Genomic DNA, 50,972 nt, shown 5'->3' with positions numbered 1-50,972 from the left:
GGAGTACCTGGACCACTTCTACATCCACCCGGTCACCCTGGACTTCTCCACCCTGGTGCCCTTCCTGCAGTTCGAGCCCGCGCAGCGGGAGCGGGGGGGGGGGGCCCTCCCCCCCCCCCCCCCCCCCGCCCCCCCCCCCCCCCCACCCCCCCCCCCCCCCCCCCCACTTCAACGAGTCGTCTGACCTTCTAGCGTGAAGGCCTCATGGAGGGCTGGTCTATAGGTCTCCTGTCTGCGGGCATGGTGCGGGCTCTCGTGTCAGCACCGTGGTCCGCCCGTAGTGTGGTCTAGGTGTGCCAGGAAGTCTTCAATCTCGCGCACCAGGGTTTGCGTTCCCTGGGACGGCTCGACTCCAGCTTCCCCCAGAGCGGAGACGACTCTGTCTTTGACAACGTGCATGTCCATGGATCGGCACGCGAAACCACTCACGAACAATGCGAACGCTTCAGCAATGCCTTGTTCCCTTTCTTTTCCTTCCCAACACACCGATAGCCCCTCTTCCCTCTCGGCATCGAGAACAGCGAGATAGTCTTGCGCGTCCTCGTCACCCTTGAGAGCCGCTTTTTCCCACCAGCTTCGCGCCTCAGAATCCCTGTCCAGGAACTCAAGGATTTCTGCTACACGGCGCGTTTCCCGCGGAGTGGCGGAATCATCGACTTCCTTCTTCAGAAGGGTCCGCAACTCGCGGATCACTCCGATTCGATGATTTCCGTTTCCGAGGTATTCCAGGCAGGGGGCGGGGGCCGGGGGCCAGCCCGTGAGCTGGCCCCCCTCCGCCTGGACAGAGTCCTCGCTGATCCGAGGACTCGCGGATACAGCCTGCTCAGATCCTTCGAGCAGCAGCCAAAGAGCGAGGAGCCGGATGGCGCCCCGCTCCTCGGGCTGGTGCGTCCACGTGGACAGGTGCGTCATGCGGTTACCTCCTCGCTGTACTCGTTGATGGACTTTTTCAGGTTGGTGGCGGCGGCTTTGATGTAGCGCTTCACCGACTCCTCCTTGATCTGGAGGCGCTCTGCAACCACTGCAGGGGCGAGGTCCTGCAGAACACACAGGGTGACGACCTCGCGCTGCCGTTCAGGAAGGCCAGCGACCAGTTCGTCGATACCTTCCTTAATCATTTCGTACGCGGCGTCGGGAATTCCGATGCCTGATTCCATTTCGGGCAGTTCATGAACCGGCACCGTGACCATGCGCTTGTTCCGGCGGAACTGGTCGATGACCGCCCGCTTCACCGCAGTACGGCCGTAGGCGGTGAGGGACCCCCGCTGCGCAGAGATCTCTTCCCACCGCCGGTACATGTTCAAGTAGACGTCCTGCACAGCGTCCTGGGCGCTGTGCAGGTCGCCTGCCTCGACCCGGGCCAATCGGGAGAACGCCTCGATGGTCTCGAGGACGAAGAACTCGAAGTCCGCTCCCGGCACGGCCTCGCTCACGCAGCCTCCCGCGTGGCGATGGCCCGGTGGCCCGCCGACTCGGCCGTGTCCTTGCGGAACAGCCACGCCGGCTGCCCCTGCTCGAAGCGGGCCGCGGCGCCGCCGTCGGGCAGGGACTGCGCCATCGCGACCATGGTGGCGCGCTGCTCGCGCTCCGCCTGGGTCTCGATGTACGCCTTCACAAGCATCTCCACGACGCCCCTGACGCGGCGCATCGCGAAGAACAGCAGGACCAGCACGGGAAGTGACACCCCGCCCGCTCCCACCCAGTACGACCAAGTCATCGACCAGGCCTCCCAGTAGTGACGAACTCGTTGATGAAGGCATAAGGCCCTCACCCCTTACACGCCGCTGAGGGCCGGATCCGGATGGCGGACGGCGAGATTTTTTACCAACATCCCCTGCCTCCACGGCCGTCACAGCGTTTCCCCAGGTCACAAGGGACTGTCAGGGCTGGAAAGTCGATGAGGACCGGGAAAGTCCGCGTCGAGTCAAGGTTGTCTCTGTGGCGACGGATGCACGGGCGGTGGGTGGTCCCGAGGGAGGAGCACCGGTGTCCTGACGGGACGGACGCGGGCATGACGGAGCGCCGTTCACCCGTTCGGGTGGCGGATCCGGATCACAGCGTCCAACAGGCCTGTATGTACTTGGCTGTTGAACGTGGAGGGGCACGAGCACAGCAGGCTGGCGCAGCAGGCTGCCGCAGGGGGCGGCGGCGCGGCAATCGAGGCCGTGTTCGCCACGGCCGCCGGGCAGATGACGCAGTTGCCGTGGGATCAGGCGGCGGCGTCGGTGCAGTTCGAGGACTTGGCGCCGGTATCCGCGTTTCCGGTCGTGCCGGGCCGCCGATGGGGGCCGGGCTGGTGGTGGTCGGCGACGACTGCGCGGCATGTCGTGCACGGTTCGGCGGCCATGCGCACTCAGGTGATGGTCCTGGACCGGGACCCGGACGTGACCGGGATGGCGGCACGCCCCGTACGGCTGCTGTGGCGGGACACCGACGGGCGTGTGCGCTCGTGGGTGCCTCAGCTGTTCGCCCGGTACGCCGACGGCACCGGCCTGCTCGCCGACTGCCCCTCCAGCACGACCGCCGGTGGAGACAGGGCGCAGCAGGCGCGGATGGTCCTGGAGGCGGCGTGTGCCCGCGTGGGCTGGTCTTACCGGCGCCTCGAGCCGCCTCCAGCGGTGGTGGCGGCGAATCTGCGGTGGCTGGCCGGCTACCGCCACCCTCGCAATCAGGGCCCGCCCGGGCTGCGGGCCGCGTTGACTGAGGCGTTCGCCGTGCCCCGGCCGCTGGCCGCCGGCGCAGCCGCGGTCGGCGATCCTCTGCGAGTACTGCCGGCTGTCTATCACGCGCTGTGGTGCGGGCATCTGATGGCGCCTCTTGAGGAGCCGCTGCACGAGGAGGCGCTGGTCTGCGCTGACGCAGAACGTAGTGGTGAGGGCGTCGAAAAGCGGCTGGCCGCCGGCGGCAGCCACGAGGAGGGGTGAGCGCAGTGGGCGGCACACACGGTAAGAGCCAGCGGCCGGTGGTGGAGGTCGGCGCGCACGTCGCCTACCGAGGACAGACCTGGCAGGTCGCCGCCCTGCAGGGCCAGCACGTCTACCTGCTGCAGGAGGACGGCACCGAAACGAGCCTGCTGATGGGACGGTTGTTCGCCGATCCGGGTTTCGAAGTGGTGGGAGCACGGACGCCGGACGCGGTGCCGCAATGGGGGCTGTTCGAGACCGTTCCACTGGCGGCCCAGCAGCGGGCGCTGGCCTGGCTGCCCCATATCCGGGAGGTGGAGACCGGCTGGCCGCATCCCGAGGGCAACCGGGACGGTCAGACGATGCGCCCGGAGTACGACCCCGAGCGGTGGACGATGGCGCAGCGGGATGCGGCCAAGACGAAGGAGCTGACGGCGCTCGGCTTCCCTCGGGTGACGCGTACGACGGTGGAGCGGATGCGGCTCGCCTACCGCAAGCAAGGCTTGTGGGGACTGGTCGACAAGCGCACGGTGCCGACACGCGGCCGTCATCCGACGGGATATGCCGACGAGCGGGTCGTGGCCGCGGTCCTGGAGGCGCTGCGGCGCCAGCGGGGCCGGTCGAAGGGGACGGTGAAGGGACTGCAGGTACTGGTCGGGCAGATCCTGGAGGACACGCACGGGCGCGGGGTGGTGGAGATGCCGTCACGGTCGACGTTCTACCGGCTGGTGAGTGTGCTGGCCGACCCGGCCGATCGTCCGGGACGCCCGGCACGCACCGCCACCGCGCCCGCCCGCGTCTCATCGGCGCCGGTAGTGCTGCGGCCCGGGGAGCAGGTGCAGATCGACACCACCCGCCTGGACATCATGGCCGTCCTGGAGGACGGCAGCCTGGGCCGGCCGGAGCTGACCATCGCTGTCGACGTCGCCACCCGTTCCATCCTGGCCGCCGTCCTGCGCCCGCACAGCACCAAAGCCGTCGACGCCGCCCTTCTCCTGGCGGAGATGGCTGTTCCCCACCTGGCCCGGCCGACGTGGCCCGCGGCGCTTCATCTGTCGCACGCGGAGGTGCCGTATCAGCGGATGCTGTCGCTGGACGAACGCCTGGAGGGTGCGGCCGCCCGCCCGGTGATCGTGCCCCAGACGATCGTCGTCGACCGCGGCAAGATCTACCTCTCGCAGGGCTTCGTCGCAGCCTGCGAGACGCTCGGGGTGAGCGTGCAGCCCGCCCCGCCCCGACGTCCGCAGGCCAAGGCCGTGGTGGAGCGCACCTTCCGCGCGATCAACGACCTGTTCTGCCAGCACGTCGCCGGCCACACCGGATCCAACCCCCAGCGCCGCGGCTCCAAGACGGCGGCCGAGGCGCGGTGGACGATCCCGCAGCTGCAGGACTTCCTCGACGAATGGATCACCTGCGGGTGGCAGAACCGGCCTCACGACGGACTGCGCCACCCCGTCCTGCCCAAAACCGCGCTCACGCCGAGCCAGATGTGGGCCGCGCTGGTCACCATCAGCGGATACGTGCCCGTTCCGCTGACCGGGGCGGACTACATCGAACTGCTGCCGGTGCGCTGGCAGCCCATCACCGAACGCGGCATCCGCCTCGACTACCGCACCTACAACCACCCCGTCCTCGACCCCCACCGCGGCCAGCGCTCCGGTATCGCGAGCAAGGACGGCAAATGGGAGGTCCACTACAACCCTCACGACGCCCGCCAGGTCTTCGTCCGCCTCACCGACGGACAGCTCCACGAAATCCCGTGGATCCACCGCGACCACGTCCACCAGCCCTTCAACGACGCCATCTGGCGCCACGTCCAGATCGAGGTCGAACAACGCGGGGACCGCGAGCAGCATGAGGCCGACCTCGCCGACGCCCTCGACCAGCTCCTGCGCCGCACCCACCACCCTGCCGAGACCGAGCAGAAAACCCGCCGTCGGAGAGCCCCCCGCTCCGGAAGTACGACAGCACAGTTGCCCGATCTGCCGGGCCAGCGGCGCCCACTCGACGCAGAGACCGCACCGGCCCCGGCACCGGACTGGAGCGAGAGCCTGGACGACCTCATCAGCGCCGACGCGGCGGCCGAGACCGACATGAGCGAGCCGGAGGGCGCGAGCGTGCTGCCGGCCGAGCCAGGCGGATACGGGCTGTGGGACGCCGAAGCGGAAGCCGAGCAGTGGTGAACACCTCGCCGGGCACGAACGATGCACCGGCCGACGGGTCCCCGTCGACAGCGGACCGCTCTCCCGGTGCCGCGGCAAGCTCCGACGGTGACGCCCCTGATCCGCAGCCGCAGGCAGTGACCACCTGGGACGGCTTCCAGGCCTTCGCCACCACACCCGTGGCGGCTCCTCCCCCACCCGGGGCGCCGCGCCGCAGCCTCGAGGAACGCCTGGCCTACCACTCGCGGTTCGTCACCGTGCGCACCCCCGCCATCGACGCGCTCGCCAAGAACGTGCGCACCCTGATGATCCTCGGCCGCCACCAGACGGTCACCGCACGGCCGTCCCTGATCGTCACCGGCCCCGCCGGCGCCGGCAAAACCACCGCCCTGCTCCAGGTCGGACGCGCCTGCCACCTCGCCCACACCCGCCGCCACGGCGCGGCAGCGGTAGCCGGGCGGGTCCCGGTCGCCTACGTCTTGGTCCCGCCCGCCGCCAGCGCCAAGACCCTGGCCACCGAATTCGCCCGCTACCTCGGCATCCCCGTCGCCGTCGGCATGTCCCAGGCCCAGATCACCAACGCCGTCTGCCACACCTACACGTCTGCCGGAGTCCAGCTGGTGATGATCGACGAGATCCACCGGCTCAACCCCCGCACCACCACCGGCGCCCAGAGTGCCGACCTGATCAAAGACCTCACCGAACGCATCGGCGCCACCTTCGTCTACGCCGGCATCGACGTCACCACCACACCCCTGTTCACCGGGGTGCGCGGCGCCCAGCTCGCCGGACGCGCCTCCCTCGTCGACTGCGCCGCTTTCCCCGCCCGCCTCGGCGACAGCGAACCCTTCCGCGACCTCGTCAAAGCCATGGAAGCCGCGCTCGACCTGCGCCACCACCGGCCCGGGACCCTCCCCCAGCTGGCCCCCTACCTGCACGAGCGCACCGCCGGCCGCATCGGCAGCCTTGCCCGCCTCATCCGCCAGGCCGCCATCACCGCCCTGGTCGACGGCACCGAACGCATCACCAAAACCACACTCGACGCCATCCGCCTCGACCACCTCGCCGAACAGCACTACCAACCCCGCACCCGGCCCCGGAGCCGGAGCACCAGCACCCCGTGAGCCGGACAGACGTCACAGCCCGCGCCGCGGTCGCCGCCGCCCTCGCGCCGCGCGGCGTCCTCACCACAGAGGCATGGCTGCGGACCCCGTCAACAGCACCGGGCGTGTTCCGCGTACGGCCGCTGCCCGGCGAAGCAACCGCCTCATATGTGCAACGCCTCGCCTACAACTACCAGTTGGCGCTGCCCCAGCTTGTCGACGGTGCTGGTATCACCCTCCGCGGCCACGGCACACCGCCAGCGGCCGAACTCCGCCTCAACCACACCGCGGCCCGCCGCCTCGCCGCCCTCGCCCGCATCCCGCTCCCCCACCTGACGCGCGCACTGCCCGCCTCACCCCCAACAACACCGCCTACGACACCGAGGCAGCCGCACACTGGAAACGGCTCGAAGCAGGGCAGCAGCCCGTCCACGCCTGCACCCTGTGCACCCGCCACCGCAGTCACGACGCCACCGACACCGCCTGGGTCCATCGACCGCCGCACCGGCTGGTGTGCCCGCAGCACCACCAAGCAGCCCCCGACCCACGGCTCGCCTCCACCGTCCCCATCCAAGGCGCGCCCGAACTCGCCGCCGCGCACCACGCCCACCAGCGCCTGCTACGACACCCCCGCGCCGCCACCGCCTGGATCACAGCGCACGCCATCACCACACGCTGGTACGACCACCAGCAACACCTCACCCACCGCTGGCACACCCGCCTGACCCAGCTCCACGCGACCAACCCCCACCTCACCACGGCGGGCAGCGCCTCCTCCGCCCTGCTGGCACGCGACCTGGTGATCTATCCGGAAACCGTCACCCTCGCCCGCGCACTCGCCACCCTGCCGAACCGGCCACAGCGCACCACCAACGACGCCCTCTCTCTCATCGCCCGCCGACTCGGCCTCGCCCGCCTGACCCCCAGCGCGAACGACCCACTCCGCGTCTTCCTCATTCACACACGCCACTGACCAGCCAAAACGAACTCCCAGGCCCACAGAGAACGCAGCCGCTCATAGACGCACCACTACATCCACTGGAAACACAAGATCGTTCCCACACAACTACCGGACCGCAGGCCAAGCGCCCGAACAAGCAAACCGAACACACCACCAGGTCACGCCCAGCACGCCTGAACCTGACCGCTCCCCCAGCTCAAAATCCCAACCAAAAGACGGGACACCAGACCAGAACACCCCAGCCCCCTGAAGATCACTGGCCCGTCACACCGGCCCTGGCCCCACCACGACCAACTCGCCGCCCTCGACCCGTGGTGGAACCCACCCTGGCGCGCCACCTGGAACCACAGCTGGCACCAAGCCCACACCCACCACAGCGCCGGCCTAGCCTTCCCCAACCAGACCACCAAATGGATCCGCACCCAACAACGCACCTGGGACCAGCTCCACCCCCACCAACAACACCTGATGACCACCATCGGCATCCACGGCCACGCACCGCTATGGCGCTACAACAGTCGCCCAGTGCACCTGACCGACCAGCCAACAGAACTGATCAACACCCACGAGACAAACCCAGAGCACGAACTCCGCAGTTCACAGGCCCGCCCCGTCGGGGCCCGCAAGCAACGCCAAGCACCTCGCCAGCACCCACCACACCGCCGGACCCAACCAGCCAACTGATCAGCCCAGCTCAACTCTCCGGCCACCGATCAGAAAGAACGAACCACGACACTGCCGGTTCAGTCGGCGGCCGGGGCGCTGTCGGAGGAGCGGCGCGAGCAGTTGGAGGACATCGACCCGTCGTGGTGCCCGGCCTGGCCGGTGGAGTGGCAGCGCGCCTTCCATCTGGTCCGGCAGCACCTGGAGGCTGGCGGCGAGCTGCCGACGGAGCCGGGCATCGTCATGCATCAGGGCGAGGATCTGGGGCGGTGGGTCAGGTCGGTGCGGCTGGGCTGGGACAAGCTCACCACCGTGCAGCAGTGGATGTGTGAGCAGGTCCTCGGGATCGAGCCCGCGGCCGAGGACGAGAAGCCCCAGCCGCGCCGTACGCAGGCCGACAAATGGGCCATGAACTACCAGGCCGCCAAGCAGTACTACGAGCGCGAGAGACACCTTCGAGTACCGAGGCAGCACGTCGAACGGATCGCCGTCCCCAGCGGGGAGGGCAGTCGCGACGGCGAGAGCGGCGGGGACCAGGAGGAACGAGAGATCAAGCTCGGGGCATGGATCGGGAATCAGAGATCCAGAGCTGCGACGCTGTCGCCGGAACGGATCGAACAGCTCTCCGCGATCGGCATGCGCTGGACGTAGGTCCCGACGGTTTGACTCTGGAAGCGCCTCCGAGTCGATCCGTTGGCGAGCAGGCCGCCGCTGGCGCGGCGGCAGGTCGGGCGTGGAAGCACCTCCTCGCACCACAAGGGCTGTGCCCATTACCCGATGAGCCGACAAGCCGTTGAGCTTGGTGTGCACAGTGCGGGGCGGGACACGGAGAAGGCCGGGCCGACCGATGTTGAGTCCGTGGACGTGCTGCCGGCGGGTCCGTGCGAAGCACCCCCGCGTCGGCGGGGAGGACTGCGACACGGCCGCCGACGGCACGGTAACCAGCGAAGCACCCCCGCGTCGGCGGGGAGGACCATGATGCCGATCGCGCCGGTGTCGGCGTTGGCGAAGCACCCCCGCGTCGGCGGGGAGGACTCCGGCATCGAGCCCGGCGCGATGTTGTCGATCGAAGCACCCCCGCGTCGGCGGGGAGGACCGGACGAGATCCTGACCGTCACCGACGAGCTGCGAAGCACCCCCGCGTCGGCGGGGAGGACCCCGACTCCAACCCGGCGCTCCGCTCGCTCGACGAAGCACCCCCGCGTCGGCGGGGAGGACGTTAAAACCACCCACCATCTGAACCTGACTCTCGAAGCACCCCCGCGTCGGCAGGGAGGACGGATTGGGCGGCGATGATCGATGCAGCCGGATCCGAAGCACCCCCGCGTCGGCGGGGAGGACAGGGTCTGGTAGACGGTGGTGACGGTGACGCTCGAAGCACCCCCGCGTCGGCGGGGAGGACAACAGGCCGGCCGCCAGGCGCTCTTCGGCGAGCGAAGCACCCCCGCGTCGGCGGGGAGGACCGCAGGACGCCTCCCGAGGCAAATCCGGACACCGAAGCACCCCCGCGTCGGCGGGGAGGACACGTTGCGCATGCGGGCCTGCGCGGCACGCGACGAAGCACCCCCGCGTCGGCGGGGAGGACGGTGGGTGGGGTGATGCGGCCGGAGGCGATGGCGAAGCACCCCCGCGTCGGCGGGGAGGACACAGTGGCCGAAATACTCGACACCGGTGTGATCGAAGCACCCCCGCGTCGGCGGGGAGGACGGCGGTGTTCTCGTCGTCGACCGTGCGGTTGCCGAAGCACCCCCGCGTCGGCGGGGAGGACGGCGCGGACGGTGCGGTAGGCGATGCGGCGGCCGAAGCACCCCCGCGTCGGCGGGGAGGACAGGTACGCCTGCCACGCCGCCTCGTTTGTCTCCGAAGCACCCCCGCGTCGGCGGGGAGGACGGCCGGTGCCCCGCACGCAGCTCGGGCACGTACGAAGCACCCCCGCGTCGGCGGGGAGGACGCACGCTTTGGGACTGCTCGTCGACACGCTCGCGAAGCACCCCCGCGTCGGCGGGGAGGACGACCTGGTGCAGTCCGCCGGGCAATCCCGCGCCGAAGCACCCCCGCGTCGGCGGGGAGGACCAACGCTCGAACCTCGCCTTCCCGTCCTGGGCCGAAGCACCCCCGCGTCGGCGGGGAGGACTACGGCCATCCTGCGTGACGCGCTCTTACATTCGAAGCACCCCCGCGTCGGCGGGGAGGACAAGGAGCCAGCCGTGACCGCCTTCCTCAGGGCCGAAGCACCCCCGCGTCGGCGGGGAGGACTTCGCCGCCTCGGCGGCCGCGCTGTATCCGGTCGAAGCACCCCCGCGTCGGCGGGGAGGACTCCCGGGCGGCCGAGCCCGATCCCCACTCCTGCGAAGCACCCCCGCGTCGGCGGGGAGGACAGCAGGAGCTGCCGTTCGAGGCCGTGCACCAGCGAAGCACCCCCGCGTCGGCGGGGAGGACTCGCGGTCGATCTCGCCCGCCTCAACCAGGAACGAAGCACCCCCGCGTCGGCGGGGAGGACACGTCGGACGCGAACGCCTTGGCCTCTGCGATCGAAGCACCCCCGCGTCGGCGGGGAGGACGCGATGTCGTGCGCCGACTCGTAGCCGGACAGCGAAGCACCCCCGCGTCGGCGGGGAGGACCTGTTCCAGCAGTCGGCCACCTGCCGCAGCAGCGAAGCACCCCCGCGTCGGCGGGGAGGACTGAACCGCATGACGCAGAAGACACCGGCCGAACGAAGCACCCCCGCGTCGGCGGGGAGGACGCTCTCTTCGGCCCTCCAAATCCCATCAGCCCCGAAGCACCCCCGCGTCGGCGGGGAGGACTTAGACGGGCACGAGTGGCTATCTCCAGTTAACGAAGCACCCCCGCGTCGGCGGGGAGGACGGGAAGGCGCTGGTACCGCCGGACCCCGGGGACGAAGCACCCCCGCGTCGGCGGGGAGGACGTCCAGGCTGTGGTTCACGGCCGCCACTCATCCGAAGCACCCCCGCGTCGGCGGGGAGGACGCCACTGTGTACGCCGCCGTCATCCCCCCGGTCGAAGCACCCCCGCGTCGGCGGGGAGGACTGCCGCCCCTCGCGCTCGCCGCGGTTCTCGTCCGAAGCACCCCCGCGTCGGCGGGGAGGACCCTTTGCGACCTGCGACTTATGAAGGGCTTTGCTGGTTCTTTGCCGGAGTCATGGCTCTCATGCGGATGAGGGTGAGGCCGTCGAAGTCTTCGGGGACGCGGCGGCGGGTTCCTGCGGTGCGGATGGCGTAGCCCTGTTCTGTGGGTGCTGGGTGGATGAGGACGGCTGCTCCGTTGCCGACGGTTTCGGTGACAGCTTGCCAGAGGTGGTCGCGTACGCGGGCGGAGACGGATCCGACGAAGATGCCTGGTACTACTTCGCTGGTCCACCGGCTCAGGGCGCCGCGCAGGTGGTCGGGGACCGCGGTGGTGGCGATCACCAGCATGGACGGCATCAGGCACCGCCCGATGCGTAGTTGACGCCGGCTGGCAGGGTGCCTGCCTTGGGGTCCCACAGGTGGACCATCTCGACGTCGCGCCGCTCGCAGCGGCTCTCACCATGTGGGTCGGCGTCGGCCTGTGCTGGTGTCATCAGGGCCTGGACGTCGTGGACGATGCGGGGCAACAGTCGCAGGAGGCGGAGGTCTTCGCGGAAGCGGCGGCGGGCTTCCTGTTCGGGGTTGGCGGACTGGTGCAGGGCGAAGGCGAGGGGCAGGGTGGTTTCTGCTTTGTAGAGGTCGGCGATGTCGTAGACGAAGGCGTGCTGGGTGCCGGCGTGGACGAAGCCGAGGGCGGGTGACAGGCCCAGGGCGAGCACGGCTGCGTGGACGATGCCGTACAGGCAGGTGTTGGCGGCGGACAGGGCGAGGTTGACGGGGTCTTGGGCGTGCCACTGGTCGGGGTGGTAGGTGCGGCGGAAGCGGCCGATGCCGTGCTGTTGGGCGAGGATCTTGTAGAGGGCTTTCATGCGCTGGCCCTCCATGCCGCGCAACTGCTCCAGGGTGACGGCGTCGGGGAGTTCGGTATCGTCGAAGCGCATGCCGTACATGCGTTTGGCGATGTCGAGGCGCCGGGCGGGATCGGCCCAGGCCGTGACCTGCTGTTCGAGCCAGTGGGTGGTCAGGGAGTCGGGCAGGATGCCGGCGTAGGCGCGGACGCCTCCCGCTCCGGTGCAGACCACGCTGGTGCCGTGGCGCGCGAGCGTGGTCAGGGCGGGGGTGGTGATGGACACGCCCGGGCCGAGCAGGAGGCAGGACAGCGCGGCGGTGGGGAGGTAAACCAGGTCGGTCCGGTCGTCTCCGGCCTGGATCTGTGCGCACACGCCGGTGTCGTCCTGAACGACGCGGACCATGTCCAGGTAGAGGAACGACAGGGAGTCGGCGACGCGGGGCAGCATGGCCAGCGTGGGCGCGGCCAGGCGTCGGCGTGCCTGGCTGCCCTTGTCCAGAGCGCTCACGGCGCGCTGGCCGGGGCGAGGCTGAGCAGGCCGGCGCCGTAGGACTTGCCGCGGCCGATGCCGTTCAGGACGGCCTGTGCCAGGGCGTCGGGGTCGGTGACGGTGGCGGTGCCGTCGTAGCGGATCAGGGTGTGCCGCATCGGCGGGGCCTGTTGGCCCTGGGGGCGTGCGGGGGGCTGGTTGGTGGGGGTCAGGACGTGGAGGTGCAGGCCGGCGTCGGCGGCGCGGCGAAGCCACCATTGGTCGGCTTCCGCCCCGGAGAGCGGGAGCACTCTGCCGCGTTTGTTCTTCTGGTCGAGCGGGAGGCGTTCGCGTTTGGCTGGGTTGAGGACGATGCGGTAGCGGACAGCGAGCCCTTTGCGCAGCGCGGTGAACATGGGCACCAGGTTTTTGATCTCGGCGTGGCCGTAGTCGGCGGGCAGCAGCGCCGGGTCGAGGTGGGCGGCCTGGACGAGGAGGGTGCTGGAGGTGTCGGTCTCCTCCAGCCGGTAGAGCAGTCCGGCTTTCAGGCGCGGCGAGTCGCCCAGGTTGTCGGGGACCATGCGCATCACGGTGCGGTGCATCTGGGTGGCGTCGCGCAGGTCGCGGTGCACTGCGCGGTGGTGGGGGTTGAGGCGGATGCGGGCGAGGACCGGGTAGTCGTTCATGCGCTTTCCTCGGTGTGGGCGTAGTCGATCAGTCGCCGCATCAGGGTGTGCTGGGGGCCGGTCAGGGTCTGGGGCAGTTGCTCCACGCTGCGGTACAGGCGGCGCATGCGGTGGCTGCGGCCGTGCGGGGAGAAGCTGACCGGGATGTCGTTGACGTCGAGGGTGTCGGCCCCGGGACCGCTCTGTGCGGGCGGCGGGTCTTCGCGCAGGAACTCCACGTCGACGGTGTCGTCTCTTCGGCCGGCGGGGACGGTGCGGCTGAGGGGGACTTCGCGGCGCAGTTCGGCTTCGGGGTCGTCGACGTGGGTGCGCAGCACGAACGGCTCGTCCGGCACGCAGGAGCGGCGGCCCAGGTAGGGGGCCCAGTGTGGGCGGCGCAGCGCTCGGGCCAGCTGGGTGAGGGTCTGGTCGGGGCCGGACACGGCGACGACGAAGACGGCGTCGGCCAGGTAGTGGCGCCGGGTGATGACGGCGGCGCCCTTGTTGCTGCCGCCGCTGGTGGCGGCGGTGCGTGGTTTGGGCAGGCCGCCTCCGACGGTGTGGTAGTCGATGAGCCGTACGCCGGGGCGGTCGACGCGGACGGTGAGGCGCAGGTGGTCGTAGCGGTCGGGGAGGGCGTCGTCGCGGGCGATGCCCTCCGCGGCGGCGAACAGTCCGATGAGGGCGGAGCGGGTGGGGAAGGGGGCGGTGTCTCGCACGGGGGTGAACGCGGAGCGTTCTCCCCACGACTGCAGGGGGCCGGCCAGGCGCAGCAGAATTCCGCTCACTGCTGTTCTCCGGACTGGGGCAGGGCTGCTTCGAGGGAGGCTTCGATCAGCTCGTCGTAGGAGTCGTGCTCTTGGCCGAGGCCGGTGAGGCGTTCGTCGGGGGCGATGGTGGCGTGGCCGTGGAAGCGGCGGCTGCGGTCGCCGGTGAGCCGGTTGATCTCGTGGGCGTAGGCGGCGAGCGCTTGGCGGGAGGTGGTGGAGAAGCCGCCTCGGGGGTCGGCGGTCACGGGGGTCTCGAACGCTGCGGCCAGGGAGAGCGGGCGGTGTTCGCGCACCGCCAGGTAGGCCAGGTCGGGCAGGGTGTGTGGGGCGGTGCTGTTTTTCTTGGCCTGGGGCAGGGAGAGCAGGAAGTGCTCAGCGAAGGAGGCGAGGACGGTGTGGGCGGCTTTGGTGTCGCCTTCCAGGTTCTTGACCAGGTCGGTGATGTTGACGGTGGCGTAGCGGTAGAAGACGCCGGCGCTGAACTCGGCGGTATCCAGGTGGCCGCTTCCGCTCTCGGCCTCGCCCAGCCAGTCGTCGACGGCGGTGAAGTAGTCACGCTGCGGTTCGGCGGTGTGGGTGGTGAAGGCGTGGGCGACTTGGGCGGCGCCGTCGACGTTGGCGTCGGGCAGTTCTGCCAGCATCCGTCCCAGCAGGCTGATGGAGGCGGTGCGCCGCTTGAGGATCTCCTCGATGCGGGCGGGGGGCAGCAGCTGTCCGGGCTTCTTGCTGCCCTGTCCCTTCTCCAGCGCCTCGCGGTGCTCGGCGCACACCGCGGCCAGCTCGTCGATGGCGGCTTCGGGCAGGAACAGCAGGACGGAGGTGTGCCCTTCTTTCTCGGTGCCGATGCCTTTCTTCCCGGCGCTGGCGGCGACCTGCGCACCGGCGAACTCCGCCAGGTCGGCGGGCCAGCCGGCCTTCTCCAGGGCCTGCTTGACCTTGACGGGCACCATGCGGGTGCGTGCGGCCTTCTCGCCCAGGTCCTGCTCGACGCCGTGGCGGATGACCCGCTTCCAGGACTGGCTGGAGACCCGGATGCGGGGGACGTTGCCGTAGCGGACCTGCTTGGGGGAGCCGAGATCGTCCCGGTTGAGGTTCGCGGCCGGCACCGACTGCAGGGTGCTCAGGTCCAGGTAGAGGGTCATCGCTGGGTCTCCTCGGTCAGGTCGGGGGGTTCGGTGCCCTCGGTGTCGGGCGTGGTTTCGGCGGTGGTGATACGGAAGTAGCTTTCGAGCCAGGCGGTGGCGATGCGGTCGCGGTCGCGGTTCCACCAGGTGAGGTCTTGCAGGAGGACCGCCCAGTCCAGGGGGGTGCCGCCGTTGAGTAGCTGTCGGGTCAGGGCGGGCAGGCCCGGGTGGATGGCGTCGGCGGACTGCCGTGCCATCAGATGCAGGGCACTTTCGGCGGTTGCCGGTTTCAGGACGCCTTTGGTGACGGCCTGTCCAAGACAGGCTCCGAGGTTGGCGCGGGCGCGCCGGGCGGCAGCGCCTTCACCGTCCGCCGCGCCAGGGGCGGGCAGGTCGCGGGCGGTGCGCGGGCGGGCGGCGATCAGCGCGGCCACCGCGTAGTGGGCGCGTTTGGCGTCTGGGTGTGCCTCAGCGGTCCACGGCACGAGGTAGCGGTGCAGGTAGTTGCAGCGCTCGACGGGCAGGCCGAGTCCGCGGCGCAGTTCGGCTCGTGTCCGCTTGGATTCGCACAGGTCGAACACGTAGGCCACGAAGCGGTCGGAAGAGTAGGGGGGTTTCTTCGGCGTCGCGGGCGCCGGAGGGGAGAAGGTCATGGCACATCCCTGGTGAAGCGCGGGCGGAAACAAAACGGGGGGGGGCGGCCGGTGTCGCGGCGCTGGGGCGGCCGGATCAGGCCGCGTGCGGGGCGGGCAGCAGGGCAAGCACAAGAGCGCGGGCGCGGGCGCGGGCCCGCGCCACCCGGATGTCGGCGCGGTTGGCCTGGCCGATCGCCTCGTTCAGTGCGGCCAGTGCCGCCCGGACGAACGGCCGCTCGATGGCGGCTGTGGTCTGCTCCGGTGCGGCCAGCCGCCAGAACTCGTCTTCCGCGCACGGCCAGTAGCGGGCCAGCGCTGCCGATGCCCAGGGTCCGGGCTTGCGCTGGTCGATTCTGACCTTGGCTTTGGGGGAAGGGTCGGCTTGTGCGTCGGTGGCGAGCCGCCAGGCGACCTTCGCGGCGAACTCGAGGCGGGACGCGGTGTCCTCGGCCGCGCGGTGACAGCGGCTGATGTGATGGGCTATGGCCGGATCCGACTCCTCCTGCCACTGCAGCACGGGCGGAGTCGTCGCCTGGAACCAGACGCTGTCTTTTTGCTGGCCGTCCTGCTCGAACCCGTAAGCCCGCACCCGCAGGGAAGGCAGCAGCTGCTTGGGCAGGTCCTCCAGGCACGGCGGCCGCTGCGCGTCGTGCGCGCTGTCTTTGAGGAGCAGGGAGTCCACATCCCGCCACAGCGCCCGCGCGCCGTCGGCTTCCCGCGGCTGGAACGCGTCGTCCTTGCGGCGGTCGAGGATTTGGTAGGGATCACGCACCTGCGGGGCGGGCTCGTGCGTCGACCAGGTCAGGTAGGCGTCGGTCACCGACCGGCCGTCGAGCGAGGGAACAAGCAGCGCTGCGTGGCGGGACCGGCCCGTCAGCAACCGGCCCGGCCACGTGATGGCGGCAACAGGCTCCAGCGGAGCGTTCAGCTCCTCCTCCCACGGGCAGGCATCTGCCGCTTCCCAGTCCGCCTCGACCTGCGGGCCGGGTACGGCCAGCACCAGCGTGGTGAACAGCTGTGGCGCCCACGCGAAGTAGGACACGGACTTCCGCAACGGCGCCGCATCCCCGCTGCCCGTGCGCACAGTAGTGATTCGCCGCGGTGTGCACTGGCCGGCGGGGCCGAAGTACAACTGGGCGATCAGGTGCCACACCGCCTCATGGGCGGGCACCTCGACCGGTGAGGTGTCCGTGAAGTGCCCGAACAGCACCGCGCCGTTGACGCCCGTCGGCCGCCCCAGCACCAGCTTGTTCACTCCGGACGGATTGGGTGCCCCGTTCGCGTCCACGCACTCGGCGGCCAGCCGCGGATCCTGCAGAAACGGCCGCTGCTGATCGAACAGATCGAACCGGCCCGCCGGCACCCGACGGTCGAAGTAGGCATTCACCGCTTCGGGATCGAACCGGCCGCGCTTGAGGATCCGCCGGCGCAACGCGTGCCAGTCCTCGATGTCCTCCGCGACACCCGTATCGTCCAGGCGCACCCCTGCGTCCTGGGCGATCCTCGCGGTCATCGCGGCCAGGATCCGCAGCAGACCCGCCGCTGCCGGCGGCACCGGCAGCTCCACATCCGCGATCTCATGCGCCCGCTGGAACAGCTCCCGCAGGCCCAGCCGCACCGACTCACCCGTCAGCAACCGCACCGGAATCCACGGCTCGTCCCGCAGATCGAACCCCCCACTCACATCCTCACCCCTTCGCAATGAACGCGGCTCAGCGCAACGCCGCGGCATGGCAACCGGCCCCCCAGGCCAATCTCCGGCGTCGTGGCCGACATTGAAGCACCCACCACTGACAACGGCCCTCAAAACGGCCGGAACGCGGACCTGCAGAGCACCATCGGGGCCACCTCGCGGGGAAATGGTGAAGGTGGAGGGGCAGGGGTGGTATGGAGGGGAAGTGGGGAGGTTGCGGAAGAGTGCACTGGAGCGGTACCTGACAGCACGGTACGTCGCGTCACGTCAGATTCACGGGGCGAGCGTTGAGGGGAGACGTGCAGCAGTCCGTCTTTGCCGACCCCCGTGGAGCCAGGCTGGGCCGTGGCCGTGGTTATCGCCATCATCGTGATCGGGCTGCGTCCGGATGCGCCCGCCGTCGGAGCGTGCGGCACCGTGCTCGTTGCCGCAGCTGAGGCGCACTGTCGTCTGACCGGTTAGCCTTCATGCCAGTCGGCCGGCCACCGCGCTGACAAAGCCCGCTCCCCGCCGTGGTGGGGGTGTTTCAGTGGACGGGCACGGGCGGCTCTGCCCTGGAAATCATTCCTCGCCGATGCGGGGGCGCCGGGCAGAGGTCGGCCGCGCGGCTCAGCGCCGTACGAGCCCGAGATCCTCGTCCAGGTGCAGAGTCTTGCCGCCGACGGCCACCGCGTGGACGGTTCCGTGATCGACCAGCTGGTACAGCACCCGGACCTCTGCCAGCATCGGATGCTCCGCCCACGACGGCGGAGGATCGAGGGTCTGGGCGTCCTCAGCGTGGAACCAGTCGGCGCTCACCGGGACCGTGCGCCGCATCACCGCCCGCACCGCGGTGGCGGGCATCTTGTGTCCCGCGCCCGGGTCGGGGACCGGTTCAGCGCCCGCACGGTCGAGCGTCCTTCGCCCGTCGGCGTGCACGTATGCGCACAGCAGCCGCACCGATTTGGCTCCCAGGCGGGTGGCGGTCTCCCACTCGTCCTCCTCGCCCGGCAGACCGTGCAGGGTATGCAGGCCCCGCACGCTGCGCGCCCGGCAGATGGCCACTAGGCCAGCCTGCCCGCGCTGCGCCAGCTGTGTGCCCTGATGAGCGGTCCAGGCCGTCGCGCGCCGGCTGTCGAACGCATCCCAGTCGAAGGACTCCGCCTTGGTTCCGTGCACCGCCTCGACCAGCTCCTGCACGTCGTCGGGAATCGAGACCGCTCCAGCGGTGAGCTCGCTCAGCTTCACGGAGGTCCGATCGAGCAGGAACTCGGAGTAGACCTCGCCCCACTGCCGGGGCACGGCCCCGTCCTCAGCCAGCGGGTCGAGCACGACCAGGCGCGGCGCCCGCGCCCCGCCGGCGCGGCCGCGGCCGCCGGGATAGCCGTGGCGGGCCCACCAGTGCTCATGCCGCCAGCACCGGCCGGCCCGCTGCAGCAGCAGGGACAGTGGGGCAAGGTCACTGATGACAAGGTCGGCGTCCAGGTCGAGGGACTGCTCGACGACCTGCGTGGCCACCACGATCCGGCGCGCCGGCCGCGGTCCGGTGCGGCCCATCCCCTGGGTGACCTCGCCGGTCCGTGCTTCGCGCACGTCGCCGGGGAAGCGGGCGTGCAGCAACTGCACCATCCCCGCCTCGGCATGGGAGCGGTCGTCGAAGCGTGTGCGCAGGCTGAGGTAGGTCTCCTGCGCGTCACCGACGGTGTTGCACACCACCAAGGCGGTGCCGCCCTCGCCTGCGGCCACCGGTTCCACCAGTCGCTCGATCACCGCCAGACGGTCACGGGCCGCGCCCGCACCGCGCACCACCGGCTCCACGACGACGCGCAGCTCCATGCTGCGCTCACTGGCCTGCTCCAGGCGCCGCGTCGGCGAGATCTGCGTCGCGCGGGCGCTGGCGCCGTCCACATACAGCCAGCCCGGATATGGGGCCGGGAACGTCCGCTCGCCCAGGCTGTCCCGCCGGTGCCCGGCGCCCTGCAGATACTCCTTGATCAGCCGGTCACTGACCGAAGCGGGCAGCGTGGCCGACAGCAGGACGACCGGGACACCGTAGGCGCCCAGCCAGTTCAGCAGCCGGCCCAGCAACACCTGCATGTAGGCGTCGTAGGCGTGCGCCTCGTCCACGATGAACGTCTTGCCCGACAGCGCCAGCAACCGCAAAGCGTTGTGCCGCACCGGCAGCACCGACATCAGCGCCTGGTCCACCGTGCCCACCGCGAACTGCGCCAGCAGCGGACGCTTGGAGCCGCGCAGCCACTGCCGCGGCCGCATATCGGCCTGCGCCCGCCGCCTCCGCGGGCCGGCCTCGTCCGCGTCACAGGTCACCACCTGCTGACCCGCCTCCAACGTCTCATCCGTATACGCGCTGTTCAGCCAGGCCATGCTGTGCACCAGCGTCAGGCCCGCCCCCTCGCCGGACTGCCGCGCCAGCGCCTGCGCGACCCGCCCGTACATTTGGTCGCTAGTCGCCATCGTCGGCAGCAGGAACGCGAACCCGTGCGTGCCGAACACACCCGAGAGCACCCGCTCCGCCTCCAGAGCGGCCTCGCTCTTGCCGTCCCCCGGAGCAGCCGTCACCAGCAAAATCCCGCCCCGGCCCCCCGCCCCCGCCGCCGCGGGCAGCTCCTGCATGACCGAGCGCTGCAGCGCGTTGGGCTGCCCGTCGATCCCGTACGCCTCGGCGAAGCCCCGGCGTCGCAGCCCCACCGGCGCCAGCCCGGCATCGGCCAGCAGCCCTGCCGCATCCGCACACGAACGCGCGAAATGCGCCGCCAGCGACACCTCCAGACTTCTCTGCCGGCCCCGCAGATAGTCGGCCTGGCTGACCAGCCAGTCCGCGAGGATGACCACCCCCGTCACCAGCACCCCGGCAGCCGCCTTGAACGACTCCGGCGCCTCGGGAGAACCCAGCAGGCCGTGCACCGCCGACGCATGCGCCGCACGCTGCCGCGCCCAGACTGGCCCGCCCAGAAACGGCGAGCCGCCCCCGCCCTCGTCGCGATGGAAACGGCCGTGATGCCCCCCGACGATCTCCGCGACCCGCTCCGCCGCCGCCGTCTCCCCATCGGCGTCGAAGCCCAAGACCGCCAACACGTCCGCGGTCGCCCGCATCCCGGCCACGTCATGACCCAACCGCTCCGAGCCCACCCTCCCGGCGTCCTCGCGCAACGACGCGGTAAGACGCTCACCGCCGTGCCGGGAACAGAACTGAAAATGCGAGACCTTGCCGATGTCGTGCAGCCCCGCGCACAACCCCACCACCGCCCGTGCCCTGCCCGGCTCGGCAGCCAGGCCCAGCCCCTCCGCGATGCTCAGCCGCTGATTTCCCGACAAATACACGTCCCACAAGTGCAGCGCCATAGCAGCCGCATCGAGAAGATGCCTCACCAGCGGATACGGCGGAAGCCCCGGATCCAACCCACGCGACTTCCCCCACACCGACTCATCCAGCCCCTCTCCCCCCACCCGCGACACGACCCACCCCTCCCCACCCGCCCACCGTCCTGACGAACCACGGATCCAACCACACGCCACCGACACCGCCCCCACACACCACAACGACTAAGACCGTGTCCTACATGGTCAGTTTGAGGAGCCGTTTGTAGCAGCAGAGTGCAGCTGCCAGTCCGAGAAAGGCCAGGTAATTGCGGGGGCGCCGTTCGTAGCGCTGGTTGAGGCGCCGGTATCCGGTCAGCCAGGACATGGTGCGTTCGATGACCCACCTGCGTCGGCCGAGCCGCTCGCTGGAGTCGATGCCTTTGCGGGCGATGCGGACACCGATGCGCTTGCCCCAAAGCCATCGCCGCAGGTGAGGGACGTCGTACGCCTTGTCCGCGTGAAGCCGCACAGGCTTGGAATCGGTCGCGTGGGATTCGTGTCCCATGTGGAAATGGGACAGCATCGGCTTCAGGGCGAGGCTGTCGTGAGTGTTGGCCGCGGAGAGGCCGACGCGTAGAGGCAGTCCGTTCGCGTCGGACAGGACGTGCATCTTGGAACCGGGCTTACCCCGGTCCACGGGCGACGGACCTGCAAGTTCGCCCCTTTTTTAGCGCGGACGTGAGCGGAGTCGAGGACAGCGCGCGACAGGTCGACGAGGTTCTGGCCGTCCAGGAACTCGAGCACCTTCTGGTGCAGTCGTCCCCACACACCGGCCCGGGACCAGATAAGAAACCGGCGGTGCACGGTCGACTTGGACGCCCCGAAGCACGGCGGCAACGCCCGCCAGGAACAGCCACTGACCAGCACATAGATGATCGCGGCGAACACAGCCTCGTCATCGATGTTCGCGACTCCGCCGCCCTGCGGACGCACCCGCGCCGGCGGCAACAATGGCTCGGCGATCTCTCATAAGCCATCCGGCACGATCCATCCCCACCGCCCACTCCCCATAACCGAACCAACGACCAACTGACCATGGAGGACACGGTCTAAAGTCATCACGTGACCCGCCCACCCCGCCGCCCCACACCCAACAAATCGGCAAAGCGACTGCAAAGCCACCACTGAACCGCAGGTCAGAAAGTCCTCCCCGCCGACGCGGGGGTGCTCCGCACTAACTCGCTGCGGCTGTCTGATCGGACCGGTCCTCCCCGCCGACGCGGGGGTGCTCCGACCATCACGGCCCACCCGCCCCGGCGCCCGTCGTCCTCCCCGCCGACGCGGGGGTGCTCCGATAGCCACTCGTGCCCGTCTAACGGCCTCAACGTCCTCCCCGCCGACGCGGGGGTGCTCCGGTGAAGGTGGGGATCGAGTCCGACGCTGCCCAGTCCTCCCCGCCGACGCGGGGGTGCTCCGACGTTCGAGCCGTCGGTGGGGGCCGCGGTACCGTCCTCCCCGCCGACGCGGGGGTGCTCCGCGGTTTCCGGCCCCGGAGGGTCTTCCGGCAGCGTCCTCCCCGCCGACGCGGGGGTGCTCCGGTGACCAGGTAGGCGGTCCCGCCCCGGCGGATGTCCTCCCCGCCGACGCGGGGGTGCTCCGCCGGGGAAGCCGACCTGAAGGCCGGAGAACAAGTCCTCCCCGCCGACGCGGGGGTGCTCCGTCGGTCATCACCCCGAAGCCGGAGTCGCCGGCGTCCTCCCCGCCGACGCGGGGGTGCTCCGGCCCACGACTACAACCTGATCATCAAGGGGATGTCCTCCCCGCCGACGCGGGGGTGCTCCGCCTGAAAGGCAGCAGCTACATGGCATTGACCCGTCCTCCCCGCCGACGCGGGGGTGCTCCGTACGAGGCGGCCGTGTCCGGCCGCCGTGCGATGTCCTCCCCGCCGACGCGGGGGTGCTCCGCCGGCCCGCCGGATCCTGGAGTCGTTTCCCGCGTCCTCCCCGCCGACGCGGGGGTGCTCCGGCGCGGACGACCCGCAACAAGGCCCGCACCGCGTCCTCCCCGCCGACGCGGGGGTGCTCCCCGTCGAACGCGCCGAGCTGCTCGGGCTTGACCGTCCTCCCCGCCGACGCGGGGGTGCTCCGCCCTCGCCGCCGAATGCGCCCAGCACGCCGGAGTCCTCCCCGCCGACGCGGGGGTGCTCCGACTCAGCGCATGACGACCTTCCCGGAACTGCTGTCCTCCCCGCCGACGCGGGGGTGCTCCGTCGGTTTGAGAGCACTGGTTCGTGGTTGCGGCGTCCTCCCCGCCGACGCGGGGGTGCTCCGCTCGACGGGTCGACGGCGGACTGGTATCCGGTGTCCTCCCCGCCGACGCGGGGGTGCTCCGCTGGATCCGACCGGTATCAAACTCGGGCACTTGTCCTCCCCGCCGACGCGGGGGTGCTCCGCAGCGACCCGGCGAGTTCGGCCCGGACACGTCCTCCCCGCCGACGCGGGGGTGCTTCATCGCCCACCTTCGCCATGAGGACGCTGGGCGAGTCCTCCCCGCCGACGCGGGGGTGCTCCGTTGTTGCTGCTGGCTGACCGGCCCCGACGAGCTGTGATGCGGATCACATGAAGACTCGGGGGGTGCGTTGTCGGATCGGGTCCGTGCCGAGACCGAGAAGAGAAGGATTTTCACCGACGAGGAGGCACCCATTGCCACTGAGGACGCGACGCTCAGTTACACCATGGTCGAGGATGACTGCTCCGTCCAGACCGATCTGGCGGAGCGGATCAGCCAGTTCAACTACGAGTCGGATACCGGCGCGGCGGTCATCGCCTTGTTCCCGGCCCAATGGAGCGGGAGCGCCGGCGATACCGTGACTCTCCGGGAGGACGGGAGCATCGCCCTCGACGTGGACGGCACGTTCGACCTGCCGGAGCCGTTCGACCGTGTCGCCCCTCCCATGCTGATCACCACCACGACCGGTATGGCGGTACTCAGGGCCGACCACCCGGCCAATCAGACCATCGAGGCCAGGTTCCGGTCGCTGAACATCCCGGTCCCCGAGGTGACCCAGGCGCTGAGCGCCCGCGAGGCCGCGCTCGCCGGCGACGGACCCACGATTCACTCCTTCACATCGGAGGTGCTGATCGTGAAGCACGCAGGCCCCGCCGATCCCGCCGCTCTCCAGCGTCGCCAGGACCTGCTCCCGGTTGTCCCACAGCTCCTGGGTGTTGTGCACGGTGGTGTCCAGGTCCTAGGTGGCCAGGTAGCCGATCTCATAGACGCCGGTCCCCAGCGCCAGGCGGAAGGACAGGCGCCGCCACCCGGGCTTGTAGGAGCGGCGCCGGACCTTGCCCTCCACCTTCGGCAGGACGCGGGTGCCCGAGCGCCAGAACGTGGCGTCGGTCCGCTTGACGCCGTCCGGGTCCCGGCCGGCCAGGATGCGGCCGATGCCGCGCACGAGGGAGTCGGCGGACTCCTCCACCTGCTTGTCGAACTTCGTCTGTGCCATGGGCCGTGCCCTTTCGGTCTGCGCTCCCGGCACCTCACACCCGGAAGCGGACACCGACCGTAAAAGCGTTGGCCTGTGGATAGACTCCGCCGATTCCAGCCCCTCCCTCGGTTCATAGAATCGAACGCATGAACGATGAACCGTCGCGGCTCCAGCTGCTCCACTTCGCCCGCCGCGTGGTGGTTCAGCAGGCGACGGCAGCCCTCGCCCAGATCGACGGCTGGATCGCCCTCGAGGAACGACGCGAGGCGGAGCGGCGCCGCGGCATGGAGACGCGGCCGGCCCCGCCGGACTGGCTGATCCAGCACGGCCTCAACCGCACCAACGTGGACGCTGTGCACACCGGCGACTGCTGGGCGGCGGCCAAGAGCGGCCGGTGCCGCCCGGCCACCCGGCAGCAAGCGATCGAGGCGCTGCGCCATCAGGTACCGGCGTGCATTCACTGCCGTCCCGATACGGCGCTCGGCATCTTCGACTAGCTCCAGGCGGTGACCGGCTGCCGGGTGACGGTGATCCGCTCGCCGGGCCGGCGGTGGCCGAGGCGGAAAGGCATGACGGCATGACGTGGTCCTTGCCCGAGCCGATGCTGACGGTGCCCGTGGACAGCCCCGCGCTACCCCTGGGGTGGGCAGCAGAGCCGAAGTGGGACGGCTACCGCGCCCAGCTCGCCGTGCACGGGGACGGGCGGGTGCTGCTGCGCTCCCGGCAGGAGACGGACATGACCGGCTCGTTCCCCGAGATCCGGGCGGCGGCACTCGCGCAGCTGCCCGCGGACACCGGGCTGGACGGCGTTATGTGACCTGTCGGCCTGTCTCAGCCCGTTGATGTCTCATGTCGGACGCGGGGCCTGCTTCGGGCGAAGGGCTCCGCAAAGGGTGCGCTGCACTGGGCCGCCAAGGGTGCACGCCTCTCCCGATGCGGCTCATCGGTCGCGCTCCGGCTCAGTCGCTTGTGTACCTCCAGTGCGTCGTCGGACTGTATGAACCCTTGATCCGGTTGAGCCACGTGGTGTTGGAGTGTCGTTGCTGGCGGGGCGCATGCTGATCAAGCTTGCGGCGAGTAGCAGAGCGCCCCCGATGTAGAAGGGGGCGCGAAGCCCGAAGGAGTCGGCTTCAAGACCCGCGAGGGCAGCGCCGAGCGTGATTCCGCCGCCGATGACCATCTGGTAGGCCATGCCGACGCGTCCCAGTAAGGACTGGAATCAGAATGAGGTCTCTGTGGCTCGGGAATGACGGCGTGTCAGTTCGCGTTGGTGCGGCCCGGAGGCCTGTGGAAGCTGGACTCCGGACCAGGCATCGACTTCGCACTGTCTGTCGGCATTGTTTCCTGTGGTCACGACTGTGCCGTTGGCACGCAGGCCAAGGGTGTGCGTTGAACCGGCCGCCACGGCGACAATGTCGCGCCAATCGCCGACTTCGCACTGTCCGTAGCTGTTGTCTCCCGCTGCGAGGACCCGTCCGGACGCAGTGACCCCGACGGTGTGGTAGCTGCCCGCGCCGAGCGCCACCACGTCTTCCCACTCATCGACCTCGCACGCCCCGGTTGCCCGGTCTCCGGTCGCTACTGCCCGCCCGTCGGCTCTGAGGCCGACGGTATGGAGATACCCGGCCGAAATGGCGGCTAGGTCACGCCACCCTTCAACGGCACACTGCCCTCGTCGGTTGTTCCCCGCGGCCAGTGCAGAACCATCTGACCGGACGCCGACCGAGTGCCAGTCACCACACGAGAGGACGACCATCTCGCGCCAGGACTGCACGTCGCACTGTCCTTCTGAACTCCGGCCAACTGCTAGCACGCGGCCATTCGCGAGTAGCCCGAGCGTGCGGCGCCAGCCTGCGGCCACGGCCGTGATGCCTCGCCATCCGGCGACATCACATTGCCCATCGCCATTCCACCCCGTTGCCAGCACCGTACCGTCCGACCGGAGTCCCACCGTATGAGACCTGCCCGTGTTCGTCGCGGTATGGACGTTGCCAGCTGCCACCGCGACGACGTCTTCCCATCGCTCGACACGACATTCAGCGGCTGCGGTATTGCCCACGGCGAGAACGGTTCCATCCCAGCGCCGTCCGACCGAATGACGCCTTCCGGCCGCCAGCGCCGATGGGTCAGCGAGCATTCCGCCTCCTTGTGCTGGCGCGAGTTCGCGACATGGGATTCCACCTTACTTTGGCCTGGAATCAGAGCGGGCTCATCAGTCGTCGCCAGCAGATGACGGCACAACCGAGTGTGATGAAGGCCTGGTGGATGTCGTCGCGGATCTCCCAGCGGATGCGTAGGCGGCGGAACCAGTGCAGTAGTGCGATGGCGCCTTCCACGACCCAGCGGTGTACGCCGAGTCCGGAGCCGTGTTCGGTGCCGCGCCGGGCGATGTGCGGGGTGATCTCGAACCGTCGGACCTGGTCGCGGTAGCTCTCGTGGTCGTAGCCGCGGTCGGCGTAGAGGTGCTTCGGGCGGCGCAGCGGTTGGCCGCGTTTGCCTCGGATCGGCGGGACCGCTCGGATCAGTGGGATCAGCTGGGTCACGTCGTTGCGGTTGCCGCCGGTCAGCGTGGTGGCCAGCGGGATGCCGTGGGCCTCGACGATCACGTGGTGCTTGCTGCCGGTCTTGCCCCGGTCCACCGGGGACGGGCCGGTGGCCGCACCACCTTTCATCGCCCGCAGATGGCTTGAGTCGACTGACGCCCGGGAGAGATCCAGTATGCCGGCCGCCCGCAGTTCGGCCAGCAGCAGCTCGTGCAGGCGCTGCCAGACCCCGGCCTCGTTCCACTCCCGCAGTCGCCTCCAGCAGGTCATCCCGGAGCCGAAGCCGAGTTCCTGCGGGAGGTCGCGCCAGGGGATGCCGGTGTAGAGCACGAACAGGATGCCGCACAGAACCCGCCGGTCATCGAGCCGACGACGCCCCGGGTACCGGAAGCGCCGCTCAATCACCGGCAACAGCGGCTCGATACGCTCCCACAGCCCATCGTCAACCTCCCACGGCTTGCGCCCACCACGAGTCTCGGTCGCGACCACCCCCTCCGGGCCGCATCAACGCTAACTGACACCTCGTCATTCCCAAGCCTGAGAGACCTCATTCTGATTCCAGTCCTAATTGAGATGGGGGTGAGCCGAGACGGCGCAGTCCCCGCGCTCTCGCGCCCATTCCGTGGCAGCCACGCACCGGTGGCCGCACCGCTACGAGGACGGTGTGGGGGCACCGGTTCCGGCGCATCCGCCCGGCGGAGGCCGGGCGGATAACGGACATCAGCGCGCCGCGATCACATCTCGAACGCTCTCCTGCTGCAGGAATTCTCACTCCTACCGAATGTGACGTGCTTGTACAGCCGCGACCTGTAAAGCTTTCACAGCGCGATGGGCTTGTACGAAAGGGCAGCATCGACGATCTGCTCAGCAGTCGGCTCGTCCGGTAGGCCTTCCGATTGCGGATGGAAGATGAGGTCGAGCACGCGAGGGTGCAGCACATTACTTTCGAGGGTCTCGATCATAATGGCTTCCTCCTCCTCGGTGCCCTCCACGGCCATGATCTTGTCAACCAACTCGACGAGCTGCTCGCGCGTCATGCTCATTCGTTCTCCATTCCGTGCACGAGACCGTTCACTTGTGATAACTCGGGTCCAGCACCTCTTCATGGTATCTCGGGGTCACAACTACCAGGTTGTCCAGGTCGTATACACCCCCACCGCGCTGGATTGGCGTCACGTGATGCAATACATAATTGGCATTCTTCCCCATGTTTTGCCCCTTGAACACGAACGGTGCCCTTCCGTTCGCCATACGGGTCCTGTCTGACTTGGGGAACTGTTTGGCCAATTCCGGAACCTTTGACACCTCCTCCCAGAAGGCTTCGCGAAAATCTCCGAATTTCGCAAACTCGCGCCCTTGAAGCTGACGAGCAACCTGCCCTGGAATCTTGCCAGCGTTCGCCTTATTACCCCTGAGCCATTGACCAGAAATATCTTTAAGAAGCGCGCCACCCGTAACAGCACCAGGCGAGTTTCTCAGTTGTGCCGCGGTTCGAGCCCCTGTTATGGCGAGCCGATTTTCAGCTCGATTCAGAAACATAAAGGCGATGCTGCCGGCCCAAGTCGCCCCGCCAGAAGAGAACGACGAGCCAGCCACATCGCAGGCCGTTTCGTCATGATGAACTGTGCAATTCCAGTAATCGTCAAAGACGGTCAATTCCTTGTAGTCTTTGGCGACGCGCTGCCGAAATTCTTGGTCGCATCCGCTGGACACGTCCACGCCGCACATGCCTTGGAGGCCGGAGATGCTTGGCGTATTGCTTGCTGCAAAATCCAGGCCTGCATTGCAGGCCGCGTCGCAGCCGCTTCCCTCGACGACACCGTCGTACTGTTCGGGGTGCCGATCTTGGTGCTTCTTCACTGCCTCCTGGACAGAGCTCACACCACCGCAGCCGACTTCCGGCATGCAGACCCCGAGACCGGACGGGTCGTCAAGGGTGACAGGGCTGTTGTTGGCGTAGTTGTAGCCGTTGAGCGACTGGTGCTGGTCCAGGGTCAGCAAGGGGTCGACGCTGATGAACTGGCCGATGACGGGGTCGTATTCGCGGGCGCCGATGTGGGTCAGGCCCGTGCCAGCATCAGCCGGCATGCCGAGGAAACCCTTGTCGTCCGGCCAGACGCCTGTCGTTGCGCCCCTGCTCGTGCCGAATGGCTTGCTGTAGCGCTTGCTGAGGGCCTGGGTGGAGTCGCTGGTGACGGAGATGGAGCTGGTGCCGTGGTGGTCGGCGGCGAGGAAACTGAGCTTCTCGGTGCCGGACTCGTTGGTGCGCAGGGCGATGGTGGCGTCAGCTGCGGTGTAGTAGCGATTGGCCCACTTTTTGCCGCTTTTGAGGTGGAGTTCAGTCGCGCCGAGGTAGAGGACTGTCTCACCGTTGGTGGCGCTGTCACGGCGGATGAGGAGTTGGCCGTCGGCGTCGTAGAGGTAGTTGGTGGAGGTGGCCGCGGTGCCCTCGATGAGGCGGGTGAGTTTGCCTTCCGCGTTCCAGTTGAGCGTCTGGGTGGTGGTGGAGTCGGGCTTTTCGACGCGGGTTTCGGTGTTGCCCGTGTCGTCGTAGGTGTACTGCTGCGGCAGGCCCGTGCACGTGCCGGTGGTCGTGGTTGCGGTCAGGGCGTGCGGACGTGCCGCGTCGTAGCAGTAGGTCGTCGTGACGGGGGTGGTGGTGTTCTGCGTTTCGGTCTTGCGCTGGCCCGATGCCGTGTAGGTGTACGACGTCCAGTACGGGGCGGGGCCAGCCAGGTTGGCCGTGGTACGGCCCGTGGTGGCGCAGTCCGCTGTCTTAGGGGTCCAGGCTTCGGCCAGGCGGCGCTGTGTGTCGTAGGTGAAGCACTGGTTGTCGGCGCCTGTGCCGATGTTCGCGCTGTCGAAGATGGAGGTGACGTTGCCAGCCTGGTCGTAGCGGTACGTGAGGTCCTGGACGGGGCCACGGGTCTGGTCGTCTGTGGCAGCGCTCAGCAGGCGGCCGGTGCCTCGTTCGTAGGTGTTGGTCAGGAAGACCCGCTTAGTACCTTCGGCCGTTGAGGTACCAAGCTGCATCTGGCCGACCTGTCCGAGAGCTGTGTAGTCGGTGTCCAGCACGTAGCCGGTAGTACCGGAGAGCTCAGTCGGCAGGCCCGCGTTGTTGTAGCGGTACTCGAGGAGTTCGGAAGCGAGTCCCCCAGCGGCGGGTTCCCGGATAGTGCCGACTGTGCCGTCGAGGCGATACGTGGTCTCGAAAGTGCTGACCGCTGCAATCCCGCCGGAGGTGACCAGTGGGTCGTCAGACGGCAGGGTGAGGGTGGTGGCGGTGGGGCGGTAGAGAGAGTCGTAGGACTTGACCTGCTTGGTATAGGCCTTGCCCGTCTTGCCGTTCTCGTAGCGGATGGACGCTGTGGGCAGTCCCTTGAGGAGGCTGTCGTACGTCCAGGCGGCGATCTGGTTGGCGTCAGTGCGGGAGGTCTGCCACAGGTCGGTCTTGCGGCCGAGTTCGTCGTAGCCGTAGAGGAGGGTGCGGTTCTCGGCGTCTGTCGTCGTGTCGATCTGGTCGAGGGCCGTGTAGCTGGTGCGAGTGGTGCCCTTGTCTGGGTCCACTGCCTTCACCTGGCGGCCGAACAGGTCGTACTCGTAGCTCCACTGCGTGTTGTCAGGACCGGTGATCGTTTCGTTCTGGCTGTCGTTGGTGTAGGTGTAGCGGACCCGGGTGTACGACGTGCCGGTAGTCGCGCCGTAGGCGGTGTCGTTGGGCTGGGTGCCCCCGTAGGTGCGCGTTTCCGTGGTGCGGCCGAGGGCGTCGGTGATAGTGCGCGTGGCGTTGCCGCCCTGGACCGCCGTCGTTGCAACGGAGTCACCGGTGTAGGTCGTAGTGGTGGACCACTTCTTCACCCCGTCGACGAGCAGCGTCGACGTCGTGGCGCGGCCGGCGCCGTCGAATTGTGTCTGGGTCTGGGTCGCTCCGCCGTAGGGCACCTGGGCGTACTCGCCGTTAGGGGCGGTGGTGTTGTCGTAGACGTCAGCGTACGTCTCGTAGATCAGGCCGCGGCTGTCATAGCGCGTGTCTGTCAGGATCCTCCCGCCCAGGGGTGATTCCGTTTGGGTCTGAATCGGACGCAGCTGTGAGTCGTAGAGCGCGTAAACGGTGCGGTACGCGCTGCTGCTCTTGAGAGTGGCGACGGAGGTCCAGGGAGCTTTGTCGCGTGCGAGGCCGTAGGCGAACTTCGCGTTGGGCGTGTCGTTCGCGGAACGAGAGCGGTTGGGCAGCCAGGTGGCAGTGATACGGCCGAGGGCGTCGTAGGTGTGCTCGGTGCGGTTGACGTTGGCGTCGAGGGTGTAAGTGACCGTGCCGCGGGCTGGGTCGTAGTTGGTGGTCGTCTGGTGGGTCTGGTCGTTGGATGACAGGCGTGGTGCCTTGACGGCGAGCGTGAACAGGGGACCGGCCGCTGCTGGGTAGTAGGTGGTGGTTGTGGTCCGGCCCTTGGCGTCGGTCACGGTCAGGGGGCGGCCCAGCTTGGCCGTGGTGGTGTCGTAGGTGGTGGTGGCGGTGGTTTGCCAGCCGCTGGTGGGCAGGGGGTTTCGGTCTGCCGTGCCGGAGGCAGCCGGGTATGCCTTGGCCCGGCCGGTCCAGGTGGGCAGTCCCAGGGTCGGGGTCTGGTCCGGGCTCCAGCCGGTGGCGGCAGGGGTGTCGTAGACGGTGGCGGTGTCGGCTAGAACATCGCCGCGTGTGGTGGCGGACGTCGGGAGGGTGAGAGTGTCGTCGGTGCTGGAGCAGGGCTTGGCGACGACCCGGTTACGGGAGATGAGTGACGTCAGGCCCTTGGCGTCGTTTCGGGCGTACCAAGTGCGGGTGCAGGTTTCGTCACCGGTGAGGGACCAGTCGCCGTGGTTGTCGACCTTGGTGACCATGCCGTACGTGGTGTCGTAGCTCCGCGAGACCGCGGCGACACGCCACTTCTGAGCTGCGGTCAGGTACGTGTCAGTGTAGGTGCGGGCGCCCCTGACGAAGTATGCCTTGATGTTCGCGTACGACTTCTGCTGGCTGGCGGTCTGTTGGGCCCAGAGGTTGTTGATGGTGGTGGAGATCGCCGTGGCGCCGTTGTAGGTGATCTCCTGGCGCAGCTGGCCGGCGAAGTAGTCGTGGTCGTTGTAGTCGCCGACGTCGAGATCGTCGGTGCTGATGCCGGTGACGTTGTCGAGGTCGATGCCTTTGACGACGGCGGTGCGGGTGGTGCCGTCCTTGCGTTTGTCGCCGTTCAGGCCCTGCATGAACAGCTTCACGGTCTTGGAGCGGGTGGTGCCGACGTCGCCGGTGTAGGTGGTGACCTGCTGGTAGCCGCGCCAGATCGACCAGGTGCGTTCCTTCTCCTTGGTGAAGGGGTCGTCGTTGTAGTGCCAGCCCGGCGAAGAGTACTCGTAGGCCAGCTGAGTTCCGGGGTTGCCTGCGCCGGGGTCGTTGGTGGTGATGGCGGTGACGCGGTACTTGTGGAACCAGTCCAGCGCTGGGTCGCCGCCGTTGATCGGCCAGTAGACCGGGTAGCAGGGCTTGTCGTTGTTGTCCTCGGCTGCGGGCATGTTGCTGCCGCGCGCGCACTCGGGCTGAGAGAAGGTGACGGACGTGATTGCGCCGGTCTCCGAGACGACGGAGGCGATGCGCGGTCTGGTCAGAGGGAGGATGTTGTCGCTGGTGGAGTCGACCCGGTTGGGGCGCTGCTGGTAGGTGAACTCGACGGGCGGCACTTTGATGTCGGTGCCGTTCTTGCCGGTGCGGGTGAGCGAGTCGAGCGTGAGTACCTGGTCGGAGCTGTTGTCGATGTCCTGCCCGTCGTAGAAGCTCTGGTCGAGGGCGTAGGAATCAACCGGCTGGAAGGCGTCCGGCTCAGCGGCACGCGACCAGTAGTGGGTGTCGATGCTCGTCAGTCGTTTGCGGGTGAAGAAGGCAGGGCCCGTGGCTTGGCAGTCGTCCTCGCTGGCGGAGCAGATGCTGTCGAAGGGGACGTCCGGCCAGTTGTCGGCGGTGTCCTTGGTGAGGGAGGAGCAGTCGGCAGCGGTGCAGCGCTCCTTGTAGGTGAAGGTGATCTTGTCGGAGGCGGGGGCCGTGAACAGTGTGTCGTTGCGCTGGCCGTAGCGGATCTCTTCGAGGTATCCGCCGCGGGTGTAGGGGGCCAGGTCGGTCTTGTCGCCGTTCTTGGCGTAGTGGTTGGTCTCCGCCTTGTACCAGTAGGTGGAGGCGTTGCCGTGGACGTCCTCGATCAGGTCGAGGTTCCAGCGCCATGCCTGGGTCTCGGAACGGTCCTTGAACTGGGTTCCCTTGTCGTAGCCGGGTTCCTTGTCGTCGTCGCCGAAGACTGGAACCGTCCAGACCGAGTTGGTGCGCTCGCTGCCTGCGCCTGGCAGCTTGTTGAGGCCGAAGGTGTACGTGGTGCCATCGCCGGCGACGATCTTCCAGTGCTCACCGTTGTTGTCATCGTTGTCTGCGTCGGTGAGGCGGGTCACTTTGGAGGCGTCGTCGTCCTTGAGGTGCCAGACGCCCTTGGTGTCGTCCAGGACCAGCTCGGTGGATTTGCCGTTGAGCACGAGCGAGGCGTTGTCGTACTTCCAGCACAGGTCGAACTTGTCGGTCTGTCCGTCGTCATCGCACACGCCGTACTTGCGCTCGATGTAGGACGAGGTCAGCTCGAAGCCCTCACCGACGAGAGACGACTGGTTGTTGGTGTTGGCGGTGCGGCCGTCGATGCTTCCCGAGTTGTAGGAGAGGCTGAGGGACGGTTCCGGGCCCGCAGCCGCAGGTGGTGCCGCGATCGGGTACGACCAGGTGAACGCGCCCGAGGCGCCCCCCGCCTCCCAACTCGACGAGGCCGAGAGCTGCGTCGCCTCGAAGTCGCCGGAGCCCGACGGGGATGCGGTGGCTGATGTCGCGGTCACCGCCATGACCGTCGGTGCGGTCGCGGTCGTTCCTGCGAGCGTGGTGCGGGCGGTGACCGTCTGGGCCTGGATGTCGTTGTTCGACGCCTGCTTGGCGGTGGCGCGACACTGCGGCTTCTCTGGCGTCGTCAGAGCGCACGGGGGAAGAGTGACGAGCCCCAGACGGGAGGACCAGTTGCCACCGATCGACGAGGCGAACGAGCTGTAGTCGACGGTGACTTCAGCGGCCCCCGGGCTGTCCGCTGCTAGCGTGAAGAGGACGCCGGTCACACCTGCGCGACGGGCGGCCTTCTGGTCCAGGACAGTGACCTTCGTCTTGCCTCGAGCCAGGGCTCGCGCCTGGCGAGACGTGTTGCTGGCCTTGGCCGCCTTCGCCGTGACCAGAGCATCGTCGTTTCCTGTGTCGCCCAGGTCGATGGTGGAGACGGACGCCTTCGGCCACTCAGCGCGGCGCTCGGCCGTAGCCGATGCGACCCGCTTGCGGTTGGCCTTCTTCTCCTTGGCCACCTTGGCACGCGCGGCCTTGGCGAGGGGTGAGGTGACGGGCACGACTCGGGTCGGCTTGACGCCGGGCACATCGGGACGGCCCGGCAGTTCGGCCGCCGAGGCCAGCGGTGTGAGCGGGGTGGGTATAGACAGCACCGCCGCGAGCAGGACCGTCAGCGCGGCACGCCGGCCAGGAAGGCGAGCCGGGAACAGGCGAGGGGACACGGAAAGCTCTCCAGAAGGTGAAGGGCAGCCGGTGTGCGGCCGGAAGCTCGATGAAAAGGAGGGCGAGGCTCAGCTCGGCCTGGTGGGCGTGCCGCCACAGGACGGCACACCCACCAGAGGTCAGTAGCCGACCAGCGTTTCCACCTGGGTGGGATCGGTCACCGCGCCCGCCCACAGGCGGATGTCGGTGATCCGGCCCGGCAGGTAATGGCCCCAGGCACCGTTGGTGAAGCCCTTGCCCACCGCGAACTCACCACTGCCGACGGAGGCGGTGTAGGCAAGAGGAACGTCCTGGGGGTCGCTGCCCACGAAGAGAGTGATCTGACGCTTGTAGGCGTCATACGCTCCGACCAGGCCTACTTCGCTGTCCAGGACCGCCTCCTGGTCGCTGGCAACGGAAATGGTCGTGCCTTCCGCCGTGAGGCGGCCGAAGTACCAGCGAGCCTTCACGACAGGGCGCTTCACTACGTTTCCGTTGCCGTCCAGGACGGGATCGCCGTTCTCGTCCTCGACCGTCTCGCTCGAGGTACCGGTCTTCTCCACCCACATGCTCCACGAGGAGCCCGTCGCCGTGCGCTGGCCGAGGACCTGTGCGCGATAGCCGTCCGGCTTGCCAGCCAGCGCCTGCGTGTCCACTTCAGCCGTGGTGGCAACAGTGAAGGAGCCGGTGTCGGCCACCAACGGCCGCGAAACGCTGGCCGCACCAGACGTGCCGTTGAGGACCAGAGCCTCGCCGTCCAGGGAGGCGCCAGAGGACAGGCTCAGGGTGTTGCCGTAGCCGGACCGGTCAGGAAGCAATGTACCGGTAGCGCCTGAGGGTGCGTACTGGGCGACAAGTTCGGCGTAGGCCTTGTTGTTGGCGTCCACGGGGCTGGCCTCACGCGCGACCCTCGCGGGCAGCTTGGCCTCCTGCCACACCGCTACCTCGTCGATGTCGCCGGGGAAGTAGTCGACGTATGCGCCCTTGTATTTGACCCGGCCGATCTGCAGGGGTCCGGAAGCCGACCATGCGCCGGTGGTCAAGGTGTCGCTGCCCTGTTTGACGCCGTTGACGTAGAGGATGAGCTCCTCCAGACGGGTGTCGATCACTGCGGTCAGATGCGTCCACACCTTCGTCTGCGGGGCCTCGAGCGAATCGACCCGCTGGTTGTCTATCGAGGTACTGGCGGCATCGGCATCCGCGAGGCGCAGGCACCACCGGTTCGCGCCGGCGCAGTAGCCGAGGAGGAACGGGCTGTAGTACGTGCCGTCCTGGCCCATCACTGTTGCGGTCGTGCCCGTGCTGTCCAGGCGCACCCACGCAGCGACCGTGTACGAGGCCTGGGTCTCCACCACCTTTCCGGATGTTGCGGCATACGCCTGCCCGTTCAGCCTTAGTGCCTTGTCCTGCCCGGTCACGCCGTTTTCCGTGATCACTCCGCGGCGGCCCGTTATGGCCCGCGTGCCGGCAGTGATCGTTGCGTTGTCCCGTTGCGCAGTGTCGGAGGTCGACACGTCGACGGCCTGGCCTGATGCTTCGTTGAACGTCCACCGGCCCACCGACTCGTTGCTCTCCTTGACCAGGAAGCGGACACTGTTCTGTCCACCCGGCCGTTTTTGGGCATCCATGGCCTGGACGTCCAGCGTGATGGTGCCCGAGTCCCCCGGGGTGATCATTTCGGTGACGGTCGTTCCATCCTTCCAGTCCCGCCATGTGGTGTCGGTGGAGAGCTTGTAGCGGTAAGCGGCATTCACGTCGCCGCTGCCCGGTGCGAAGGTGACGCTGCCTGCCTGCGCGGGTCCTCCCGCTGGGGTGCATGCGCCGGGCAGGCACGCGCTGTAGACGGTGTTGAAGGTGACCGAGGGTGGCTTGGGCGCAGTGCTGTCGACGGTGAAGTAACACCATGGTGTGGGGCTGCTGCCCAAGACGGTTGACCCGCTGTAAGAGCGGGTCCAGGCCCGGTAGCGGTAGTGCTTGTTGTCTGTGAGGGTCGCGTTCCACACCTTTGTCTGGTCAACCCCGGCGCCCACGTACCCAGTCGTCGGACTTTCCGGTCCGCTGGATGGTTCTTTCGCGTCCGACCATGTGCCGTCGCTGTTGTGTACGTCCAGGTCGAAGTACACGCGCAGTGATGCCGACGCGGATCCGCCCGTCATGGTCCGCGGCGTGGCTCCCAGGCTGGGTGTTGGGTCCGACCACATGGTCGGGGCGGACGCGTTCTTGGAACAGACCACGCTGTTGCCGGTGCGCAAGCCGTACTCGTCGGGCATGGCGGGCTTGCCGATGTACGTCACGACGATCGCCGCGTCGTCGTCGAACCGCTTCCAGGCGATGGGGTCCGACTCGTCCTTCGCCTTCAGCATCAGTGTCAGTGTGGAGAACTTGCCGTCCGCGAAGGCCTTCACGGTCGGGGTGAGGTTTTCGTCCGTCTCGGCGGGGTTGTCGTTGAACTCGATCGGTGCTCGTGGCTGGGAGGGGTCGCATGCGCTGCCCCGGCCGGCGGAGACGTTCCTGTCGACCATCTGGTCCCAGGAGTTGTCGGACTTCGGGCCGCCCGGCCCTGGCCACTTGGATGACGAGGAGATGCCGTCCGTACGTTCCAGGTCCACCCAGCGCGCGTCGCAGGAGAACGACCATGTTTCCGTCACGACGAACGTGGCGTCCAGGACGTGCTTGCCCTTCAGGCTGCCTGGGGTGAACTCGAAGTACATGCGGTTGGTGTAGGGGCTGCCTGTCGTGCAGTAGTACAGGTAGTTACCGATCACCGCCGAGCCGCAGCGGCCCACGCTGACGCCATTGTCGCCGCCGGAGAAGTTGTAGAAGGAGTCTCCGTCCGACGACAGGACCGTGCGCTCCGATGAGTTCAGCTCGACCGACGGGTCGATGTACAGCGGCAGTTCGGTGCTGGTCGTCCGGTCGATGAGACTGGTGTCGGGGGTGATGGTGACCTTCTGCTCGGTCACGTCCACATCCATCAGTGCGGCCTCGTCGCCCGTGCCGGGGCCGGCGAGCGGATCGCCTTCCTCCACCGGGCCTGCGGGAAGCGGCTCGGCTTCCGGCGTGTCTCCCTGGGGGGCTTGCGAGACGGGGCGAACTGCAGTCGTCTGTGTGCCGGTCCCCTGACCGCTGGCGGACTCGGCGGCGCCTCCGGCGGAGTTCCACATGCGGGCCGAGGGCGAGCGGAAAACGACCTGGCCGTTGCCGTCGACAGCGTCCATGCTTCCGGCCGCGCCTTCGCGGATCTGCAGGCCCTCTACGTCCATCGAGTACACGAGAGAGGAAAGGGCCGGGTCCTTGGCGGCCTGGAGCGTTTCCACTTCCAGCACCTGCCGGAAGCCCTCCACCGTTGCCGTGAGGATCAGATTCACGTCCGGACGCACGTCTTCGTAGACGGCACGCGCACCCTCCAGCCGCGGTTCCGGAAGCTTGCCCGGCCACCCCAAGGAGACGGACTGACCGTCCTCGCCGATCGTCACCAGGCCCTTGCCCTCACCGCCGGGCGAGAACGACAAATCAACTGTGGCAGCCTTGGGACCGATCGATCCGTCCGCGCGCTTCTCCAACGTCGCGTCAGGCGCTGCCCAGCCACCCGCAGGCTTCTCCACGCGTACGGGAACGATGGACTTCCTGAGGGTGAACGTTTCTCCGTCCGGGTTGGCGAACACGGTGTCCCGCTCGGTGCGCTCCCCGGTCACCTCGACCGGTTCACCAGCTTCTACGGCCTGTTGCTGCGCCTGCTCCGTGGCGGACAGGTTCCGGCTCCCCGCGGCAGTAGCGGATGTCGCTGCCGCCTCCTGGCCGAACACAGGTACCGACACCAGCACGGTAAGCGCTGTCAACCAAGCCAGACCGCCCCGTTTGCCACGCGTGACACTTCGCGCACGGCGCCCCCTATCCCCCACTCCCCCACCCCTCGTTTACATGATCCTCACAGGTGAGCAAATGACACATGCATCGACCAACGGAAGTCAAGGAAAAAGCAAAGAAGAGCCCTGGACTAAGACCGGTATAACCCTGAAGAGCATGCATCCTGCGGCTAGGTACCTCATGAGTCCCTTTGGCAGCAGGTGAGACGGAATTGATTGGTCATCATTGACCCCTCAGGAGTGATCGGTGACCCGAATCACCCCGGCTGGCGCCCAAGGCACAACAACCCGATGAGACAGCCCCCTGTAGCGCGGGACAGGGCGTTGTCAACTTGGCGGACGTGCCGGGTGCCTGCGACGATCCTCAAGTCCTTGGCCGTCGGGAGGGGCGTCGTGTCACCGTCGTACAAGGGGTACCGGTTCCCGGCGGAGATCGTCGCTCACTGCGTTTGGCTCTACCACCGCTTCCCACTCAGCTTCCGTGAGGTGGAGGAGCTGATGCTCGCCCGGGGTGTGACCGTCTCCCACGAGACGATCCGGCAGTGGTGCGTGAAGTTCGGCCCCGCCTATGCCCGCGAGCTGTGGCGACACCGGCCCCTGGCCGGGGAAACAAGTGGCATCTGGACGAGGCCTTCTCATCAAGGTCAACGGCGAGCGGCAGTACCTGTGGCGGGCGGTCGACCAGGACGGCAACGTCCTGGACATCCTCGTCCAGAGCAAGCGGGACGCCCAGGCTGCCAAGCGATTCCTGACCAAGCTGATGAAGAAGCAGTGCCGAGTGCCGCGCGTACTGGTCACCGACAAGCTCCGCAGCTACGGCGTCGCCCACCGTGAGCTGATGCGGTCGGTGGAGCACCGGCAGTCGAAGTATCCGAACAACCGGGCGGAGAACTTACACCAACCGACGCGCGGCAACGCGAAAGCGCCGTGAAGGGGTTCCGCTCCGCGGGCGGAGCCCAGCGCTTCCTGTCGGTCTTCAGCGCGATCTCACCGCACTTCCGGCCCCGCCGTCACCGCCTCACCGCTGCCAGCTACCGCGCTCAGATGACCACCCGCTTCACGAACTGGAACGAGATCGCTGGCCTACCGGCCACGGCCTGAGGACGAGTCCCGGCGCATGCCCCGACCGGGTCCGGCCTACACCAATACACCTTCTGTCCAGCCAAGTTGACAGCGCTTCCGCCACGGCGCTGTCACGTTGCTGGGTGCGTAGGTGTCTGATGGTGCGTCACGGCGTGGTGGAGCCCGGTTCCGGGCTGTGCTCAGGCCGCGGTAGCGAGGCCGGCGACGCCGGTGATCTGCTCCCAGATCGCGAAGCGGACGGTCATCTCGGCGCGGTAGTCGCGTGCGGGCATCAGATGGCGGCGGGGCCGGAAGTGGGGTGAGATGCCGCTGAACGCGGACAGGAACCGCTGTGCTCCGCCCACGGAGCGGAAGCCTTTCGTCGCGCGTTCGCGCTGCCTGGTGGGCTGGTGGCTGTTCTCGGCCCGGTTGTTGAGGTACTTCGACTGTCGGTGTTCGACGGAGGGCATGACCTCGCGGTGGGCGGCGCCGTAGGAGCGGAGCTTGTCGGTGACGATCACCCGCGGCACCGTGCGGGTCTTCTTCATAAGCCTGCGGAAGAAGCGCCTGGCCGCGGCCTTGTCCCGGCGGTTCTGCACGAGGATGTCGAGGACGTTGCCGTCCTGGTCGACGGCCCGCCACAGATACTTCTGTCCTCCATTGATCTTTATGAAGACCTCGTCCAGGTACCACTTGTCCCCGGACCGGGGCTGCCGGCGGCGCAGCGCGCCTGCGTAGGTCTGCCCGAACTTGCCGCACCAGCGTCGCACCGTCTCGTAGGAGACGACGATTCCGCGCTCGAGCATCAGCTCCTCGACCTCGCGCAACGACAGCGGGAAGCGGAAGTACAGCCACACACAGTGGGAGATCACCTCGACCGGGTACCGGTGACCCTTGTACGACAGCGACGCACTCCCCACGGACGACCCCTCCCCGCCTGATCAGCCAGAAGATCATCCCACCAGTCAGCCAACGTGACAGTGCCCCCGGGGGCGATTTTCCCGACCGGAGGTCTTCCGTCGTCCTGCACCTCGCCGGACAGGCATACGTGGACGACAGCGCCGCCGACCCACCCAGCGATCGACGCCGAGCCCGCTCCGCCCTCTGCGACGGCAGATCCCAGCCGAGCAGTTGGTAGCTACAGGCCGTCAGGAGCGGGAGCCGGTTATGGCAGCTGGCCCGCTCTGCGAGCGTGGGGTTTTTTCGCCCACCTTCTTCACGTCGATGGTGCGCGGGTCCACTGCTTCCCCGGGGGCGCCTTCGCGGTACAGGCCGCCGGGGAGGCTGTCGCGGTCGTGCGGGAGGAGGAAGAAGACGCGGCGCTTGTACAGGCCGCTGTCGGGGTCGGGTTCGGCCTGGTCGTCGAGGAGGGCGTAGCCGACCATGCGGCCGTCGCGCGCGTAGGGGGGTTTGGTGTTGCGGCGGCGGGTCTTGTCGAGGGCCTGGCGGACGTAATCGAAGTTTTCGGGGTCTTCCAGCCACACGACGTGCTCTTCGTGGGTGAGATCGCTTTCGGTCAGTAGCGAGCTCATGGCTGCTGCCCCTCCTTCATCTGCTGGGCTGGGCGGTGGCCCGCCTCGTAGTGTGGTGAGCCGCCCGCTGCTGGACGTGGCCCTGCGGCTCCATGGTAAGTCGGGTGGGTACAGGTGGGTAGGGACTTGTGGGCCTGCTGGGGGGCGGGGCCGCTGTGCTGTGGTTCGCCGGATAGGCATGGGAGTTGGTTCATGACGGGGTGTCCAGCAGGGCGATGCCGGGGTAGTACTTGCGGCCATTGGATTTGATCATGTCGGCGGGTGAGGCGAGGCCGACTTCCTGCCTGACGCGGGTGGCGAAAGCGCGCGTGCCGGCGGGGCGGATGCCTTCCCCGGTGCTGCACCAGGACGCGTAGGCGGTGTACAGCAGGCCCTGTTCGACGCGCAGGTCGGGCTGAGCCTCGATGTCGCGGGTGCAGCACTCGGTGAGGAAGCGGCCGATGTGGTCCTCGGTGTTGGCGTATGCACTGGTGGCGATACGGACCCGGTCGGGGCCCTCGAGGCTGTCACGGGTGGTGAGGTAGCGGCGGGCCCCTTCGATGAGCCATTGCAGGATGCCGGGGCCCTCGTCGCGGACGAGCTCGAGCGCCAGGTTGTCGATCTTGCGGTGGTCGGGCACGGTCCGTTCGAAAGGCACCAGCCGGATGCGGCGCCAGAACGCGAAGCCCCCGTTGCTCACCTCGGGCCGGTGATTGCCCAGCAGCCACAAATGGTGGGTGGGTGCGAAGGAGAAATAGTCCTGGCGCATCCTGCGGGCCTTGATCTTCTCACCGCCGGTAAGGAGCTTGACCCGCGCCTCGTCGAACTTGTCGTTGGGCTTGAGTTCGCTGCAGACGATGAGTCGGCGGCCGTGGAGCTCGGTGAGTTCGGTGGAGTGCTCGGAGAAGGCACCCCGGTCCATGAGGAAGCCGGGCGGGGCCGCGTCGGCGTAGTCCCCCAGGATCTGGATCATGACGTCCAGCAGGACGCTCTTGCCGTTCTTGCCGTGGCCGTGGAGGAAGGGCAGGACCTGGGCGCCGACGTCGCCTGTGATGGAGTAGCCGAGCAGCAGGTGCAGGAAGCCGATCATTTCTTGGCCTTCGGCGTCGTCGCCGAAGGTGTCATGCAGGAAGCGGTGCCAGCGCGGGGTCCGGGTCTGCTGGGGGGCGACGCTGGTGGCGCGGGAATGGAAGTCGCGGGTGGGGTCGGGTTTGCGTAGCAGCCCGGTGTTCAGGTCGACGACGCCGGCGGGGGTGCACAGGGCGTAGGGGTCGCCGTCGAGGGTGTCGGGGTCGACGGACAGGTCCGGGGAGGCCTTGGCCTGGGTGAGGAGGGCCTTCATGCCGGTGGTCGACAGGGTGCGCTTCTTGTGGTGGTGGAGTTCGCGGTCGCTGAAGAGTCCCCGGGGGTCGGTGTCGGGCATGTCCTCGGCCATCTCGCCGGCGGCCCACAGGGCGGCTTTCTCGCCGCCTGTGCGCTTCCAGCGGTAGCCGTCCCAGGAAAACCAGCCCAGACCTTCGACGTGGCGGAACTGATCGCGGTAGAGCTTGACGAACAGTTTGGCATTGCCGCGGTCGGTGAGTGTTCCGGGCAGCGGGGCCGGCAGCGCCCAGGATGGCGTGGCTAGGGGGGAGGTGTGGGCCTGGGCGGGCAGGGCTGCCGGCTGGTGGTCTGCCTGTTCGAGGTCCAGCATCTGCTGGGCAGCGGCGGTGGCGTCGAAGCGTGGCGTCTCGGCGCTGCTCATGAACGTCCTTCGAGGTGGAGCGGGCGAGCAAGGCCGGCGGCGAGGGCGTCGTTGATGATGCGTTCGTTGCGGGCGCTCTGCCAGGGGCGCGCGGTCTCGGCGGCCTCGCGCAGCAGGGCGCGTGCGGTGTGTTCGTCGAGGTGTCCGGCGGCCGCGAGTCCTCCGGCCGTGTAGGCGGCCTTGTTGAGCTTCTCGGTGAAGGCGACGCCCTCTGGCGTTGCCGCGCACTCGGCAATCTCAGCCCGATCCCCGCGAGGCCCGGATCGCGCGGCTGCGGGACCTCAACCAGCGGCTTACTAGCAAACTCGCCTGCACGCACACTGAGTTCAAGCAGCTCAAGGAGCGTCATCATCTGCTGCTGTCCGTATTGGCAGCCAAAGACGACGAGCTTCAGCGCCTCCGGCGCGAGCTGAGTACGTTCCCCGCTCCGGTCCCTGATCAAGGGCAGGGGGACAACGCCATGGGCGTCATCCCCCTGCCCCGGCTCTGATGCCCGCACTGGTGAGATAACGCTCGACCTTCGCAGTGTACGTGACCGGAAGAGCGGACAGGGGCACCACCCTGGCGCGCGGCAGCCGGAGCGCGCGCCCGCTTCCGAGTTCGGTCACCGGTTCGATCGTCACGCCGTCCCGCCCTTCCGGTCCTGCCGCAGTAAATCCGGTATTTACTGCGGTAGTTCTTCCGGTCTCCGCTGGGCGGCTGCGGTGAGCTGGGCGGCCAGATTCTTGAGCGCCTGCCGTAGTTCGTCGGGATGGTGGATGGTGAAGGGCCACTCCAGGGAGGCGAGCATGTGGGCCATGCCGTCCAGCCGTTCTGCCCGTGCGTGCATGAGAACGCCGGTGGGCTGGGCGGTGAGGGTCACCGCTGGGCGCGGCAGCCGGCGGGCGATCTCATCGAGGGGGCCATGGATCGTCACCTCGACCTGCCAGCGGTATGGCCCCTGGGCGAGGGTCGAGGTCAGGTGGGCGACGGGGTCGAAGCCGTCGGGTGCGGTGAAGCTGTCGGCTCGGGGGGTGACGGAGGCGATGCGGTCGATGCGGAAGGTCCGTAGGCTGTCGCGGAGGTGGTCGTGGCCGACGACGTACCAGCGGCCGGTGTGGAAGACCACGCCGTAGGGGTCGATGTCGCGTTCGGTGTGTTCCTGGCGCCAGGACTGGTGGCTGATACCGACGGTCGCGCGGGCGCGGGAGGCCTGGGCCAGTGCCAGCAGGACGCCGGTTCCGGGTGCCTGACCGATCACGGCGTTGGCGGTGAACGACAGGGTCTCTCGCATGGCGGCGAGCGGCTCGCGCAGGGCGTGCGGAAGCACCCGCTCGATCTTGGCCAAGGCACCGGCACTGGCTGGCGCGGCAGTGCCCATGCCCAGACGTTCTGCCGCGAGCAGGCCAAGAACGACGGCGAGGGCCTCGTCATTGGTGAGGACCAGAGGGGGCATGCGGTAGCCGCGGGCCAGTCGGTAGCCGCCGTAGCGGCCACGTTCGGCCTCCACGGGGATGCCCAGTTCCCGCAGGTGCGCGGTGTACCGGCGCACCGTGCGCACGTCGGTGTCCAGCCGGTCGGCCAGCTCCACCCCGGTGAGCCGGGCGTTGGACTGGAGGAGTTCCAGCAGGGTCAGCACACGGGTCAGGGGATGCGACATGGATCACTCGGCATTTCAGGGCGGATTCTGTCCTGTATCGACTTTACGCTCCCCGCAGCACCTCACTTCAGGGAGAACACATGGCCACCTTCGTACTCGTTCCCGGCGCCTGGCTCGGGGCATGGGCCTGGGAAGACACCGCCCGAGCTCTGCGGGAGCGCGGCCACACGGCGCTGCCGCTGACACTGACCGGCCTGGCCGAACACGCCGACCAGGGCGGCCCTCAGACAGACCTGGACACGCACATCGCGGACATCACGGGATTCGTCGAAGAGCACGATCTGGGCGACGGCACGCTGGTCGCCCACAGCTACGCGGCTGCCCCGGTCACCTGGGCAGCTGGACGTCTCGGCGACCGGCTGGAACGCGTGATCTACGTGGACAGCGCCCCGTTCGCCGCGGGCATGTGCATGCTCGACCTCATGCCACCGCAGGCAGCGGACCAGCTGCGCCAGCAGGTCGACGCGTCTGGCGACGGGTGGCGGCTGCCGATGCCGCCGTTTGAGGTCCTGGGCTTGTCCAGCAGCCTCGACGGGCTCGATGAGGGCCAGCTGGACGCTCTGCGCACGGGTGCCACCCCTCAGCCGTTCGGTACCTTCACCCAGCGTCTCGCCGGCCCGGCCGAGCCCGGTCCCGGTGTGGACCGTGTCCTGGTGGCGTGCCATGACTTCACGGGGCTGCTGGATGCCGGGGTGCCGATGCTGGCCTACCTGAACCAGCCGCCGTGGCGGCGCTTCGACCTGCCCACCGGGCACTGGCCGATGCTTTCCGCGCCCGCCGAACTCGCCGACATCCTCGACAAGGCCGTCTCCTGACCGCGCTGGCTGAGAGGCACAGCCCGATGCTTGACCACGAGAGCGTCCGCCGGCTGCGGGCCCACGCTCAGGCCCTGGCCGGCGGAGCACGGGAGGACTCTGCCGAGGCGGTCGTCCGACGGGTATTCGCTATCCAGGCCCAAGACGCCACGGCCGCCGACCTGGGCATCCGGGTACGCGGCCGGGACATCACCGCCCAGGCCATCCGCACGGCATACGAGAAAGAGCGGAGCATCGTCCGCGGCTGGTACATGCGCGGCACCCTGCACACCATTCCCAGCGACGACGCCCGCTGGGTGTTGCGGTTGCTGTCCCCGCGGATTCTTGCCGCAACCAGCCGCCGCTACCAGCAGCTGGGCCTGGACGATGATCTGCGCCAGCGCGCCGACTATCTCATCCGGCGCGTTCTCGCCGCGCACGGCCCGCTTACCCGGGCCGAGTTGACCGAGCACCTCACCACCTTCGGTATCTCGCCGGACGGGCAGGAGCCTTTCCACCTGATCCGCCACGCGGCACTCACTGGCGTCCTCTGTCACGGTCCGCAGCGCGCCGGTGAGGCCACGTATGTACTGCTCGACGACTGGCTGCCCACCACCGGGGGCGCCCGGTGGGAGGAAGGCGCTGCTCTCGCCGAGCTGGCCCGTCGCTACCTGGCCGCGCACGCCCCCGCCACCTTGGAGGACTTCGCCGCCTGGTCCGGGCTGCCGGTCACCTGGGCCCGCAGGGCCTGGAAACTGCTGGCGGAATCCGGCGTGATCACCAAGTACGGCGGCTTGACCATGCTCGCGGGACGGGTGGAGGAACTCCCGGGCCCGTCTGACACTCCAGACGTTCGCATGCTGCCCGCCTACGACAACTACCTGATCGGCTACCGCACTCGCGAGATGTCCGTCCCCGCTCTCCACCAGGCCCGCGTCTGGCCAGGAGGCGGCCTCATCCGGCCGACCGTCATCGCCGACGGCCTGGCCATCGCCACCTGGAGCCGTGGCTCCGGCGCGCGCTCCATCAAGGTGGATGCGTTCGAACCTGTCCCCCCTCAGATCCAGCGGGAAGTCGACATGGAGAAAGACGCCGTCGTCCGCTTCCTGCGGCCCACCACATAGCCGACCCGCATCCCGATCCAAAAAATAGGGCGGCCGCGTAGGCGAGAACGTTGGGTCAAGTGGCCTGACCGAGGCCGACGGCGATCAGACTCTGCTCACGGAGCGGGGTGAAGTCGACGTCAAGCTTCGGGTCGTACGCTTCCGGCTGGATACCGAGTTCGTGCGTGCTGTATTCGCCGAACCGGTTGACGTGCTCGGTCAGGTACGGCGAGATGTGGGCCAGGTCCTCGGGGTCGATCTCCCAGCCTTCTTCCAGCAGCTGGCGGATGATCTCGGCGATGTCCAGGGCATTGTGGAAGATCACCATGTTCGTGAGCAGGGCGTTGAATTTCATCGCTTTCTCCTGCTCGATCGGGTCGTTGTCGGCGATGACGCCGCGGTTGCCGAAGCCGATCCACTGGGAGAACCGGTTGAACGACTCGACCTTGTTGGTCGCCGCGGTCACCCGCCGGCGAAGCGGCGCGTCCGAGAGGTAGCGCAGGAGCTGGACGGTGCGGATCACGCGGCCGACCTCGCGGAAGGCGGCGTAGGTGTTGGCGTAGGTGGCGTTCTTCCGCGACCCGGAGCGCAGCCGCTTGAGCAGCGTGGAGGAGGAGATGGTGCCCTCGCGTACGGAGACGGCCACTCGCATCAGGTGGCGGAACTGGGACTCGATCAGGTCGAAGTCGATGACGTTCTTGCCCGGCTCGCCGAACAGGGCGTCGATGTGCACGTACTCCGTCTGCTTGGAGGGCCGGTAGAAGGTCAGTTCCTTCCAGTTCCTGATCCTGGGCATCAAGTCGAAGCCCAGGAGGTGGGCGAGCGCGAAGACGGGGAAGCTCTGGCCCTGGGTATCCGCGTGCACGGTGGTCGGCTGCACCTCACTGGTGTTCTTCAGCAGGCCCTCGATGATGTAGACGGCCTCCCACACGCCGCACGGGATGAAGTGCGTGAACAGCGCGATGTAGGTGTCCGAGACGTGGTGATAGGCGATCCCGCCCGGCTTGCCGTACCTGACGCTCGTCTCGGAGAGCAGGTTGTCGAGATAGGTGTCCATGTGGGTGCCGTCCGCCGCGACGGTGGTCCCGTCGCCCCATGCCTGCGAGATGTCCAGGCGGGCGTGCGCGTTCACCAGGTCGGAGATCGCCTCGTTCAGCAGCACGATGGAGAAGTGCTTGTTGGCGACGTACGACAGCTCGTGCCCGCTCACGCCGGGGATGTGTCGGGCGGCCTCGTACGGGCCCATGTTGGTGCCCTTGACGAACGTGACGATCACGTAGCGGCCCAAGGGGTCGGTGAGCTTGGGCTCGTTGCCCGATGGGGGGGCCGAAACGGCGCCACCACTCCACCCAGTACGCGGTCCGGGCCACGATCCCCATCAGGGAACGCTCCGGCATCCTCGCCTTGATCTCCTGCTCCAGCCGCTTCGCCGAGGGCCGCTGGCGGTCCGCCCTTAACGCCTTCAGCGAGGGGATGCCCGTTTCCAGATCGATGACCAGGCAGTCGTTCTCCGGGTACCCGGCGTCCGCTGCCGCGGCGGCGCCTCGCAGCTTGTCCTCCAGCTGCCGGCGGAAGAACGTCGCGTCGAAATCGGCGCTCTCGCCCGCCTCGGCGAGGCCGACCTCCACCAGGTAGGACCCCAGCGTCTCCTGGACGACCTCCCAGGCCAGCAGCTGCTCGGACCAGTCGGCGTACTCCTCCGAGCCGACCACCGCGACGTCGCCGGTGCGCAGTTCCTCGGCGAGCGCGGTGAAGACCATCGCCTCGAAGTGCTTGCGCACGAACTGCCCAGTCCGGGTCTTGTCGACCACGGCCTTGCGCCAGTTCTGGGTGGCGAAGGAGATGTCGACCTCCTCGCCCTCCGCGTTGAAGGCGGTGATGTACTCGCCGCGGGCCGCCTGGTGCCGCTGGGCGTGCGCGAGGGCGTCCAGTACCCGGCTGTCCTCGCTGGTCGCGGTGAACTTCAGCTTGTCGTTGTCGGCCAGGTCGAACATCACCGCCCGGTCCCGGCCGATCTGCCCGTACAGCAGCACTTCCCAGAAGTTGCCGTGATGGGCAGAGACCTTCTCGATCTGCTCGTACTGCTTCGCGAACCCACCGAAGGGCGCTGTCACATTGGCTGAGCGGGTGGAATAATCTTCTGGTTGATCGTGTTGGAGGGGGTTGTTCCGTGGGGGCCGTGGCTCCGTCGTACAAGGGGCACCGGTACCCGGTCGAGGTCATCTCCCATTGCGTGTGGCTGTATCACCGCTTCCCGCTGTCGTTCCGCGAGGTCGAGGAGCTGATGCTCGAGCGCGGGATCGTCCTCTCCTACGAGACGATCCGCCGCTGGTGCGGCAAGTTCGGTCAGCGGTACGCCGATTCGCTGCGCCGCCGCCGGCCCCGGCCTGGTGACAAGTGGCACTTGGACGAGGTCTTCATCAAGATCAATGGGGAACAGAAGTATCTGTGGCGGGCGGTCGACCAGGACAGCAACGTCCTGGACATCCTGGTGCAGAGCCGCCGGGACAAGGCCGCGGCCAGGCGCTTCTTGCGCAGGCTGATGGAGAAGACCCGCACGGTGCCGCGGGTGATCGTCACCGACAAGCTCCGCTCCTACGGGGCGGCCCATCGCGAGGTCATGCCCTCCGTCGAGCACCGCTCCCACAAGGGGCTGAACAACCGGGCGGAGAACAGCCACCAGCCAAGGCAGCGCGAACGGGCGATGCAAGGCTTCCGCTCCGTGGGCGGAGCCCAGCGGTTCCTGTTCGCATTCAGCGGCATCTCACCCCACTTCCGGCCCCGACGCCATCTGATCCCCGCACACCACTACCGAGCCGAAATGACCGTCCGCTTCGCAATCTGGGAGCAGATCACCGGAGTCGCCGGCCCCTCCACCACGGCCTGAGCACAGCCCGGAACCGGGCTCCACCGCGCCACGACGCACCATCAGACACCTACCCACCCAACAACGTGACAGCGCCGGTCGGTGCGTACGAGTTTCTGTGGCGAGACGCCGACGGAAACGTGTTCGTGAACCAGGTTGTCGATCTCGCAGGAGGAGGGTCAAAGGGGCCTCGGCCGGGATCCCGGTTCCCGCAGGTTGCGGACCCCTGCAACCTGACGGACATCAACCCGGGGAACGTGCTCGCGGTGGAACCGTCGATCGCTCAAGCCGTTCGGGACCGGTGGACGCCCCTGGCGCATACGGAAACCCGCGTCCCCAAGACTGTCGTCGCGTCCTCCCTGTCGGAACTGGCCGCGGTGAAGGCGACAGCCGTCTACTCCGACGGTTCCACGGCCGACAAGTCTGTCGCCTGGGACACCAGTGCAGTGGACTTCTCGGCTCCGGGAACCTACCGAGTCTCCGGCACGGTGCAGACTCCCGTTCGCCCCTTCCCATTGGCGCGCGGGTACGCGGACCCGGTGATTCTGCCCTGGGAAGGGAAGTACTACTACATCGCGACCAACGACAACGTGGACGCCATCGGCCTCTACGTCCGAGAGTCCGAGACGATCAACGGCTTGTTCGACGACGGGTTCCGCGAGCAGGTGATCCTCGACGCGGACGAGAGCAAGGGCTTCGTGCAGACCTTCTGGGCCCCTGAGTACCACCAGATCGGCAACGACCTCTATATCTTGTTCGCTGTCAGCGGCACTGAGTGGGGGCCGCAGTGCCACATGATGCGACTGGCGAAGGGGGCCGCAACGGGGATGTCAGCACCCCGACCACGCCGAACGGCCTTGATGACCTGGGCAGACGCCAAGACCCTGTGACGGGCCGCGCAACCCCTACCGCAACTTCTGGCGCAACACCCAGCGCAACCTCTACCGCAACACCGGACGCAACCCGGCCCAGCGACGATGGCTACGGATACGACACCCGGCCCATAGATCGAACAGCTGTGCCATTCAGGTCGTATCCTGCGGCAAGGCGATCGGTGGTGGTCGCCCAGAACAGGAAACGACGATGACGACCTCCGTGCCACCGGTGACGGAACCCGACCCCTCCGCCCTCGTCTGCTCCGGTGACCTGGTCGGCCCGTGCGCCAAGTGTCAGCGCAAAACCCACAAGTACGGCCGGGGCGGCTGCCGCTGTGCCAGTGGTGCATGGCGCCGGTGAAGGAGCGGTGGGGCCCAGGCGTGCGCTACGTCAGCACGCGCGTCTAGCCGCGTACTCGCTCACGTACCTGGTCGGGTGAAGACGCCCCGATTGGAGAACTTCTGCGGGCGTCGGGACGTCGTGCTGTGCATGAGGGAGATCAGTGACGCGCATGTGGCGGTTCCGGGCCTGGCCGTGGTGGAGGTCGCGGCCGCCGATGACGAGACGGCCTTCGCCATCCAGGAGCTGCTCGCCTCGCGGTGCGCCATCGCTCCGGCGGACCAGAGGACCCGGGAGCCCGGCGAGCCCGGTGTACGGCTGCGGTTCTCTCTGGACCTGCACCAGGAGCCCGGCTCGTAGCCCTGCGGGGCGGCCCGGCCTTCCTCGTGCGGGCCGCGCCCGCGGCTTAGGCTGGTGGTGCTCGGGGCTGCCTGGAGGTGTGCCATGCCGAGCGTGTTCACCGGCGCCCTCGTGTTCGGGCTCGTCAGCGTCCCGATCTCCGTCGTCAGCGCGACCGAAGATCACAGCGTCCTGTTCCGCCGGATCCACACCGTCGACAACGGCCTGGTCCGCAACCGCTACTGGTGCGAAGTCGAGGACCGTGAGGTCTCATTCGGGGAGATCGGGCACGGCTACGAGCTGCCCGGCGGCCGCGTCATCCCCATCTCGGACGAAGAGCTGCGCGCCCTGCCGCTGCCGACCGCCCGCGCGATCGAGCTGATCGCGTTCATCCCGGCCGCCGCCGTCGACCCGCTGCGGATCGGCTCGGGCTTCTACCTCCAGCCGCAGGGCGCCACCGCCGTGAAACCGTACGTGCTGCTGCGGATGGCGTTGGAGCGGGCGTCCCGGGTCGCGGTCGTCCGGTCCGCGTGGCACGGCCGGGAGCGGCTCGGTCTGCTCAGGGTCCGCGGGCAGGTGATCGCGATGCACGGGCTTTTGTGGCCGGATGAGGTCCGCGACCCTGCCGAGGTGTTCCCCGCGCCGGTGCAGCTGGGCGAAGACGAGATCGACGAAGCCCTGACCCTGATCGAGGCCATGACGCTCGACAGCCTCGAAGGCCCTCAGTTTTCCGATCACTCAGCTTCTTCGAGGTGGCCACCGATCAGGTGACGGTCCGCGAGCCGCAACGAGCGAGGCCCCCGGGCTGTTGACCGAGATGTCTGACGTCTCAATC

At 68.3% G+C, this 50,972-nt stretch carries 36 protein-coding genes, 2 pseudogenes and 2 CRISPR repeat arrays; of the genes and pseudogenes, 15 read left to right on the top strand and 23 right to left on the bottom strand.

Annotation, left to right across the window (positions count from 1 at the left end; translation table 11 throughout):
• Positions 1 to 258 precede the first annotated feature (258 nt).
• The 3 genes from AC067M_RS43560 to AC067M_RS43550 are packed head-to-tail and all read right to left on the bottom strand — an operon-like array spanning position 259 to position 1,684.
• The gene (locus AC067M_RS43560) at positions 259 to 912 is read right to left on the bottom strand and encodes a hypothetical protein (RefSeq protein ID WP_478702543.1); all 654 of its coding nucleotides are present in this window, start codon (positions 910 to 912) and stop codon (positions 259 to 261) included.
• Positions 909 to 1,433 carry an RNA polymerase sigma factor gene (locus AC067M_RS43555; RefSeq protein WP_478702542.1) on the bottom strand — a complete coding sequence of 175 codons (525 nt, stop codon included), beginning with the start codon at positions 1,431 to 1,433 and terminating at the stop codon, positions 909 to 911. Before AC067M_RS43555 ends, AC067M_RS43560 begins: the two co-directional genes overlap by 4 nt.
• A complete protein-coding gene (locus tag AC067M_RS43550) occupies positions 1,430 to 1,684 on the bottom strand; it encodes a hypothetical protein (RefSeq protein ID WP_478702541.1) in 255 nt (84 codons plus the stop codon). Before AC067M_RS43550 ends, AC067M_RS43555 begins: the two co-directional genes overlap by 4 nt.
• Positions 1,685 to 2,093: 409 nt before the next feature.
• Here AC067M_RS43550 and AC067M_RS43545 point away from each other — a divergent pair, with 409 nt between their 5' ends.
• The 5 genes from AC067M_RS43545 to AC067M_RS43525 all read left to right on the top strand — a co-directional run bounded on the left by AC067M_RS43545 (position 2,094) and on the right by AC067M_RS43525 (position 8,443).
• On the top strand, positions 2,094 to 2,924 hold the full coding sequence (locus AC067M_RS43545) for a TnsA-like heteromeric transposase endonuclease subunit (protein ID WP_478702547.1): 831 nt from the start codon (positions 2,094 to 2,096) through the stop codon (positions 2,922 to 2,924).
• Between the two features lie 5 nt (positions 2,925 to 2,929).
• Positions 2,930 to 5,086, top strand: coding sequence for a Mu transposase C-terminal domain-containing protein (locus AC067M_RS43540; protein ID WP_478702540.1), 2,157 nt, complete (start codon positions 2,930 to 2,932; stop codon positions 5,084 to 5,086).
• A gap of 116 nt (positions 5,087 to 5,202) precedes the next feature.
• Positions 5,203 to 6,189, top strand: coding sequence for a TniB family NTP-binding protein (locus AC067M_RS43535; RefSeq protein ID WP_478702539.1), 987 nt, complete (start codon positions 5,203 to 5,205; stop codon positions 6,187 to 6,189).
• 490 nt (positions 6,190 to 6,679) lie between these two features.
• Positions 6,680 to 7,141, top strand: a complete 462-nt coding sequence (locus tag AC067M_RS43530) for a hypothetical protein (protein ID WP_478702538.1) — start codon at positions 6,680 to 6,682, stop codon at positions 7,139 to 7,141.
• Between the two features lie 774 nt (positions 7,142 to 7,915).
• Entirely contained in the window at positions 7,916 to 8,443 is a 528-nt protein-coding gene (locus AC067M_RS43525) for a helicase associated domain-containing protein (protein WP_478702537.1), read from the top strand.
• Positions 8,444 to 8,676: 233 nt separating this feature from the next.
• A CRISPR array of direct repeats spans positions 8,677 to 10,902; the repeat unit is 29 nt; unit sequence CGAAGCACCCCCGCGTCGGCGGGGAGGAC.
• Between the two features lie 17 nt (positions 10,903 to 10,919).
• On the opposite strand, the gene cas2e is transcribed toward AC067M_RS43525, so the two are convergent.
• The 10 genes from cas2e to AC067M_RS43475 all read right to left on the bottom strand — a co-directional run bounded on the left by cas2e (position 10,920) and on the right by AC067M_RS43475 (position 23,891).
• Positions 10,920 to 11,237 carry a type I-E CRISPR-associated endoribonuclease Cas2e gene (gene cas2e / locus AC067M_RS43520; protein WP_478702536.1) on the bottom strand — a complete coding sequence of 106 codons (318 nt, stop codon included), beginning with the start codon at positions 11,235 to 11,237 and terminating at the stop codon, positions 10,920 to 10,922.
• Positions 11,237 to 12,178, bottom strand: a complete 942-nt coding sequence (gene cas1e, locus AC067M_RS43515; protein WP_478702546.1) for a type I-E CRISPR-associated endonuclease Cas1e — start codon at positions 12,176 to 12,178, stop codon at positions 11,237 to 11,239. Before cas1e ends, cas2e begins: the two co-directional genes overlap by 1 nt.
• Positions 12,179 to 12,234: 56 nt before the next feature.
• Positions 12,235 to 12,885 carry a type I-E CRISPR-associated protein Cas6/Cse3/CasE gene (gene cas6e / locus AC067M_RS43510; protein ID WP_478702535.1) on the bottom strand — a complete coding sequence of 217 codons (651 nt, stop codon included), beginning with the start codon at positions 12,883 to 12,885 and terminating at the stop codon, positions 12,235 to 12,237.
• A complete protein-coding gene (gene cas5e / locus AC067M_RS43505; RefSeq protein ID WP_478702534.1) occupies positions 12,882 to 13,652 on the bottom strand; it encodes a type I-E CRISPR-associated protein Cas5/CasD in 771 nt (256 codons plus the stop codon). The genes cas6e and cas5e overlap by 4 nt, the downstream gene beginning before the upstream one ends.
• Complete coding sequence (gene cas7e / locus AC067M_RS43500) at positions 13,649 to 14,776, bottom strand: type I-E CRISPR-associated protein Cas7/Cse4/CasC (protein WP_478702533.1); 1,128 nt, start codon at positions 14,774 to 14,776, stop codon at positions 13,649 to 13,651. The genes cas5e and cas7e overlap by 4 nt, the downstream gene beginning before the upstream one ends.
• Positions 14,773 to 15,411 (bottom strand): type I-E CRISPR-associated protein Cse2/CasB, encoded by a 639-nt coding sequence (gene casB / locus AC067M_RS43495; protein ID WP_478702532.1) that lies wholly within the window; start codon positions 15,409 to 15,411, stop codon positions 14,773 to 14,775. Before casB ends, cas7e begins: the two co-directional genes overlap by 4 nt.
• A 76-nt stretch (positions 15,412 to 15,487) precedes the next feature.
• Positions 15,488 to 17,077, bottom strand: coding sequence for a type I-E CRISPR-associated protein Cse1/CasA (casA, locus tag AC067M_RS43490; protein WP_478702531.1), 1,590 nt, complete (start codon positions 17,075 to 17,077; stop codon positions 15,488 to 15,490).
• Positions 17,078 to 17,695: 618 nt separating this feature from the next.
• The gene (gene cas3, locus AC067M_RS43485) at positions 17,696 to 20,506 is read right to left on the bottom strand and encodes a CRISPR-associated helicase Cas3' (RefSeq protein WP_478702545.1); all 2,811 of its coding nucleotides are present in this window, start codon (positions 20,504 to 20,506) and stop codon (positions 17,696 to 17,698) included.
• Positions 20,507 to 20,642: 136 nt separating this feature from the next.
• Positions 20,643 to 21,409 (bottom strand): IS5 family transposase gene (locus tag AC067M_RS43480; protein WP_478702544.1). Its coding sequence is split into 2 segments (ribosomal slippage): positions 20,643 to 21,109 and positions 21,109 to 21,409, totalling 768 coding nucleotides; the frame shifts between segments, so codons are not numbered across the junction.
• 180 nt (positions 21,410 to 21,589) lie between these two features.
• Positions 21,590 to 22,957: direct repeats of the CRISPR family, unit length 29 nt; unit sequence GTCCTCCCCGCCGACGCGGGGGTGCTCCG.
• Between the two features lie 676 nt (positions 22,958 to 23,633).
• Positions 23,634 to 23,891 carry a hypothetical protein gene (locus AC067M_RS43475; RefSeq protein ID WP_478702530.1) on the bottom strand — a complete coding sequence of 86 codons (258 nt, stop codon included), beginning with the start codon at positions 23,889 to 23,891 and terminating at the stop codon, positions 23,634 to 23,636.
• Between the two features lie 128 nt (positions 23,892 to 24,019).
• Here AC067M_RS43475 and AC067M_RS43470 point away from each other — a divergent pair, with 128 nt between their 5' ends.
• Positions 24,020 to 24,370: a DUF6233 domain-containing protein gene (locus AC067M_RS43470; RefSeq protein ID WP_478702529.1), complete on the top strand. Its 351-nt coding sequence runs from the start codon at positions 24,020 to 24,022 to the stop codon at positions 24,368 to 24,370.
• Between the two features lie 80 nt (positions 24,371 to 24,450).
• Positions 24,451 to 24,690, top strand: a complete 240-nt coding sequence (locus AC067M_RS43465) for an ATP-dependent DNA ligase (RefSeq protein WP_478702528.1) — start codon at positions 24,451 to 24,453, stop codon at positions 24,688 to 24,690.
• 402 nt (positions 24,691 to 25,092) lie between these two features.
• Here AC067M_RS43465 and AC067M_RS43460 read toward each other — a convergent pair whose 3' ends face one another.
• The 5 genes from AC067M_RS43460 to AC067M_RS43440 form a co-directional block, all read right to left on the bottom strand.
• A complete protein-coding gene (locus AC067M_RS43460) occupies positions 25,093 to 26,010 on the bottom strand; it encodes an RCC1 domain-containing protein (RefSeq protein ID WP_478702527.1) in 918 nt (305 codons plus the stop codon).
• Between the two features lie 61 nt (positions 26,011 to 26,071).
• Positions 26,072 to 26,905: an IS5 family transposase gene (locus AC067M_RS43455; RefSeq protein ID WP_478702526.1), complete on the bottom strand. Its 834-nt coding sequence runs from the start codon at positions 26,903 to 26,905 to the stop codon at positions 26,072 to 26,074.
• Between the two features lie 329 nt (positions 26,906 to 27,234).
• Entirely contained in the window at positions 27,235 to 27,459 is a 225-nt protein-coding gene (locus AC067M_RS43450; RefSeq protein ID WP_478702525.1) for a bacteriocin immunity protein, read from the bottom strand.
• Between the two features lie 28 nt (positions 27,460 to 27,487).
• Positions 27,488 to 34,018 carry an RHS repeat-associated core domain-containing protein gene (locus AC067M_RS43445; RefSeq protein ID WP_478702524.1) on the bottom strand — a complete coding sequence of 2,177 codons (6,531 nt, stop codon included), beginning with the start codon at positions 34,016 to 34,018 and terminating at the stop codon, positions 27,488 to 27,490.
• 120 nt (positions 34,019 to 34,138) lie between these two features.
• Positions 34,139 to 37,822, bottom strand: a complete 3,684-nt coding sequence (locus tag AC067M_RS43440) for a laminin G domain-containing protein (protein ID WP_478702523.1) — start codon at positions 37,820 to 37,822, stop codon at positions 34,139 to 34,141.
• A 414-nt stretch (positions 37,823 to 38,236) separates the two neighbouring features.
• Between AC067M_RS43440 and AC067M_RS43435 the strand changes: the two are divergent.
• Positions 38,237 to 38,965: pseudogene (locus AC067M_RS43435) on the top strand (IS6 family transposase).
• A gap of 161 nt (positions 38,966 to 39,126) precedes the next feature.
• Here the strand turns inward: AC067M_RS43435 and AC067M_RS43430 are convergent.
• The 4 genes from AC067M_RS43430 to AC067M_RS43415 all read right to left on the bottom strand — a co-directional run bounded on the left by AC067M_RS43430 (position 39,127) and on the right by AC067M_RS43415 (position 43,820).
• The gene (locus tag AC067M_RS43430) at positions 39,127 to 39,846 is read right to left on the bottom strand and encodes an IS6 family transposase (protein ID WP_478702522.1); all 720 of its coding nucleotides are present in this window, start codon (positions 39,844 to 39,846) and stop codon (positions 39,127 to 39,129) included.
• A gap of 228 nt (positions 39,847 to 40,074) precedes the next feature.
• The gene (locus tag AC067M_RS43425; protein WP_478702521.1) at positions 40,075 to 40,458 is read right to left on the bottom strand and encodes a DUF6009 family protein; all 384 of its coding nucleotides are present in this window, start codon (positions 40,456 to 40,458) and stop codon (positions 40,075 to 40,077) included.
• Between the two features lie 190 nt (positions 40,459 to 40,648).
• Positions 40,649 to 42,181 carry a DNA primase family protein gene (locus AC067M_RS43420; RefSeq protein WP_478702520.1) on the bottom strand — a complete coding sequence of 511 codons (1,533 nt, stop codon included), beginning with the start codon at positions 42,179 to 42,181 and terminating at the stop codon, positions 40,649 to 40,651.
• A 664-nt stretch (positions 42,182 to 42,845) separates the two neighbouring features.
• The gene (locus tag AC067M_RS43415; protein ID WP_361981581.1) at positions 42,846 to 43,820 is read right to left on the bottom strand and encodes a helix-turn-helix transcriptional regulator; all 975 of its coding nucleotides are present in this window, start codon (positions 43,818 to 43,820) and stop codon (positions 42,846 to 42,848) included.
• Between the two features lie 80 nt (positions 43,821 to 43,900).
• Between AC067M_RS43415 and AC067M_RS43410 the strand changes: the two genes are divergently transcribed.
• Together AC067M_RS43410 and AC067M_RS43405 are read left to right on the top strand one after the other, a co-directional pair.
• Entirely contained in the window at positions 43,901 to 44,635 is a 735-nt protein-coding gene (locus tag AC067M_RS43410; protein WP_478702519.1) for an alpha/beta fold hydrolase, read from the top strand.
• Positions 44,636 to 44,661: 26 nt separating this feature from the next.
• Entirely contained in the window at positions 44,662 to 45,738 is a 1,077-nt protein-coding gene (locus AC067M_RS43405) for a winged helix DNA-binding domain-containing protein (protein ID WP_478702518.1), read from the top strand.
• Positions 45,739 to 45,793: 55 nt separating this feature from the next.
• On the opposite strand, the pseudogene AC067M_RS43400 reads toward AC067M_RS43405, so the two are convergent.
• Positions 45,794 to 47,026: pseudogene (locus tag AC067M_RS43400) on the bottom strand (transposase); the annotation flags it as partial.
• A 460-nt stretch (positions 47,027 to 47,486) separates the two neighbouring features.
• Between AC067M_RS43400 and AC067M_RS43395 the strand changes: the two are divergent.
• The 5 genes from AC067M_RS43395 to ku all read left to right on the top strand — a co-directional run bounded on the left by AC067M_RS43395 (position 47,487) and on the right by ku (position 50,908).
• Positions 47,487 to 47,840, top strand: coding sequence for a hypothetical protein (locus tag AC067M_RS43395; protein WP_478702517.1), 354 nt, complete (start codon positions 47,487 to 47,489; stop codon positions 47,838 to 47,840).
• 47 nt (positions 47,841 to 47,887) lie between these two features.
• Positions 47,888 to 48,604, top strand: a complete 717-nt coding sequence (locus AC067M_RS43390; RefSeq protein ID WP_478702516.1) for an IS6 family transposase — start codon at positions 47,888 to 47,890, stop codon at positions 48,602 to 48,604.
• A gap of 65 nt (positions 48,605 to 48,669) precedes the next feature.
• A complete protein-coding gene (locus AC067M_RS43385) occupies positions 48,670 to 49,473 on the top strand; it encodes an Ig-like domain-containing protein (RefSeq protein ID WP_478702515.1) in 804 nt (267 codons plus the stop codon).
• 475 nt (positions 49,474 to 49,948) lie between these two features.
• Positions 49,949 to 50,158 carry a DUF6207 family protein gene (locus AC067M_RS43380; RefSeq protein WP_478702514.1) on the top strand — a complete coding sequence of 70 codons (210 nt, stop codon included), beginning with the start codon at positions 49,949 to 49,951 and terminating at the stop codon, positions 50,156 to 50,158.
• Between the two features lie 84 nt (positions 50,159 to 50,242).
• Positions 50,243 to 50,908, top strand: coding sequence for a non-homologous end joining protein Ku (ku, locus tag AC067M_RS43375; RefSeq protein WP_478702513.1), 666 nt, complete (start codon positions 50,243 to 50,245; stop codon positions 50,906 to 50,908).
• The last annotated feature ends 64 nt before the right edge of the window (positions 50,909 to 50,972 follow it).

Source organism: Streptomyces sp. NPDC043427, assembly GCF_056436655.1.
This window is presented reverse-complemented; position numbering and strand designations above follow the sequence as displayed.

Bases quoted from the DNA above. Each gene is read 5' to 3' on its own strand.
- casB (WP_478702532.1), bottom strand. From the start codon at position 15,411: ATGACCTTCTCCCCTCCGGCGCCCGCGACGCCGAAGAAACCCCCCTAC.
- AC067M_RS43460 (WP_478702527.1), bottom strand. From the start codon at position 26,010: ATGCTCGCTGACCCATCGGCGCTGGCGGCCGGAAGGCGTCATTCGGTC.
- AC067M_RS43415 (WP_361981581.1), bottom strand. From the start codon at position 43,820: ATGTCGCATCCCCTGACCCGTGTGCTGACCCTGCTGGAACTCCTCCAG.
- cas7e (WP_478702533.1), bottom strand. From the start codon at position 14,776: ATGACCCTCTACCTGGACCTGAGCACCCTGCAGTCGGTGCCGGCCGCG.
- AC067M_RS43405 (WP_478702518.1), top strand. From the start codon at position 44,662: ATGCTTGACCACGAGAGCGTCCGCCGGCTGCGGGCCCACGCTCAGGCC.
- AC067M_RS43465 (WP_478702528.1), top strand. From the start codon at position 24,451: ATGACGTGGTCCTTGCCCGAGCCGATGCTGACGGTGCCCGTGGACAGC.
- cas1e (WP_478702546.1), bottom strand. From the start codon at position 12,178: ATGCTGCCCCGCGTCGCCGACTCCCTGTCGTTCCTCTACCTGGACATG.
- AC067M_RS43475 (WP_478702530.1), bottom strand. From the start codon at position 23,891: ATGGCACAGACGAAGTTCGACAAGCAGGTGGAGGAGTCCGCCGACTCC.
- cas6e (WP_478702535.1), bottom strand. From the start codon at position 12,885: ATGAACGACTACCCGGTCCTCGCCCGCATCCGCCTCAACCCCCACCAC.
- AC067M_RS43410 (WP_478702519.1), top strand. From the start codon at position 43,901: ATGGCCACCTTCGTACTCGTTCCCGGCGCCTGGCTCGGGGCATGGGCC.
- ku (WP_478702513.1), top strand. From the start codon at position 50,243: ATGCCGAGCGTGTTCACCGGCGCCCTCGTGTTCGGGCTCGTCAGCGTC.
- AC067M_RS43470 (WP_478702529.1), top strand. From the start codon at position 24,020: ATGAACGATGAACCGTCGCGGCTCCAGCTGCTCCACTTCGCCCGCCGC.
- AC067M_RS43380 (WP_478702514.1), top strand. From the start codon at position 49,949: ATGAGGGAGATCAGTGACGCGCATGTGGCGGTTCCGGGCCTGGCCGTG.
- AC067M_RS43420 (WP_478702520.1), bottom strand. From the start codon at position 42,181: ATGAGCAGCGCCGAGACGCCACGCTTCGACGCCACCGCCGCTGCCCAG.
- cas2e (WP_478702536.1), bottom strand. From the start codon at position 11,237: ATGCCGTCCATGCTGGTGATCGCCACCACCGCGGTCCCCGACCACCTG.
- AC067M_RS43450 (WP_478702525.1), bottom strand. From the start codon at position 27,459: ATGAGCATGACGCGCGAGCAGCTCGTCGAGTTGGTTGACAAGATCATG.
- AC067M_RS43425 (WP_478702521.1), bottom strand. From the start codon at position 40,458: ATGAGCTCGCTACTGACCGAAAGCGATCTCACCCACGAAGAGCACGTC.
- AC067M_RS43560 (WP_478702543.1), bottom strand. From the start codon at position 912: ATGACGCACCTGTCCACGTGGACGCACCAGCCCGAGGAGCGGGGCGCC.